Below are 57,671 nucleotides of genomic sequence, written 5' to 3'. Positions count from 1 at the left end.
AATGTTCCCGGTATTGGACGGGGACATTCCGGTGTTTGTGCATGCCAATGAAATCCGGCAGATTCAGGCAGCCGTCGACTGGGCTGACGAGCAGGGAGTGGATATGGTCCTGGTGGGTGGTCAGGATGCGTGGCGCGTCACGGATCTATTGCGAGCCAGAGAGATCCCGGTAATCCTGGAAAGCACGAGCATGAGGCTTCCGGCCAGGAACTGGGAAGGATATGATACACCTATGACAGCGCCAAAGAAGCTACATGATGCCGGCGTACCATTCTGTATTTCGCTCTCCGAACATCCTTTTGCTTCCCAATTTCAGCGAAATCTTCCGTATGAAGCGGCGGCCGCAGCGGCCTATGGGCTGCCCCGGGAGGTGGCGTTAAAGGCCGTTACCCTTTATCCTGCTCAGATTCTGGGGATTGCTGACAGGGTGGGATCGCTTGAACCAGGGAAGGATGCGACGTTCATTATTACCGATGGCGATCCCCTGGAAATTACAACGCAAGTGCGGATGGAGTTTATCCAGGGACGGAAGATCGATCTCTCCAACCGACAAACCGCGCTGTACAGAAAATACCGGACCAAATATCAGCAGTTGGATCTGATAGAGGAATAGTACCCGGTTATACCGCACGCTGAACTATAATACACATTCGGTTAACTGCGGCTCTGGAATCCCTGACTATTCGATCCGGCTACCCCAGATGGACAGATTGCTCCGGGACAACGCACTAAACGTCATCACATACTTGTTTAGCCCGTTATCCCACTGCTCCAGGAACACGCCATGATAGGGAATGCCTTCTATGGTAATATCGGCAGTATAATCCCCGGTCATTGTCCAGCTGCCGGCCACTGCACCGGAAATGGTACCGTCAGAGGTTAACTCAATGTTTTGTGATTGTCGGATATCGGCCGAAATTTGTCGCCCGTGATTGAGGTATTGATACGTCCCGGGAATCTCGCCGGCAGAGACGGGTTTCAGGGTCTCTCCACCATAACGATGTGGCGCCATAACCGGCCAGCCTTCTGAATTCATCAACAGCTGGTGTACCCGCACCTGATGAAATTCCCCCTGGTCCGGGAAGCGCGTATGATGGAAAATGAACATTTTGTCATTGGACTCATTGTAATACGCCGAATTATGGCCTGGAGAAACGTATCCGATACCGGATTCCTGAAACTGGAAATTCCCCACGAGTTTGGCGCCGTAAGGTTCGACATTATCCCAGCTGGGGCCCTTGGCCTGGAGCATATTGTATCCATTGGGATCCAGATAGGGACCATCGGGATTTTCGGATCGCGCCACGCGGATGTTGTAGCCGCCATCAGCCGCCAATGTGCCAAATGATAGAAAAAGGTAGTAATATCCGGCCCCCGGATGATACTGAATGTACGGCCCTTCCATGGGACCATGATTTCCTCCGGCGATCCGTTTACCGTATCCTTGATCCGGTTTGGTGTATCCCGTTTCCGGATCCATCTCCAGAATGTGGATACCTCCGGAATAGGACCCGTAGACCATCCAGAGTTTCCCGTCCGCATCGAAGAAAACATGGGGATCAATTACACCGGGATGGATCGAGTTGTCGAACAGCGTATCCGCTCGAGGGCTGTATTCGCCATTCTCGTATTTTTTAATCAGCAGTGTATCCTGATACGCGTATGGTCCTTCGATATTATCAGCTATCGCCAGCCCGATAGCCGACCGATCGGAATCCCAGTTGGCGGAGCTGAAGTACATGTAATATTGGCCATTCAGTTTGATAACGCTGACCGCCCAGGTACTCTCTGCATCCGGTTCCGGCCACGCCAGTGCTTCGGCCAGTTCTTCCTCCGGATTCGGGATCAGCGGATTATCTGCCTGCCAATCGCTTGACATCTGCTCCCACTGTATAAGGTCTTCAGATTTGGCTGATGCCAGGTGGGAACCGAAGACATACCAGGTGCCATCGTCGGCCCTGGCCACCATAGGATCATGGACCGAGACGTTCCGAAATTGCGGACCCTGAACCCCACCGCCCCCGGCGCCGGGAACGATTGCCGAGAGTTCGGCTATCTGGCCTGCGGTCAAGGCGGTATCATAGATCCGGAGTTCATCCATTTTGCCATCGAATGGCGGATCCCAATAGTTCACGGCCAGGCCGAAAACCGAGGTTATCCCGGAGAAAACATTCGGGAAATCCGAACCGGAAAAGCGTTCGACACCATTGATATATACCCGTACATCTCCATTATCCACGGCAAAGGCCAGATGGACCCATTCGTCAGTCCTGATTGTGGTGCCGGTTGTGGCGTCGTACCAGGGATCGTTGCCCGACCAAAGCATGGTTTCGCCACCCGGGCCGGCCGGAACGAGGCTGATCCAGGACTGTTGAGACCCCGAGGATATTCCGCCGAAAAAAGTGGTGGTAAAATTGGTAATCTCTTCAGGATACACTGCAAACGTTACGGTATAAGTAAAATCAGTGATGAGCCCGTCCGGCAGCCGCACCCCGGATTCACTATCGAATACCCCGGCTTGACCCCGCAGGCCTGCTCCGTATGAAATGGACCCGCCGGTATTATTGATCCTGTTTCCGGTAATGGTCCCAGCCTCAAATTGCCCGGTGATGTCGCTCAGACTACTCTCAAAATTGAAATGTGCGACCAAGTTCGGATCAAGGTTCTCTGTAGAGTACGTAAATGTGATTTCACTGTCTTCTTCCAGTGAAATGGATTGCGTCTGAGTTCCTTCTTCATTGGTAGCCGTAATTTCATAGGTTCCGGCTTCCAGGGTGACGGTAACTTCGGAACCGGAGAGGCTATCCACAGCTTCGCCTTCATGCGATACCACGATATCGGCAGCTATGGCAAAACCAAGATCGTTTTCAACTATAATGGTTAATTCAAAGGTACCCCCTGTACCTGTGATATTTTTATCCTCACATGCACCGAGAAATACGAACATCATGGCTGATATTAATAGCAAGATATACGGTTTATTCAGGTACTTCATGATACGCTCCACTCAGGATTCAGTCTAATCCGGGAAATGAATATTGACTTCCAATATACAAATGAGATAAGTGATAAATGAAAAATGCCATCCCGCGACTACGGAATGGCATTTTTCATTCTTAGTGAATCAGGATACCAGATGTTACCCTTTGTTCGGAATGACCGGAACTATTCGTTCATAAGGTTGGCAACAGTCCTCTCACCGATTGCTCTGCTGTAAACACGGAGTTCGTCCATCATTCCTTCGAACGGGACATCCCAATGGTTCACGGCAAGCGCAAAGATCGCATTATAGGCTGAAAAGACATCAGGGTGATCTGAGCCTGAGAATTTTTCAACGCCGTCGACGTAAACCTTGAGTTTTCCGGCATCTGCTGAGAAAACAATATGACTCCATTGGTTCACAGGAATTTGCATTCCGGTTGTTCCATCATACCAGATGTCATCACCAGTATTAGCATCGAATAATCTATTCCAGAGCATGGTATATGCATCATCCCCAGGTCCGGCTGGCGTCAAACTAATCCATGCCTCAACATCATCATTCACCGTACCACCGAAGAAGGCAGTAGTAAACTGGTTAATACTTGCAGGATTAAGCCAGAGTGATACCGCATAAGTATGATCGGTGATTAAAGTGTCAGGTAATCTTATGCCGGATGCTCCGTCAAAAACTGCAGCCTGACCAACCTTACCACTGGCAAAAGAGATGGAACCACCAGTGTTGGTGATTCGGTCACCTGTTTCAGAGCCTGCTGACCACTGACTAGTTGCCTCGTCCAAGTTTCCTTCGAAACTGTAATGGGCAAGTAAATTGGCATCAATATCACCAGTTATAAAAGTGAAAGTATGTTCCCAATCCTCTGCCAGTGCAACAGTATATGTCAGCGTATCCGTTTCTCCGGTTGCAAAGCTTTTTATCGCCCGGATAACGTATGGTTCGGCGCTCGGGAGTGTGTACTGCGCCGAGCTAGCTGTTTCGCTCTCGATTACTTCGCCATTTTTTAAAACGGCGAGGTCGGCCTCAGTTGGACTGTCAGTTTCGTTGATCACGTTTACAGTGAGCTGGTATGACTCCGATAGATCCGCCCACGGTTCGGTGGTGCTTTCCTCACAACTCCCAATCATGCCCATAATTATGAAGGCAAGAATAAAGAGCATATAACGTTTGCTCAAGATTCCCATTTGCTCCTCTCCCTCCGGATTAATAATCCAGGTTAACATTTAAACCGTTTAAATTCGCGTGGAACCGCTTAAGTGGGTTAAGTTGAGATTAATGCATTTTATTCTTTAAATCAAGTATATTGTTTGGTACAGCTGGTGTCCGAACCCTGAGTGCCTGAAAATATCAACGAAAATCAGCTCCTGGTAAAATTAACTCGAAATCCCATCCGGTGGAAAGATTTTTGATTTGCCGGGTTGTGTTCATATTCTATACCCGGCTTAAGAAGCTTAACTCCAACGGAGTGAATATGCCAAAACCAAAAGGGCGAAGGAAATTGCCACGTCCGTTTCTGAAGTGGGCTGGCGGTAAAACGCAATTGCTTGATGCTATACAAGAACGGCTACCGGCAACGATACGGGATACAGGACGCATACACCGTTACGTCGAACCGTTCCTGGGCGGCGGCGCAGTTTTCTTTTACCTGCACGGAATGTACGAGTTGAACGAGACCTATCTTTGCGACATTAACCGGGAATTAATTGTTGGCTATAAGACCATTCAAAAAGAACATACTGCGCTAATTGACCGATTAAAAGAGATTGAAACGGCTTATCTGGATATGTCGCAATCCGATCAAAAAACCTATTATTATCAAATCAGAAATAGGTATAACGACCAGGTGCAAACCTTTGATTATGCCAGATTCAATCCGGAGTGGATTCATCGTGCGGCTATGCTCATCTTTCTGAACAAGACCTGTTACAACGGACTTTTCCGGCAGAACCAGCAGGGGGAATTCAATGTACCACATGGTCAGTATGTCAATCCGACGATCTGTGACGAGAAAAATCTAAGAGCGGTCCATGAGGCACTCCAGCAGACTACCGTAGTGTGTGGCGATTACAAAGTGGCCGAACAATTTATCGATGATGAGACCTTTGTCTATTTCGATCCGCCATATCGACCACTCAATAAGACATCCAGTTTCACCAGTTACTTTAAAAGTAATTTTACTGACGAAGATCAACGACAATTAGCAGATTTTTTCCATGAGATGAACAAACGGGGGGCGAAACAAATACTCAATAATTCCGACCCGAAAAACGAGAATGCGTCGGACGAATTTTTTGATGAACTTTATGCCGGCGAATCTATTACGATTGAGCGCGTTCCGGCCAAACGATTCATTAACAGCGATGCCTCCGGACGGGGTGAAATCAACGAGTTAATTATCTATAATTATTGATAACCCGGTGGGAGCGTACAAAAATAAAGAATGGTCGGGGCACCCAGATTCTACCGGGAGGGATACCTCTGGGAGACCTGGGGACCTTCCCGCCAGAGCGGGACGCGCTACCCGGACTCAATTAATCGTTCAATGATAATGACGGTTCTTCTGACGTTTAACCTCTTGTTCACACCGCATGACGGCACTTCGATTGAGAATGGACTCAGCATATTTGAGTTACCACGAGATCCCTGCCCTGGTAGCTTTCGACCGGCCTTGATTGTGGTGTTTTAATCGATCTGCCAATTTTCGTGTGTGTCCGGTATAGGATCGATCCAGCGATTTACTGTAGAGAATGTAGACTGTATAAACCATGGCAATATAATTAGGAAAAGAGCCGGGGCAGCTCATTAACAGCGTTTTATTGGGGCTTTTATAAATATGGGAATCAAGTATTCCCTTAAACTGCACTTGTACGGCAAAATTTGAGGACCTCGGGTTTTCAGACTTCCTCTCTGACTACAAGACAGAGCCTCTGGAAAATTCTTTGATTAAACGAAAGTGAATCGTTTCGATTAAAGTAACTTCAATAAACTACTGTATTTACTATACATTCGAAGAAGTTTACGTTCTTTCTGGTAAACGGCTTATTTTACTTGATAACAAAACGAAATCATATTATAATTAAGTAGAAAGAAATCAAAAGAAAAAACAGGTATAATGGTTACAAAATGAAAACTACTGTTGACAGACGTGATGAGATTGTTCGGCTCTTAAATAAGAACGGCAAGGTTAAAGTCGAAGAGCTGAGTAAGCAATTCGATGTTTCTTCTGTAACCATCAGAAACGATTTGGATTATCTGGAAAAGAAAGGCATTGTGCACCGTACCTATGGTGGGGCATTGATCCGAGATATTGTAGCATATGATTCCTCACTTACCGAAAAGCAAAAGCTTCATGCCGAAGAAAAACGGAAAATAGGAATTAAAGCCGCCGAACTTATTCATGACGGCGAATCGATCATCCTCGATTCCGGGACAACTACCAGGCAAATTGCCGTGAATATTAAAGAAAAACAAGGCCTTACGGTTTTGACTAATGCCATAAATATTGCGGTTGAGCTGGCGGGATTAGAAAATATTACCGTAATGCTGACCGGGGGAACATTACGAAAAAAATCATATTCGTTGGTTGGCCCGGAGGCAGAGCATGCCCTCACAAACTATTTTTTTGACAAGTTATTCCTTGGCGTAGACGGCTTCGGTTTAGATTCGGGACTTACAACACCGAATCCGCTGGAAGCCCAATTGAACCGGCTGATGGTGCAAATGGCTAATGAGGTAATTGCCGTAACAGATTCGAGTAAATTTGGTCGAAGAAGTTTTTCATTTATCTGTGAGCTCGATGGAATCGATCAGATTATTACGGATAAAAATATTCCAAATAAATATACCGAAGATTTGAAAAAACGTAATATCAGCATCATTACCATTTAGTATGACCCGTGTACTGCTTTATTTGAAAGGAGCATTGGATGAATCATTATACCCTGCAGGAAATTAACAGTCAGGTACAGGTATGGGAAGTTGTCCTGGATTTATTGGATCAAAATAAGGATAAATTCACAGATCAATTACAAGAAGAAAAGAATGCTGAAAATTTATTTATCGGGTGTGGGACTTCATATTATTTGGCTTTAAGTGCAGCTTCGGTTTACGCAAAAATAACGGGTGAGTTTTCCCGTGCTTATCCTGCATCGGATGTTTATCTCTTTTCTGATCCTGTCTTTCCGAACCGGGAGAAGTCGTTTGTCCCATTTTTAATATCACGATCGGGAACGACCAGTGAGGTGCTTTGGGTTGCCAAATATCTTAAAGAAGAATACAATTTGGAATTCCATGGTGTAAGCTGCAGAGAGGAAAGTGAATTATTAGAACTCTCGGATAATGGGTATCTCATCGCGAAAGCCGATGAAAAAAGTGTAGTCATGACCCGTTCCTTTACCAGTATGCTTCTAATGCTGCAATCCTTAGCCGGCCTAAAAGTTAATGACATTGAGTTTTTAGAAAGCCTGCGGCGCCTGCCCGAAATTGGAAAGCGGATTTTCAGAGATTATAATGAACTTCCGGAGACCATCATTAATGAAGGAAATTTTACAAAATTTGTATATCTCGGGCAGGGACCATTTTACGGTTTGGCTTCAGAGTCGATGCTAAAAATCAAAGAAATGTCACTGACCTGTTCTGAAGCTTATCATAGTTTGGAGTTTCGCCATGGCCCCAAATCAATTGCAGATGAAAATATGCTGGTGACCTTTTTTATCTCTGAGAACGCCAAAGAAAGTGAAGTAAAACTCATCCAGGAAGTGCGGGAGCTCGGCGCGAAAGTACTGGCAATCTGTGAATCGAGTAATACTGATATCGATACGCACGCGAATTATGTCGTTGAGTTGAAGTCCGGCGTAGATGATTACGCGCGGCTGCCGCTGTATATGCCGATTACCCAGTTACTGGGATATTACCAGGCGGTCTCCAAAGATTTGGATCCGGATAAACCGACGAATCTCAGCCAGGTCGTTGAGATATAAATTTTAGCAAGGTAGGGGAGAATACATGCAGCAATTTGATGTCGTTGTTGTAGGAGAATTAAACGCGGATTTAATCCTACAGGAGATTCCATCACTTCCGCAGATGGGCAAAGAAATCCTCGCGCGTAATATGACCCTGACCATGGGAAGTGCGTCGGCGATTCTGGCGACGAATGTTGCCCGGCTCGGCCTAAAAGTTGGCTTCTCAGGGAAACTCGGTGATGATCAGTTTGGAAATGTAGTCCTGAATACCTTGAAAGAGCGGGGAGTGAATATTGACGGTATTCTGGTAAGTACGGATTCGCAAACCGGTGTGACTGTGGTGCTCTCCTACCCCGAGGACTATGCCATGGTTACACATATGGGTGCCATGGCTACCTTTGGGATCGATGATGTCGATTTCGAATATGTAAAGCATTCGAAGCATTTACACCTGTCGTCCTATTTTCTCCAGCCGGAGATGCGTAAGGGAGCAGCCGAACTATTTCGGCAGGCCAAAGATGCCGGACTGACCACCTCGTTTGATCCCGGCTGGGACCCGGATGAGGAATGGAGCGACGAAATTTACGATCTGCTGCAATACGTGGATGTCTTCATGCCAAACGAGCAGGAGGCAAAATATATTGCCGGCGAATCCGACATCGATGCTGCCCTCGATACATTGAGTGAGTACTGTGAGGTTGTGATGGTGACGCAGGGAAGCCGTGGCTCGGTATGTCGTACTGAAGGCCAAACAGTCCGTGCCGGGGTGTTTGCGGTTGAGCCGCAGGATACCACCGGTGCTGGCGACAGCTTTAACGCAGGCTTTTTGTCCCAGTGGCTTGCCGGGGAAGATATTAAAAAATGTATCACCTACGGGAGCGCATGCGGCGCAGTTGCCACCACCAAACTCGGCGGTTCAACGGCCTCTCCCACTGCTGATGAAGCCGCAACATTTTTAAAAAATCATAATGAAAATATTTTCGAATAACAGGAATCCGAAAAGTCGATCTTAAGTTTATGTTAAACCCTCTACTTCAGGTAGTTCAGGAACAGAAAAAAGAGAATCCGGTCGGCGTTTATTCCGTCTGTTCGGCGAATAAATATGTGCTGAAAGCATCTATGCTTCAGGCGAAAAAGGATAATAGCGGCCTGCTTGTAGAGCCGACGGTTAACCAGGTCAATCAATTCGGCGGGTACACCGGCATGCAGCCCGGGGATTTTGTGAAGTACCTCCGCGAACTGGCAGCGGAAGTCGACTATCCTGCGGAGAAACTCATCCTGGGCGGAGATCATCTGGGACCGAATCCATGGAAGAATGAGTCGGCTGAGAGCGCCATGGAGAAATCCCGGACCTTAGTAGAGCAGTATGTCGCAGCAGGGTATACCAAGATTCACCTCGATACCAGTATCCCATGTGCTGACGATGATGTCCCGCCACACACGCCGATGGATGATGAGGTCGTTGCGAAGCGGGCAACAGAATTATGTCATATTGCCGAAGAGACCTATACGTTCGCGGAAGATTATCCGGGCAAACCGGTGTATATCATCGGTACGGAAGTGCCAATTCCCGGCGGGGCCGAAGGCTCGCTACACGATTTGGAAGTAACCGGCGTCGAGGCGGCGCAAAAAACGCTGGAAGTTACCAAAGAGGCTTTCTACTCGCACGGACTTGAAGATGCCTGGAACCGGGTGATCGCTCAGGTTGTGCAACCGGGTGTAGAGTTCGGCAATGACAGTGTCGTTGAGTATGACCCGGAAAAGGCGGACACTCTCTCCACATTTATTGAACAGTATGATGACAAAATTTTCGAAGCCCATTCCACCGATTATCAATCAGTGGAAGGATTATCAAATCTGGTCCGGGATCATTTTGCCATTCTGAAGGTCGGTCCATGGCTGACCTTCGCGTTTCGGGAAGCCATATTTGGGCTCTCATATATTGAAAAAGAACTGTTGGGCAATGATAAGTCTGTAAGCCTGTCGAACTTTCGGCAGGTGCTGGAAGCAACCATGCTGGAGCATCCGGCATCCTGGGAGAATCATTATCACGGGAATGAGGCCGAACTCAAGCTGTTACGGAAGTACAGCTACAGCGACCGCTCCCGCTATTACTGGCAGCAGCCGGCGGTGCAAAACGCGCTTGAAAAACTCTTTTCCAATCTCAGAAATAATGAAATTCCGCTCACTTTACTGAGTCAGTTTTTACCGAACCAATATCAGGCAATTCGTGACGGGGAGCTGACAAATGAGCCGGAAGCGATAGCCTTACATAAAATTCAGGAAATCACCGAATTGTACTCAAAGGCCACGCAGTTTAGCACGATTTTTTAAAAACGCACTGCGACAAAATTTTTTTGCTCCAGGTGGTCTGGGAGCCCTGAAAAGGGGAAGTTTCATGAGCGATGACAAAGGAGGACAATAGTGAAGGGTTCTAAACTCTGGTTAATTTTTGCAATAATCACCACAAGTTTCTGGGGCGTCTGGGGCGCTCTCATCGAGATCCCGGAGAAGGCTGGATTCCCGGCAACGCTGGGATATTCCGTATGGGCGCTGACTATGATTCCGCCGGCACTCGTGGCGCTTAAAATTATCGACTGGAAACTAGAATTTGATAAGCGGTCGATCATACTAGGTTCGATAATTGGTTTCACCGGGGCAGGTGGGCAGCTCATCCTGTTTCAGGCATTGCGCTCTGGACCGGCATATCTGGTATTCCCGTTCATTTCTCTTTCGCCGGTTGTCACAATCATTCTCGCTACAATGTTCCTGAAGGAAGGCACCAGCGCCCGCGGATGGATCGGTATCGTTCTCGCCTTAATTGCTATTCCGTTGCTCTCGTATCAGGATCCGAATAGCGTCGCCGAAGGAACCCTGTGGATTATTTTATCTCTGCTGGTTTTTCTCGCCTGGGGTTTTCAGGCATTCGTGATGCGGTTTGCCAATGAGACGATGAAGGCGGAAAGTATTTTCTTCTATATGATGGTGACCGGGATCTTGCTCATCCCGTTTGCGCTCTTGATGACAGACTGGTCTCAACCTATTAACTGGGGATTCAAGGGCCCGTATCTGACAGCGATGATCCAAATACTGAATGCCATTGGTGCATTAACGTTGGTATATGCCTTCCGCTACGGCAAGGCCATTATCGTGTCACCAATGACTAATGCCCTGGCGCCGGTGCTGACGGTAATCATTTCGCTCATCATCTACGCAGTCATTCCGCATCCGGTAATTATCGCAGGGATGGTACTGGCGGTTGTCGCTGCATTGTTGCTTGGCCTGGAAGAGGATATCGAGCCGGGTGAAGAGCTGGAACAGCTCCAACAGGAAGAGGCATAAGGGGAATTCTATTACAACAAAATGGATGTGATGCAATGAAATACTTCCCTCGATTATTTGGCATGTTGCTGCTCGTGAGCCTTTTGAGCACGGGAGTCGTGGCGCAGGACACCTCCTCGCCGGAAGAACTCCTGCTCAAGAATTACCGGCCGGAATCGATCTACGAAGTACCGGAGTCAAACATACCGGAGGCCCGGTATCCGATTATCGATATGCATTCACATCCGTACCCACAGTCGGAGGAAGAAATTGCCCGATGGGTGCAAACGATGGACGAAGTCGGCGTGGAAAAGACCATCGTGCTGACCAAGGCTGTGGGAGCGACATTCGATTCGATATACACGCTGTATTCGAAATATCCGGATCGTTTCGAAGTTTGGTGTGGCTTCGATTATTCCGGCTACGATGAACCGGGATTCGGCCCCGGAGCCGTTGCAGAACTGGAGCGTTGCGTTGAGGTTGGCGCCACCGGAGTCGGGGAACTCGGTGACAAAGGCAAAGGGCTCTTTTATGGGGAAACGCAGGCCTGGGGCATGCATCCCGACGATCCCAGAATGGATCCGCTGTTTGAAAAATGCGCGGAACTGAACCTCCCTATCAATATTCATGTGGCGGATCCCATCTGGATGTATCAACCCATGGATTCAACAAATGATGGATTGATGAACGCATATGAATGGCGCTTGGATAACCAGGAAGACATCGTTGGCCATTCCGGTATGATCGATATCCTGGAAAACACGGTAAAACGCCATCCGAAAACGACATTTATCGCCTGCCACTTTGCGAACCTTTCGTATGATCTGTTCCGGTTGGGCGCACTGCTGGAGAAATATCCGAATCTTTACGCCGATATCAGTGCCCGGTATGCCGAGACCGCACCAATTCCGAGAGCGGCGAAGGACTTTTACACACAGTACCAGGACAAGCTGCTTTACGGCACGGATATGGGCTATGATAAATCAATGTATCATGTCACATTCCGGATTCTCGAAAGCGCCGATGAACATTTTTACGAAACGAACCAGTTCGGATATCACTGGCCGCTATATGGAATCAATTTACCGGATGCGGTGCTCAAAAAGGTCTACAGCAAAAACGCGCGCAATATCCTAAACTAAACCAAAGTTCGTACCATATAACTTCGCGAACAAACGGGGGAGTCATGAGAAAACAATATTGGACATTCGGAGTTATTGCTCTGAGCCTTACAATCCTTTTCGGATGCGCATCAACCCAGCAGCAATCCAAACAAAGTGCCGGCCCGGCAGCCGTGGTGGAGGGCCAGAATCTCCGTGTCGAATTTAACAAGCAATTGTATTCCCGCATTGTCGCAACCTATGACGGGCAGGACGAAATCCTAGGCGAATATTCACCGTCGGAAACGGTGACTCTTAAAGGAAAAGAGATATCGGAGTTCACCTTTCAGGATGTCACAGCGATGACAGTGGAAGCCGACATGGGAGCCGGAAACCAGTATAAAATTACTGGAGTCCACGCCCCACTGCAAAAGACGGTGACCGTGACGGTCTACGATGGTTTTCCCGATATGGCGGTGTTTGATGTTCAATACACGAACACGAGTGGTTCGCCCGTAGAAATGACGCGCTGGGCAAATAACCATTATACCATAGATGCCAAATGGCGTGAAGATACGCCGTTCTGGAGTTTTCAGGATGCGTCGTATGCGTCGCGTCCCGATTGGGTACTTTCGCTGACACCGGGGTTCGAGCAGGAAAATTATATGGGGATGAACGCTTCCGATTATGGCAACGGTACGCCTGTCGTGGATGTCTGGCGTAAGGATGTTGGTTTGGCGGTGGGCCATCTTGAGATCGTGCCGAAACTGGTTTCCCTGCCCGTGGCCATGCCGGATTCCTCGCACGCTATGCTGGGCGTGACCTATTCGCATAATGCTACTACTTTGCCGTCTGGCGAGACAATGAATACTTTTACCACGTTTGCCTCGGTGCATCCCGGCGACTATTTCAGCAGCCTGCGTTCGTATCGCGATATGATGCTCAAGCGCGGGATCAAGTTCCCCGAAACCCCGGAAACCGCCTATGAGCCCATTTGGTGTGCCTGGGGCTATGGTCGCGATTTTACTATTGACCAGGTGACTGCTTCGCTCGACAAGGTACAGGAAATGGGCTACGACTGGGCAGTGCTGGATGATGGCTGGCAGATCGCGGAAGGCGACTGGCGTCCGAATAAAAAGCATTTCCCCGAAGGCGAAAAATCCATGAAAGCCTTTGTAGATAAAATCAAAGATCATGACTTGAAGGCCAAACTCTGGTGGGCACCACTCGCCGCGGATTCCGGCAGTTGGGTGATGGAAGAACACCCGGAATACCTGTTGGAAAATAAAGACGGCTCGCTCCAGCACATCTCATGGTGGGATTCGTATTATCTATGTCCCGCTGATGAGGACGTTCAGCAGTACACCAAAGAACTTGTGCAGAAAATTATTGGCGAGTGGGGCTACGCTGGATTAAAGATCGACGGCCAGCATCTGAACGGCGCGCCGCCGTGTTACAATCCGAAGCATAACCACGCCCGACCAGAAGAATCCGTAGAAGCCATTCCGGAATTTTTCAAAATAATTTACGAGGCGGCTCTCGAAATCGATCCAAACGCCGTGGTGGAAATTTGTCCGTGCGGCACAGGATATAACTTTTTCACGATGCCGTATATGAATCAGTCAGTAGCATCCGACCCAACCAGTTCCTGGCAGATTCGCCTGAAGGGAAAAACCTTCAAAGCACTGATGGGGCCGTCAGCTCCGTACTATGGAGATCACGTGGAACTGAGCACCACCGGCGAGGATTTCGCTTCAACGGCTGGTGTGGGCGGCGTCATCGGAACTAAGTTTACCGTTCTGCCGAATTCCAAGAGGGATTCCACCTTCTACCTGAATGAACGCCGGGAGCAAAAGTGGGCCCAGTGGATGGATATCTACAAATCCCGGATGCTGCCCACCGGAGAATATCGCGGCGAACTCTACGATATCGGATTCGGCGCGCCGGAAGGCCATGCTGTGGAAAAAAATGGCAAGATGTATTACGCCTTCTATGCTGAACACTGGGACGGAAGTCTGGAATTGCGCGGGTTGAAATCCGGCGTCACCTATCAGGTAACGGACTATGTGAACGGTACGGATTTTGGCGTGGTGACCGGCCCAACTGAGAAACTGAACACGCAATTCACCGATTATCTCCTGCTGGAGGCCACTCCGCAGTAACCAGCAGAATAGTAAACACTTTGGGAGGGACAGTGTCAAATACCATTCGACTCGTTTTGATCTGCGCTATCGCTGCGAACCTACCACGGTGTGTCAGGGATTGCCGACCGGAATTGCCGGCGGTTCCTCCGGTAGCTTCATCCCGGATTGTCGGTTTTACAGCAATTATCCAAACCCATTCAATCCGTCGACCGCGTTTCGGTTGCGGCTGAACCGAACCAGTGCCGTTCGGATGGAGATTACGGATATTCGCGGCCGGGTAGTTGACGTGATCGTCAGCGAAAGACTTAAGCCGGGCCGGTATGTATATCACTGGAATGCTGCTAACAGGGGAAGTAAACCGGTGCCATCCGGGATGTATTTCGCCGTGTTGAAGGTCGGAGAGCAGCGGGAAACGCAAAAATTAACTCTGATTCGCTGACGCACCTAATACTTCAAAGGACTATTATGCCGCAGAAACATATTTTCACGATTCTTTCGATAATTATCTTTCTTTTCGGATGCCAGTCACAACAGGGGCAGACGCAAACTCAGGACTGGACTCATTACATCCATACCACCGGGAATGGCCTGTCGATTGACAATGTCGATGAAATTATCGCAGAAGCGGAAACAACACACGTGTACGGCATCGAGGTGGACAATGACGTCCCCGGACGCTATCCCAGTTTTCTCGATCCAACTCAAAAGCTGACCGCCCTTGAAAAAATGGCCGAACAGGCGCACGCCCATGATAATTATGCCTTCGTGTATGTTGCAGGCCTGGAGTGTATCACACCAAATGTAGAGGATTTTGGTCGGTCGTTTTTCCGGGATCATCCTGACTGGGTGCAACGGGATATCAACGGCAATCCGGCGATCTTTGATGAAACCGATGCTTTCTGGATCGACGAAGGCGAGGAGGACGTCTGGATCAGTCCGTATGCCCCGGAGTGGCGTAAAATCTATATGAAGCGGATTCGCCAGATCGCCCAAACGGGCATCGATGGTATCTATGTGGATATCCCGTACTGGATGACACACTTCGATGGCTGGACCGATACCTGGGCGAGTTTCGACCAGTATACCGTCGAAGAGTTCAGGAAGCGCACCGGCCTGGACGCAAAAACCGACCTGAATCTCGGCGATTTCAGCGATGCGAACTTCCGGGAATGGGTAAAATTCCGCATCGAAACTCTGACCGAATTCATGGCGGAGATCGACAGCAATGTCAAGGCGGTGAATCCCGAGGCGAAGACGATTGCGGAAATTTATCCGGGCATCGGCGAGGAAGCTGTGCGGGTTGGCGCAGATGTCTACCAGATGTACGAAGTGGTGGATGCTATCGCCCACGAATACAGCGCCGGCGGGTACACGGCAGCGGAACGCGAACCGTTCGACTGGTTCACGTACATGACCGGCATGTACACCTTCCGGGCATTCGCGGAGGAGAAACCGTCCTGGATGCTCAGTTACAGCTGGGATGAAAACGAGCCGGTGAGCATCTCCGAATCCATGCACAATATGTTTGCGTCCCACGTGATGGCGGGACTGAATACCTGGGATGCCCGTGGCCATGTGATGTCCGGCTCTAACGATTTCGAAACGCGGACAGCGGCGTATCAATGGATCGCGGAGAACAGACGACAGTTGTATGCGCCGAGAAAGCCGCTCAACCCGGTTGGTGTGTATTTTTCTCCGCAGACACGGAATTTTTTCCCGGAAAGCTACACGCAGGAATTCAACGGCATCATGCATCTGATACTCCAGGGGCACCTGCCGTTTCAGATACTCACACCACGGACCCTGGATCAATTTGAGGGAGAAGTACTTCTCCTGCCGGATGCGAAGATGTTATCCTCCGGGGAACTTTCCTGGCTTGGGGAGTACATCCAATCCGGAAAGACATTAGTGATCACCGGGGAGACCGGGGAATACGACGCGAACCGAAACCGGGTTGCACAGAATCCGCTCTCCGACCTGCTGGGAGAACAAATCGGCGAAACCGGTAGACCGGTGAGGGGTGAGCAGTATGTGTGGTACAAGCAGCGGATCGGTGCGAGCTATTTCAATTCAGCGAGAGCAGAATTTAACAGAGCCGCACAGACCGGAGCATACAGCGAAACGGACTTTTACCGCAAACAGCAGACCTTCTTGCGGGAAATTACCTCACAACTTGGCTACACGCCGGATGTCCGGGTGAAGGCGAGTCCGTTTGTCGCGACGCAAATTACGGAAGTGCAGGGGAATCCCACTGCGTTTCTCACGAATTTTTCAGGGCTTGTTGCGAAAAAGAATGCTAAACAAATTCCGGCTGAAGAAGTGGAAATTTCGTTCGCCGCCGGGAGCGAGTCCGGAAAAGTGATGATGCAGGAATACCTCGGCGACCCGACAGAACTGGAGACGGAATACCGGGCGGATCGGCTGGTATGCAAGCTGCCCGCGTTCCGGAAGGCGGCTATTGTCTGGCTGGAATAAAACATTTGATAGCATCGGGGCGCATCGCCCCCGGAGAACGAGGAAACAATGATGGATAAGAAGCATCGCAACGTGTGGCGTATCGAAACGGGAATCCTGTTTATTGCACTGCTGGTCAGTTTGGCGTTCGGAAGTACGATATATGCGCAAATCCAGTATCCCAGCGGATTTGCCATGGCAATTGATGACATGGGTTGGAACGAAGGCGGCTCTATGGGCGATACCGGTGGCCCGTGGCGAGTCGGTGTCCGGCGCAATTTCGATGTGCGGGATTACCGCCCGATGGTCGAAGTGGGTCGGGAGGTCGGCGTGCGGTTTCAGGGCCTCTTTATTCTGGCGGAAATGGACCGCCTCAACCTGTTACAAGATTACCCGACCACGACGCAGCACGGAGAAGACTTCGACAATACCGCCAACATCGATCCCTCCCAGCTTGCCATGATGGAATATGTCAAAGAGAATGCGGCGTTCCTGGAATTCGGTCTGCACGGTGTCGGGCACGAGCATTGGATTGACGGCAACCGAACCCGCGCAGAGTGGTACAACCTCGAAGACAATAAACCTTGGCCGGAAAAGGATATGCGGGACCACATCGAGGCGTTTAAGAGGATTATGGCCCAGTATAACCTCTCGCCGGAATACGGGCATTCCTTCCCGGAAAGCTTTGTGCCGTGCGCCTACGGCTACTACTGGAACCCCGACGGTGAATACAGCACCGGAGCGCTCATGCGGGAGGACGGCGTGAAATATGCCAACACCCTCTTCCAGCAGATTGAAGAGCTGAGTCCGCCTGAGCCGGGCAGCGGCGGCATCGACCACGGCGTACTGGTGGTAGACCGCCAAAACTTCGGCAATCCCTGGTACGCGATGGCGTCCCTGCCCACGGCGCCTGTCGATAGCTTCCGCACCGATGTCATCGAATCCCACTGGGCGAACTGGCTTGCTTCCGATGATTTTCTGCAGCCCGATCTGAATCAACGCTGGATCGACTTCTTTACAAAGGTGCAGGAGAGCGACCGGTATTACCTGGCGAAGAATACAGAACAGTTTTCCTCGCAGTGGCTGTATAAGCGATATGCCACGGTGGAGGAGCCCAGCGAAGGCACCGTGCGGATCGACAACCGGGAGATGCCGAAAGAGGTCTACGCCAACAATCTGCTGGGGAACATGGTTTTAGCCGTCGCTTTGGAGCCAGGACAGCATGTGAGCGCCGTAACGCTGGACGGCCAACCTATCGCCGCCTACTACGAGGCCGGTGGATTCGGGTTTCTCTATCTGCCCGAACTGGACCGGGATCGCTACGAACTGCGCTACTCCCTGGGCAAAGAGCGAATCCGGCCGTCGATAAACCTGACCGGAACGTATAACGTGTACACCTGGAAGCCGGGAAAAAAACAGTCCGTCATAGATTTACAGATGTACGGAACGCAGGAGTTGGAAATATACACCGACAGATCGCCTGCAGAGATCATGTCGCAGAATCCGCGTCTGGTCGTCCGGGGTTATCGATATTCTGAAGAAGAACAGGTCCTGTCGGTGACGATTGCCGGCAGAAATATCCAGGGGGAACGGGGAACAATTATTATAAAGCACTGACAACATAACTTTGCAACATCACTGGGGATTGGGGAACGAGGGAAAAGCACTGTCCCCCGAGAGATCTACTGCTTGACGGCTGATACAACGGGGAGAACCAACACTTCTATTTTCGCTGTCTGAGTTCGGCGTATCTCTGTAGCAAATCCCGCAAGAACAAAGGTAAAATCATCTATGAAAAAATTCGGGTTTTTTCTGATTCTTACGCTCATTTTCGCCGGCGACGGATCGGCACAGACCGTCTCGTTCGAGAAGCCACGGGTCGGCATCGTCATCAGCAAAACCAATGTCGAGCACCGGTGGGGCCGTGACTCAAATGGCGGGACATGGCTGGGCCGGGGACAACTGTTGTCCCTGTCGCCTGACGGAGGGTTGCTGATGAATACGGCGAAGCAGCATTGGAGGGAATCCGGGGAAATCGTTGGGCAATTCATGCCGATGCACTTGTAAAACTTTGGCAGCCGGAAATGCATAACTTTACGATCGACTACACGAATTGGATGGTCCGGGAGGGTTCCGAGACGGAAGATGAAATAACGCTGCACATCCAGCCGGGTGGAATCGGAGAGCCTGAGTTTAGATTCCGGAGTGATAAGCAGCCGGAATCAATATATCTGGACAGGACAAAATTACAATGGAATAAAGAAAGCCAAAGAAATGTGTTTAAGTTAGTTTTTTCGGGAAAGCGGGATTCCGGCAGAATAACAATCCGCTTTAAAGATTGAGTAAAAACAACATCGACAGAAAGAAAGATAATGAAAGTTCAGAATTTAAAATTTTCATGTCGTTTGAGGGGTAGAAGGATATCCCGCTTGAGTTTACAAGACAATCAAGCGGGGGATATATTATAGCTTGCTTTCGATATGAAAGCCATATATATTGGGATCGAAAGAAAATATAACCTTTCCGCGTTTCATTCAATTTGACATATGCCAAAAAGCTGGGTGTAGGGATTTCTTTAAATTTCAAACGAAGAATGCAATTTAATTAAGGGAGGTAATAGTATGCAAAAAACAACCAAAGTTTTTGTTTTATTTGCCCTTGTCTTTTTACTCCTGTTAACATTGGTGCAAACAACCTGGGCCGCTTCTACCGGGAAAATTGCGGGACAAATTGTTGATCAGGAGACAAATGAGCCGCTTCCTGGGGTGAATGTAGTTATTCAAGGAACTAGCTTGGGCGCTGCGACAGATACCGATGGCTCCTATTTTATTATCAATATTCCTCCCGGAAATTACCAGGTGAGAGCCAGCATTATTGGATATGCCACCGTGTTGAAAGAAAATGTCCAGGTGAGCATAAATCAAACTACTAACGTGGACTTCAATATGGTGCAGGAGAGCATTCAAGGCGAAACCGTTGTCGTGGAAGGAGAACGGCCGGTAATCCGTCATGATGTGTCTTCCAGCCAAAATATTGTTACCAGCGAATCAATCGAGAGTCGCCCGGTGGACAATTTGGAAGAAGTGCTATCCGCCGAAGCGGGAATACAACTGAGCGCCGGCACAGAGGGTACAGGTCTGGTAGTTCGTGGCGGCGGCCTGAATGAGACGGATATTGTTATTGACGGACTTTCCACTCGGAATAAAAGAACCCAACAGCCGATGACCACCATTAACCTTTCGGCAGTGCAGGAAATCGAAATTCTGACAGGTGGATTTAACGCCGAATACGGCGACATTCGCTCAGGTATGGTTAACGTTGTGACCAAGGAAGGCAGCATGGACCGGTATTCTCTCAGTTTGAACGCACGGACCAGCCCGCCTGCTCGTAAGCATTTTGGTCCCAGCCCGTTCGGCATCAATGGTCCATTTTGGCAGGTCTATGCCGGGCAGGATGCTTTCGGAGGGGTCTCCCAGGAGATGGTGGACAATGGTGAATACCCGTTTACTTTTGTGGGTTGGAACCAAGTTAGCCGGCAGTATTTGGCTGATGCCGATCCAAACAACGATATGACGCCGCAGGCCCTGCTTGAATTGTGGAAATGGCAGCATCGTAACCGGGAGTACGCGAATGAACCGGATTACATTGTTGACGGTGCACTCAGCGGACCCATTCCAGGGACTCCGGTTGCTTTTATGCTTTCCGAACGTTACGAAAATTTGCAATTGGTTTATCCTTTTAGCAGAAATAATTCAATGTCCAGTACAACTTTGTTGAAGCTGACCACCCACCTGAGCCCCCAGATGAAATTATCTTTTATGAACAATTTTATGCTGCAACGGGGAGTCAGTGGTTCAATTTATGACGATACCAACGGTCTAATTACCGGTACCCGGCAGGGAACCGAATATGGCAGGGATGCTTTTTACTGGCGCTATATCTGGCACGATGCCAGTTACAACCCGGCCGAAATTCGTCAGTACAGTGGAGGGCTGTCGCTCAACCATGTTTTAAGCACTCGCACGTTTTACGATGTGAACCTGGAATATACAAATTATCAGATTACACAGGAGCCCATAGGGTTGCGCGATACGACCGGGATTAAAAATATTGCCGGTCGATGGTATGATGAGCAGCCGTTCGGATATGTTGGAAGCCAGATCGGTTCCATAACCGAAAAATATGGAGTGCTAGGTGATTTCCTGATGTCTGGCGGGGGAAGAGGACAAGATCACTCCCGTTACTGGGGGATCCAATTAACCGGCGACCTGGTTTCTCAAATTAATAAACATAACCAGGTCAAAACAGGTATTACGGTTGACTATACGGAATTCCGCGAACGAAGGGAGATTAACCACGGTGCGACGACCCAACCTTTTGATGAAAATCCGACCAATTGGTGGTACTATAATTCCTCTCCCGTTAAATTGGGTGCCTACATTCAGGATAAATTAGAATATGAGGGAATGATTGCCAATATCGGAATCCGGGCCGATTATCTCCAGCCTGGTATAAATCCCTATAATTTAAACCCTAGTTATATTTATTCCCATCTTCCATATGATCTTGAAAGTTTTAGGGCGGATTCGAACAGTTTTTCGCAATATAAAATCAACGACGAATCATATAAGCTCTATCTGAGTCCGCGCCTGGGAATAGCACATCCGATTACCACTACCAGTAAGATCTTCTTTAACTACGGGCATTTTTACCAGCCGCCGGTCACAGATCAACTTTATACTGTGAGGCCGTCCGGAAGCGGTGCCGAACTACCCAACATAAATGCAGACTGGCCCAGAACAGTATCTTATGAAATAGGATTTGAGCAAAGCGTGGCTAACGATTTTCTGATTCATTTTATGGGATATTATAAAGACGTTTCAGATCAACTCACCAGACAGACAATTGTCCCATTTGATAATGAGAGCGTAGTTACGACTTGGGCAAACAACAGTTATGCTGATATTCGTGGTCTGGAATTTAAAATAGAGCGCCGGGTTGGGCGTTTTTGGTATGGCTGGGTCCAACTGGATTATTCGATCAGAAGCACGGGACGGACGGGTTATCGCTATCTTTATGAAGACCGCCAGCTCTCTGAGCAGCAAAGCGAACAACCCCTTCAAACCAGAAACTGGCCGGTTCCATCCGTGTTTTCTAATATGACCTTCCGGACTCCCCAAGATTTCGGTCCCTCATTGGTTGGAATCAAATTTTTAGGTAATTGGCAATTGAATATTTTACAGGAATGGTCTGATGGTGGGAAACAAAATCTGACTCCCCAATCAGCGCCTAGCGAACAGCATTGGGCGGATGTCATTGATTACTGGAATACCGATATACGGGTAGAAAAACGTTTCCAGTTTAACAGGACCCGCTTCAGTGTATATATGCAGGTTAAAAACCTGTTTAACTACAAAGGGTTTCCAAACCCGTTGTACTGGAACAGGTATGTTGATTCCTTGCATTTCCCATGGGAAACCGGTGATCAAAAAGGTAATGATAAACTGGGTGATTATAAGCAAGACTACATCGACCTTGGTTGGAACACCTGGTCGCAATTTGTTAATCCACGGGATATCTTTTTCGGCATAAGGATACAGATGTAAAGCCGGATTATTGGATGCATAAAAACTTGCGAAAACAAAGGAGATAAACACTTATGAAGCGATATGGAATTAAGAAATGGCTTCCCATTGTATCCGGTTTTGTCTTTCTCTTGCTGAGCATGATGGGATCTCGCACACTTTTTGCCCAAGCCCGCACTCATGATATGGGAGATTTTAAACTGCGCATGGAAGCCAGGGATGCAATCAATACTAATAGTGTAGATCCGACCGGTGAGTGGCCCCAGGATTATTTCCGCTACGGCAATATTGTTTTCTATTACAGTGGCGTGACGGTTGGAACCTGGGTTGACTCATTGGGTGAAGTTCATTCCAAGGAGCAATTCCTTGAAGGGCCGGTCTCATATAATCGAGCCGACCCATATGGCATCAAGGAATATCGTCGTCATCTGCCCCCGGAAGTGTGGGTGTACTCAAAAGGACAAATGCAGCTCTCTTCCAGGAAATTCAACGGTACGGTAGATGAGGATCTTCCTTCGGATGAGATGATTGAGGTGCACTATAAAATGATGCCGGGCTTCGATGTCGTGAAAAGATCCTATTCATATACCAACCCCAATCATGATGATTACGTTATTGTTAATATGAAATACAAATGCACTTTTGATTGGGATGATGATCCGGATCCGGATACCGACACTGATCAAACAATTTCAGATGTATATTTTCTTGTCGGTTACAGCTTTCAGACGGCCGAGGGGACATACATCACCTATTCCCGCTGGTATGAAGAAGGCAAGGATGACTGGGCAACTTACGAAAGCATGCCTTCCACGCTAGTTCCCGATGGAAGAGAACTGATGGTGTCTTATGGTTGGGATGGAGATCACCCCGATATTAATGAGTTTGAAGCGGGTGGCCTCGAATTTGACGATACCGGTGATCCGCGATATGCAATCGGATCCGGAGGCGGTTCGCCAATGCCGTCAGGTGAATTTGTTTCTTCAGCATATAGCGGATTTTCCGCCTTGCACGTGGATAACTCGGTCACTGATAAAACCGATAATCCGGCGCAACCCATTTCAATCATTGGAAATATTAGTGTATATAACGTGTGGGATACTGATTTCACGGGCTTTGCCTCAATTTGGGACTGGGCTTCTTCCGGCACACGCCAGACAGTTGAAGAGCAGTCCGGCTGGCCAGATGATGCTTCCGCCCAAGAGGCTGAGTTTCCATTTCAGGCATTTGGTCCCTACGATTTCAATTTAGGTGATTCGGTTGAAATCGCTTATGTGGTCGGTGCCAATGGTATTTCTAGAGAACTGGCGGTTGAGAAAGGGTTGGAATGGCGTGACTGGTATCGGGGAGAATCGGGAGCTACATTTGACAACAATGCCAAGAACGAACTCCTTGCTACTGGCAAAGACTCACTGTTCCAGACCATGGATCGGGCTTATTGGGCATTTCAACGCGGCTATGATATTCCTGATCCGTTGCCTACTCCTGATTTAACAGTCGAGTCCGGGCCGAATGTAATCTATCTGGAGTGGCAGGACATGTCCGGGGAAGGAGATCCCGATACCGGTGTGCCAGACCTTGATCATTATAATATCTATCGCAAGCGAGGCGCCTTTACCGTAGATACCTACGATGAGCTAAAATCAGATGGAACTCACTTGGTCTGGAGAAAAGTCGCTGAGGTGTCGAAAGATGTAAACACTTACGAAGACAGTGACGTGGTAAGAGGTGAGCCCTACCACTATGCGGTGACAACGGTGGATGATGGGACGCAAAATACTGACGGCTTGTTTGCTGGTCAGAAGCTGGAAAGCTCGAAGTACACCAACCGTTCCGAGATTGCTGCGTATGCTTTTGAACCGGGCGAACCTACCGCAGACGGGGTGCGTATTGTTCCGAATCCCTATATTACAAAAGCGGGTGATTACAACTTTACAGAAGCAGGCGATATGGTGCTTTTCGTTAACCTACCGCCTTACTGCACACTGCGGATTTTTACGGTAGCCGGCGATTTGATTAAGACCATTAATCATGTGAGCGGAAGCGCTGATGAAAGTTGGGATTTGGTAACTGAGTCAAATCAACTAGTTGCCAGCGGCGTCTATATTCTGCAAGTGGACGACGCAAAAAATATTGACGAGAAGCCGATTCCTGGCAGCATTGAAAAATTTGTAGTTGTGAGGTAATTCAAATGTTTTCAAAAATAGCAAAAAGACAAAATCAGAACTGCCGGGAGGAATAAAATGAAAAAAATGAAAAACATCAAAAATTTAATTTTGATTGTGATGTTGGCAGCCTCAATACCTCTGCAGGCTGCCGGCTTGAAGAAAGTTGCCCAGTCAGGCATGCAGTGGTTATCCATACCTGTTGGCGCGCGCGCGGCCGCTCTTGGTGGTGCATATACTGCTGTTGCCAATGACGCCAGTTCCATTTTCTGGAATCCGGCGGGAGTGGCCTTGAGCAATGGCGGCAATTTATTCATCGCACAAACGAATTGGATCGCTGATATCAATGTGAACGCCGCGTCAGTTTCTTATGATGCTGGTGGATTAGGCTATTTTAGCGCCAGCTTTGCGGGGGTTGATTGGGGCGTTTTCCATGGAACCCGACGCAGCGAAACATCGGCAGGTTTTGTGGAGACAGGCGAATTTTCTCCCACAAATTGGGCAGCCGGTATGGGATATGCCCGGCGCGTAACAGACCGCTTTGCAATAGGCGGACATTTACGTTATCTGCATGAAAATCTGGGGTCCACCCTGGAAGGAACAATGGACGCTGGCACAGAATACACGGCCAAAACGAGTCTCATGGCTTTTGATTTCGGAACGATTTACTACACCGGTTTCAAGGATTTACGCCTAGCAATGAGTCTTCAGAACTTCTCTGAGGAAAAGAAATACCGCGAAGCCCATTTCCCCCTTCCGTTGACATTTAAATTTGGAATCGCAATGGATATGACCAGCTTTTGGACTTCTGAATCTCCCCACAGCGTTTTGCTGTCTGTCGATGCGATTCATCCCAGGGATTATACGGAACGGATGAATTTCGGTCTGGAATATGGCTTCAAAAACATGTTCTTTTTGCGCGGCGGTTACAAGACCAACTACGATGAGGAAGATTTTACGGTGGGTGGTGGCTTGAACTACGAAATAGGCGGTTTTGCGCTGGGGATCGATTATAGTTATCTTCAATTCCAGCATTTCGATGCAGTGCAAATGTTCACCGTAAATTTTCATTTTTAAGGCAGGTAAATGAATATGCCAACTAAACGGTATTTTTGAAATGATTTTATTTAAAATTATTCGGAGGATTTTGGTATGAAATATAAAAGATCATGGGGAATGCTCAGTTTTACCTTGATTATCGGTATGGTTCTATTTTCCTGTTCGGCGCCAGACGAGCCGACATATGGGGAAGACCATCCGGATCCCAATCCGACCGGTAAGGCCGCACCCCAGGTTGATTCTTTGAGTTCTGGCGAGGGCTACCTGAAAGACGTCATAAAAATATACGGCAGTGGTTTTAGTGCCACGCCGGAATACAATTTGGTCGCATTTGGAAAAAGTGTAGGCAAAATTATTTCAGCAACTGCCAGTGAACTGACCGTTCAGACACCAAACCTGTCAAATGACACAGTGGATGTTCTTGCTAGCGTTAAAGGTTCGGAATATTGGAGCCAGCCATTGTCATTTATTTTCAAGAATACGCTTAAGACAATTGATGAAGAAATCGTCTGGCCCAATGGCGTAGCGGTTGATGGGGACGGCAATGTTTATATCGGATCGGCAGACGCCGGTGCTATTTACAAAGTTACACCGGATGGGGTGAAATCCGAATTCGCATCGGTGCCCGTTAGTGGTTCAATCGGGTTTGGTCCCGATAATTATCTTTATGTTTGTGAGCAGGGTGAAGATAAAATCGAGAGAATTTCCCCAGACGGTTCAACAATAGAAGAAGTAGTTTCGGTGCCCGGTCCCGTTGATTTCGATTGGGATGAAAATGGGAACATGTATATTGTAGAAAACGGAACCGGGATCCATAGGCTGGACACATCCGGTTCCCTTACCTATATGGCTGATCTTTCCACGGCGAAGTGCAGCCGCGTATTCGGTAACTATTTGTATGTAACCGCCATCTGGGCTGGGAAAATATCCCGGTTCGAGATTACGAGCGACGGTTTGGGAGACGAAGAAGTTGTTATGGAAGAAATGGATTCCCCTCTTGGAATCGAATTTGACGCTGAGGGAACCATGTACTACACCTTAGCCTGGGAAACCAGTCTCTACACTCTGCAAGAGGACGGAACCGAGGAAGTGTTATATGAGGGCGAATTGATGACCCCGATGCATTATATCAACTTCCATGGTAAGATAATGTACATCGTTTACCCGGGTTGGGGCGGTGTTGGGGAGACGATGAGCGCTTATATTGGTGTGGAACAGGCGCCAAATTATGGCTTGCAGTTCTAACACTTTCTGAACAGGCCGTGCATTTACCATGAGTATGAGTGCACGGCCATTCGGTTTGGAGATATAAAAAAGATTCGGTAGTTCATAAATGAGATTTTTGTTGATTCTTTTTACGGGTGTTATCCTCTGTCCCGGTTTAATTAACCTCTCTTTTTCTCAAAGCAAAGGCGGGCACTGGCAGTTTGAGAATAACGGACTCGATTCGGCAGTTTGGGATGGTTTTGATAATAATGGATCCTTACAGGGTAATGCCATCTATAGCAACGTGCCACCCTTGCAGCAGGGGATGGACTATCTCTCCCTGGATACAGTATTTACCCATGATTACTTTAAAGTGGAAGACAGTAACGACCTAAATTTTACCGATGAAAATATCGGAATTTCTGCCTGGATTTATCCATTAGTTTTAAATGATGTTCATTTTCTGGTGAATAAGGGAAGGCAGGACTCAAATCCAAAAACGACTAATTATGCATTGCGGATTTCAAAATCAAATAATTTGGAGTTTCTTATCCGGGATGCCGGTAACCAGGCCCAAACCGTGGCATCAAGTTTTACCATTCCGGTTAATCAGTGGACATTTGTAGCCGCCTATTACGATTATAGCCTGGGGAAGGTATTTATGTGGAACACACCGTCCGCATCCGCCACGGATACTATGGATTTTATCCAGCCGCTGATTCCCAATAGCGATCCGCTTTCGGTTGGTTCCTGGTACCGGGCGGATCCAAACAGCCCGTCAATAAAAGATTTTGAAGGGCGAATGGATGATGTAAGGATAAGCGGTCGGCTGGAGGATGTGGTACCGGCGGTCACAGGCATCTCAGTTAATCAGGAACAGGCGTCTAGTAAAGAAAAAATCAGCCTGGATGTATTCCCAAATCCGGTGCAGCTTTCAAACTCCCGAAGCAACGTGACCATTCAGTTCAAGATTTTTCAGCCGGAGGAGGTCACTGTTTCAGTTTATAATATCCTCGGTCAAAAGATATTTTATGCGGCACCCGGTATCGCAGCTCCGGAAAACCGAATCATCTGGGATATGAAAGGTTTCAACGGCAATTTGGTAAGTTCCGGTTTCTACTTTATTCATATAAAGACAAGAAGCGTAAGCAGTATTCGCAAAATCCTGATATTGGAATAGTAAAAAAGCATGAAGGAAGTACGGTAACGCTGACGTATGGCATCAGAATAAATGAGCAAACAGCAAAATATTTTAATCGAGTTGACAAGCAAGCCATTCCTGTTACAACGGGGATCAACGCCTTTTATTATTCCCGCGTTTGGGGCAACTGTTAATGCGTAAAATATTGGTTTTAGTTTTATTCTTTGTATCCGGTTTTACCGGCTTGGTTTATGAAATAGTTTGGACAAGGATTTTCGGGTTGATTTTTGGCAATACCACTCTTGCCATTAGCACCGTACTGGCGGCGTTCATGCTGGGATTGGCTCTGGGAAGCCGCAAATTCGGAAAAACCGGAGACCACCTGAAAAACCACCTGCGCACCTATGCCCTCCTTGAACTGGGAATTGGCATTTCCGCTCTCCTGGTTCCGGGGCTGAAAGGAAGCCTGGAAGCGCTTTTTGCCCTCATTTATCCCTCGCTGCAAACTGTTCCCTTCCTATTTTACCTAATAAAATTCGCAGTGGCTTTTACGGTGATGTTACCAGCTACATTTCTGATGGGTGGAACATTGCCGGTCATCAGCCATGTGGTGGTTACCCACCGGGAGAAAATCGGCCTGGGTTTTGGGGTGCTCTATAGCCTAAACACCCTGGGAGCGGTCTGCGGGACATTTTTAACCGCTTTTTTTCTCATCCGTACTTTGGGAGTAGTTGAATCCATTTTCCTGGCAGTCGCTTTGAATATCCTGATCGGACTGGCAGCGTTAGGTATTTTCCGGTTTTCAAGAAAAATGAAGACTGGCGAGATTCATGAGAAGATCTCCGAACCAGCCATTGATTCCACACATTTGCGCTTCATACTGTGGATTATGGCGCTCTCCGGTTTCACGGCGCTTTCCTATGAAGTGCTGTGGAGCCGTATTCTGGTATTTTTAATGACCAATTCGGTTTATGCCTTTGCGGTGATGCTCACCACGTTTCTGTTCGGCATCGCAGTTGGATCATATTTTGGCGGAAAAGCAGCCGATCGCTCAAAGAACCGCATTGCCCTTTTAGGTTGGACAGAAGTCGCAATGGGAGCCACAGCGTTTTTGGCTGCTTACTTGTTAATTCAATTGCCGGCTATCCATGAAAAGATTTTGACTTTTGGGCCCGGAACAAGCTGGTTGCAGTTCAATGGTGTTCGCTTTCTGGAAGCCTTTATTATCATGTTTCCATCTACTTTTTTGATGGGTGCTGCCTTTCCGGTAGCAGGCCGTATCCTGGTGCGGGATCTTTCGGGGATGAGCGCCGGTTTGGGCCGGCTCTACTTTTCCAATACCATTGGTGGCGTTTTTGGCTCCTTTCTTACCGGCTTCATTTTTATCTCAATTATCGGAACATCGGCGACTATGATTGCGATGGTTGTAATCAACCTTTGCCTCGGAATTGTTCTGCTTGTTCCCCGCAAGAAGCAATTTTCCCGAAAAAATACGGCTTTCGTTTCTGCTGGCGGAATTGCGGCCTTTGTTTTGGTGATGAACCTGGTTCCGACAACCATATTCACACCAGTCTATGCTTCAATTGAAAAAGGGTATCCCATTATCGATGTCCGGGAAGGTGTGGAAGGGACAGTCACTGTTCATCAGGCCGATTTGCCCATGCAGCATACGAAACGAATTGACGTGGATGGTTTGAATGTAGCGGGAACCAGCTTCATGCTGCGAACACTGCAAATCTTACAGGGAAATCTGCCCCAGTTTGTAAATCCGGATGCGCGCATGGTATTGCAAATTGGTTTTGGCACCGGGCAAACTTCCCATTCGGCGTTGCTTCATCCGATCGAAAAATTGACCCTGGTGGAGATTTCCAGGGAAGTGATGGACTTAGCAAAGCTCCATTTTTCTGAAATCAACGGAGGAGTGCTCCGGGATCCCCGGTTTAATTCCACAATTTTGGATGGAAAGAATTTTGTAAAATACACGCCCGAAAAATATGACGTCATTATGAACGACGCCAACTACGCAGTTGCCACCCCCAGCGCCAGCCTGTTTACCCGCGACCATTTTGAATATTGCCGGCGAAAACTTGAACCGGGCGGTATTCTCTCCACCTGGATGACCACCGACCTGGATCCCAAAGATTTTGATATCGTGTTGAAAACTTTTCAATCTGTTTTCCCATATTCACTGATGTGGATGGCGCCTAATTCTATTAACAAGCAGGTGGTGTTAATGGGATCGACCGAGCCCATTAATATCGATTTTCAGGAAATTGAGAAGAAACTTTCCGATCCTCAGATCAGGAACGACCTTGCCGCGATCAATATCAAATCAGCCTACGATCTTCTGGACTGTTTGGTGCTGGATTCTCGGGGAATTAACCAGATCAGCCAGGATGCACCGGTGAACAGCGATGATCACCCCATTCTGGAATATTCTACCCGGTCAATTCGGTCCAGGGACATGTCCGCTGCTCAGAATCTGGCAAAAATTCTAACTCGCCGTCCGGACGTAGAAGGACTTCTGGTCAATCTTCCGGAAGATTCGGTGGCTAAAGAAAATGTTGAAGAAAATCTACGGCGTCATGAATTGGCCTCAGTTGAATTTTTGCGGGGAATGCTGGCATTTTATCAGGGACAGCCGAAGGAAGGCATGGAAATTTTGCTGAACGGTTCACGCCTGGTGCCAAAAAGTAAAATCGCTTCTCAATTCTTTAAGGATATGGATATTGTAACCACGCAATTGGCGGTCACTGCGCAGCAGAACCCCGACAATCCCGGTGCGCAGCTCCAACTTATCCGGCAAAGGATTTCTCAATCAAATTATGAGGAGGCGCTACAGCATCTGCGGGCGCTTAAGAGGCGCTTTCCTGAAAATCCACTGATTTATTACGAGAGCGCCCGCTGCTATCTTTCACAATCAAAATTAGATTCGGCAAAAATGGTTCTCGAAAAATCATTAGAATTGAATCCCGACATGTCCGGCTCATGGTATTTCCTGGGCGAGATATTTCGTCGCCAAAACCGTTTTGAAAAGGCTTTGGATGCCTTCCGAAAAGCCGTGCAAATCGATCCCCGAATTTATGAAGCGCTCAACGGAAGCGCGGTTGTCTATAAATCGCAGGGAGACTTCGCCCGCGCAGCAAAGCTTTTCCAACAATCCCTTGAGCAAATGGAATATCAACCGGAGGTGGCAGCAGAGCTGGGGGATTGCTACCTGAATCTGAAAGACTATTTGCGGGCGATAGATAATTACAATAAGGCACTATCCATGGGCAATTCTTCGCCAAAATTGCTTTTTAATCTTGGAACTGCATTTTCGCTTTCCGGGCGGTACAACGAAGCAGAAAAATACTTTAAAAATGCCCTGTCCCGGGATGATTCCAATCCTGAGATTTATTACAACCTTGGAAATCTCTACGCAATACAGAACCAGTTCCACAAGGCGATTCCCCTTTACAAAAAGGCCATCGCTCTCAATAAGAATGAACCGGATTATTTTAACAACCTTGCCATGTGTTATCGCCGCATGGGAAAATTACAGCAGGCGCTGGATGTTTTTGATAAGGGGTTGCAGTTATATCCGGATTCACCGTTGCTGGTGAAAAATGCCGAAGAAACCAAAAAATCATTGATATCAAAATAGCTTTGCAGGAAGGGAAGAATGAAGCTGAAAAATCTGAGAAATCTGGCCGTCATTATGGGGGGGATATTACTATTGAGTTGTGCGCCGTCCCAAAAATTTTCCGCCGAAGCGCCGCAGCCAGGTAAATCGCTGCTGGTTGGAGCAATCCTGGTGGAAAACGTTGGATTGGAGGATGTTTATGAAGCAAAGACCGCTAATATTAAAGTCGTGATAATAGGAAAATCCGCAGAAAACGGGAGAGAAGTTACGCAGGCTTACCATGTGAAAACCAATGCTGACGGCTATTATATGATTCAGAATGTGCCCCCGGGTGCTTACGTGCTAAAGGGTATTGAGGTGGACCTGGGTTATGAAACACGGATGATAATTTCGTCCCGGTGGGAAGGGAACACGCAGCAATACTATCCTGTGAGCCTGATGATTGACAACATCGTGCGGGAATGGCCGCCGGCTTCGGATCAGAGGGTGATTGATATGCGAATCCGTTATTTCAGAATTGATGCAGCCAAACGCATTATGTACGATGATATAGAATCGCTGAGTAATGCTAAACTGGCCATCACGGATAAGCGCTATACCATGCCCGACCCGGAAGCTTATTTTCGTGAGAAATTCCCGGATTGGGGCTGGTTTAGTGCCAATTGATTCGAATCATCTAATGCGCAACCCGGCATTCGGTTGCTTAACTATACCTGGGCTGGAGAGATTTACAGCAGGAGCCGGGTAACTGAGCCTGAATGACCACTGGAAACTGCCATTCGAACTAACCGAAAAATATGGTAAACGGGTTGGATTCCGGGACACGCCATGCCGGATTTTGTCACGGAAAAAACGCCGATGGTGAAACTGGGTAAAACGGATTGAACGGGCTATCCCGGAGAAGTCCATTATGCGACCCGTTATGATCATCCGGATGTAATGTCTGCTTTTAAGGAATTTGATGATATGCTTGCGGACCGATATGATTTTCATTGAAAATATGCAGATTGAGGCCCTGAGTAACCGCCCTGGATCAGCGCTACTATCGAAAAAAGCATGTCGGACGGATCCAATAATTCATTGGAAATTGTGGAAGGAGTAACGGCCACCGATAATATCATGGCCCACATGAAAAATGTGGGTGCAAACTACGGCTCGCTGTGGAACTGGCACCGGATCCGGCCGGCTGCGTGATGAATTATTACAATCAATACCCCAATGCTATCGAAAATCTGGCCCGTAGCATCGGCTACCGGATGCGGCCTTCCTGGATCTGGAGTTTTCAGGTTGGCGACCGTGTTTGACTGGTCTTCGGCATGGTAAACGATGGTATTGTCGGTGTTCCGGGTGTGCTCTGGCTGACGTTTCTAGACGACAGAAATAATATGCTGAGATCGGGGGATTGGATCCCGGTTATCCGGCAGGCGCGATTGGAGCTTCCTCCGAATGTTCAGTTACCTGGAAAAGTCCGGAGGAGGGATTAAGACTGAAAGCGGAAATCCAGGTAAAAGGTCGCCGTTTTCCGGTGTAATGGTCCTGCTATCAGGAAATCAGCGAAGCCGGCACGCGGATCCTTCGCCGAAATCTGCGATAGAAACGCTGATTGTATCTGGGGTTCTTTTTTTTTGAATACCGACCTCAGAAATTTTAGCCTGGCATACAATTCAATCTGTCTGGGGCAGATCGTTAGTTAAAAACTATCAAATTTCAGAACTGGACATGAAGATGAAAAAAACAATATCCGGGTATTTTTTAAAACACGGTATCATGGTATGCTTTCTTTTAGGTTTTATGGTTAACCTGAATGCGCAAACGGATAAAGATGTCTATCATGTCAAAGAAACGACTGATTTTGATATCTCCGGGAAGGGCAATGCCGACCATTGGCAGCAGGCAGACTGGTTAAAATTATCCCCGCGGGAAGAAAGCAGCTATTTGCAGACCCGGGCAAAGGCGCTTTACTCTGACAGCGGTATTTATTTTCTGTTCCATAACCAGGACCGGAAAATAACCGCGACCATTCAGCAGGATTTTGAAGATTTATGGCATGAGGATGTGGTTGAAGTTTTTCTCTGGACCGACGAGGACTTTCCCATTTATTTCGAGTACGAGCTGTCTCCCCTGAACCGCGAACTGGTGCTCCTGATTCCCAATCTCAAGGGTAATCTGCTGGGCTGGAGACCATGGCATTACGAAAGAAAACGGCTTACCCGACATAAAGTCTGGATTGACAGTTCAGATGCGATGGAAAAACAAATTCATTGGCTGGCTGAATTTTTTATTCCCTATGAATTGCTCGAACCACTCGGCAACGTGCCACCGGAATCCGGAACCCGCTGGCGGGTGAATCTTTATCGTGTTGATCACGACCTGGGTCATTCTGAGAGCTGGGCATGGCAGCCGGTAGAAGAACGATTTCACGAATATAAAAAATTCGGCACTTTCATCTTTGAATAACCGAAAAAACGGGTAGGAGGAATTACCTATGAAAATGAGTTTAAAGTACTCATTTCGATTTATAATTATGGTTTTAATAGGATTACTGCTTGGCGGATGCGACAGTCAGCCAGAGAATATTCCGAATATTCCCCCAGGACAAAACTGGACCAACTATGTCCGGATTGCCGGACATGGATTGAGTATCGAAAGAGTTGATGATATTATCGACCGGGCAACCGAAACGTATGTCTTCGGTGTTGAAACCGACAACAGTCTCACTGGTTATTATGAGAGTTTTTTAAACCCTGAGGAAAAGTTGAAGGCCATGGAGGTCATGGCTGAGGCAGCCCATAAAGTGGGAAATAAAGTATTTATCTACACCGAGGGACTGGAAACTATTACCGCCAATGCTGATCAGAAAGAGCATACCTTTTTTAAGGATCACCCGGATTGGGTGCAGCGCAATATCGAAGGAGAACCGGCGGTATTCGGCGGTGGTAGCGCTTTCTGGATTGACGAGGGTGATGAGGATGTCTGGATTACGCCCTATGCCGCCGAATGGCGGGAAATGTTTATGGAGCGGATCCGGCAGATTGCCGCTACCGGAATGGACGGTGTGTTTGTGGATATCCCTTACTGGATGACCCATTTCCGGGGATGGGGAGATACCTGGGCCAGTTTTGATGAATACACCGTAGCGGCATTCAAAAAAGAGACCGGTCTGGATGCAAAAAAAGATCTGAAATTGGGCGACTTTAACGATCCGAATTTTATTAAATGGGTGGATTTTCGTATTCGTACCCTCACAGAATTCATGAATGAAGTAGCAGAAAACGGCCGTTCGGTGAACCCTGATTTTATCACCATTGCGGAAATTTATCCCGGTATCGAGGAAGCTGCTGTGCTGGTCGGAGCCGATGTTTATGAGATGTACCAGGTAGTGGATGTGGTGGCACATGAATACAGCGCCGGCGGATATAAATCTGCCGATCGTAATCCCGCTGACTGGTTTGCGTTCATGACCGGGATGTATACCTTCCGGGCTTTCGCGGAAGAAAAAGCATCCTGGATGCTGACCTATTCCTGGGAAGATCATAAAAAAATCACGCCCGAACAGGCTATGGAAAACCTGATGATGTCGCAGTTAATGGCCGGCACCAATTGCTGGGATGCTGCCAATCACGTGATGTCGGGTTCCAATGATTATGAGGTTCGAAAACGAATTTTCAAGTGGATTAATGAGCATGACGGCCCTTTCTACCTGCCACGTAAACCGATAAAACCGGTTGGGGTGTATTTTTCTCAGAAGACCCGCAATTATTTTGTGGATGAGTTTATTCCGTCGTATCGCGGTATGATGTATATGCTGATGCAATCGCACCAGGAATTCCAGATCGTTACCCCCAGAACGCTGGAAAATTTTGGTGGGGAAGTGCTCATTTTACCGGATGTGAAATGTCTGAATGAAACAGAACTGAACCAGTTGAAAAAATTTGTGAATGCCGGAAAAAGCTTGATTGTCACCGGGGAAAGCGGCGCTTATGATTACCGGCGGCAGCTGCGGCCGGAAAATCCCCTGCACAAAATGCTGGGAATTGAGGATACCCGGAAGTTCACAAAATCCGTTTCCGGCAAGAAATTTGTCTATTTTCCCGGACATCCTGGAAAAGCCTATTTTGATTCGATAGAAGAAGAGTTTAATGAAAAGGCATTTGCCGGCGAATCCGCGGATACAGAATTTAATATGCTCCGAAATGATTTTGTTAGGGTAATCACTGAAGACCTTCAATTTCAGCCACGGGTAGAGGTGTCGGCATCCCCGTTTGTTTCCACACAGATCGCGGCAGTGGACGGTAATCCCACTGTTTTTATTGCGAATTTTAAGGGTTTAAAAGCCAAGGAAAATGCAGTTCAGATATCGGAAGAAAATGTGGAGATTCGCTTCCCGGTCGATGCCGGCAGCACCGTTTATCTGCTGCCGTACCTTGGTGAGAAAAAACAGATCGATGCACAGAAAGAGAATGGGGCCCTCACCGTTACCATTCCACGGATTGACAAAGGCGCGGTGGTGTGGGTTGAATAACCGACAGTGCATTTTTATGAATGAATAAATGAAAAGATGATGTGAATTCCGGCAATACATATCGACCGCTAATCATCGGCATGAGCATACTTTTGATCTCCGCTGCTGGTTGAAACAGATATGTCCGGGATTCGTGCGGTGAACGAAGAAACCGATGAGTCTGTTTGCTGCCGGTTGGAATGGAATACCGCAAATGAAGAGACCGGTACAGACAATGCATATGTTATTTTTCCGGTTACTTTGAATGCCAACGAAAAGCAGAGGTATGAGCTAGTTGACATGACAGATCTGACTCCGCCGAAAACGGAGATTTCAGTCGGCGGTAGCGGGTCATATGGGAATTCATGCCATGTGTAACGGTACCATTGAGCACTGGAATCCGGCGTACCGGAGCTGATTCATTCAATTCATAGCGCAGTTTGTTTTTCTGAAATTTAAGATGGAGGAAATATGCAGCAATTTAATAAAAATACACTCCTGACATTTATACTGTTTCTGTTAGCCGCTCATATCTCATTTGCCGCAGAAATCAGTTGGAAAGCCAGCGGCGATAAGGGTCTTGTGGTGGCCGGAAAGCCGCAAGCGGTGGCTGCCGGTATTGAGATATTGCAAGACGGCGGGAATGCCGCCGATGCCGCTGCCTCTGCTCTGCTGGTATTGGGGGTCAAACATATCGGTGCATTTACCATCGGGGGAGAAGTGCCGGTAATCATTCGCGATGTTCGAACAAATGACGTGAAAGTGCTTTCCGGACAGGGAGCGGCCCCACTTGACCCCGAAGCGATTGAGTGGTATCTGGAAAACGGAATCCCGGGCAGCAGCATCAAAGCCGCCGCGGTACCGGCTGTGATTGATCTGTGCGTCACCATGCTGCAGAAGTACGGCACGATTTCTTTTGAAACAGCGGTGGAGCCTACCCTGCGGATTCTGGATGCCGGCGGACCGAGCTGGTATATCGACACCTCCGATGGCGATACAGTGGATACCGGGCGCAACTGGTACGCAGATCTGGCCGGAACATTGCGCAAACTGGTGGAAGCCGAACAAATGGCAATCGGTGACCGGGTGGATAAACTGCAGGCGGTCTCCAATCGATTTTACCGGGGAGATATTGCCGATGCACTGGATGCCTGGTACCGGCAAAAGGGCGGTTTTCTCCGGAAAAAAGATTTAATAGCGCACGTGACGGAGATCGAAGAACCATTGAAGGTCGAGTATAAGGGATATACGGTTTACAAATGCGGTCCCTGGACGCAGGGGCCTTATCTGCTCCAGACGCTCCAATTGCTGAAAGGATTTGACCTGCAAAAAATGGGTCATCTTTCAGCGGACTATATCCATACCGTTACCGAATCCATGAAGCTGGCCCTGGCGGACCGCGATGCTTGGTATGGCGATCCGCTATTTTCAAGTATTCCTATGACGGCCCTGTTGTCCGAGCGGTATAGTGATATCCGTCGTGACTTGATTGACATGAAGAAAGCCTCCGATCAAATTCTTCCCGGAGATCCCTATGGAATGAGAGCACGCAGCCAAATGCCAGTCCCGCAAACCGAACAAGGGGGTACAACCACCCTCTGCGTCTCGGATCGGTGGGGAAATGTGGTGGCCACAACCCCCAGCGGGTTGGGAAGCACTGCCGGATCGGGCGGCGAAACCGGGGTGATTCACGGTGCCCGGCTGGTGAGCCTGAATACCTGGAAGAAACATCCCAACTGCATCGAACCGGGAAAGCGTCCGCGCATCACCCTTACGCCCACTCTTATTATGAAAGATGATAAACCGGTGATGGCGATTAGTATTGCCGGCGGTGATCTGCAGGATCAGGTGGCGTTGCAGTTGTTACTGGATAATATAGAGTTCGGAATGCTTCCGGAAGAAGCGGTAAAGGCACCCCGCTTCGCGACCGGCCATCATACCGGTTCGTTCGGGCAGGATGACCCGGATATTGCCAGCTTACGGTTACAGGCAAAAATTTCTCGGGATGTTACGGATGATCTAAAAAACAGGGGTCATCAAGTGAATGTGAGGAAGGGTGGTATTGGCGGCGCAGCCATGCTTTATATCGATCCTGAATCCGGAAAATCCTACGGTGCGGCTGCTGCCGCCGGAAGCGTGGACTAGAATTTTAATTTTAGGTGTAAAGGAAGTGGAGACGCAAATGAAATTCAGATCAAAGATCCTGGTTTCGATATTGGTGTCATTATTTCTGATTTGCGGTCTCCGGGCGGAAATTTTTATTCAGAATCCGCGGGTTGGAATTGTGATCAGTAATACCAGTTTTCAGCACCGCTGGGGTGTTACCCAGATGTCCGCCCACGGATGGGCGGCGGTGTTGAATCTGGCGGGAATTCCCTACGATTGTCTTTTTCTATCCGATTTGCCGAAAAAAAATCTGAGCCGTTATAGTGCGCTGGTGATTGGTCAGTGCGGTTATGTAGAGGATGAGCTTTATGATAATTTAATACCAGCCTTGCAACCCTATCTGGATAATGGGGGAAGTTTGGTGGTGGATGGTCCTTTTGCAGTGAACAATGCGGACGCAAAAGAACGTGACCATACAGCTATGGACAATCTGCTGGGAATTGAAAATGCTGGATTTCACGGCGATTCTGAGTTCAGAATAAAAGTCTCGGGAATTGATCATTTTGCCACGCGCATGCTGGAGCAAAATCAGTATGTCACCCAGCATCTGGCGAACGGACTGAACATCCTGAAATTTGCCGAAGGCGGGCAGGAGTTGCTGGAAACCACGGATGAGGTGGATTCCTATCCCTTCCTGTCAGTAAAAGAGACCAGAAAAAACCGGATTGCGCTGGTCAGTGATTTCAGCACCTGGGCGGGGGCGCCTTCCTTTTTCCGAAATGCCCAGCCGCAGGTTTTTTATGCTAACCGTTTGTTTGATATCCTTCCGCGGGTGATTCAGTGGGCTGTATATGGCGATTTGAGAAGTGCGTTTCCCGTGCCGCAAGTCTCAAATGCCAACTTAACCGCCATCATCCGGCTGGATGCCGATGCCAGCGGAAATCTGGATGCTCAGATAAAAACCATCAATTACCTGGTGGACCTGGCAAAAGCCACCGGCGTGGTGCCTGTCTATGCCTGGGTATCAAGCGGTGCTGCAAAAGCCGGATGGCAGGACCTGGCACCGTTGGGAAAAATGATTGAAGACGTGGGCGGAGAAATCGGGACCCACAGCAAATTTCACCGCATCAACCGGGAAATGACCCCGGAACGCTGGGAAGTGGAACTGGACGAAGCCATCGAAGAAATTGAATTCAATATGAGCGATTACGGCTATGATATCGGAGACGTCAGGTTTTTCATCAATCCCGGCAACACCATTCACATGGATGATTATGATGAAGTCGCCCGGCGGTTCACTTTATACATGACCCACGGGTTTGAACAGGACATGCCGCTGGGGTTTGGCAATTTAACCTGGTATGCGGACGAAAATCCCAATTTTGTGGTGCTTGAGAATAATCCATCGCCGGACTATCAATGGTTTTATGATCCGAGCTGGAGTTACACCACCCAGCAAATCACTGCTTATGAAGAAGCGATCTTCGACCACATGTTCCAAAACATCAGCCGTGGTGTGATATTCAATGAAATGTGGCACGACTATTCGATTACCTCCCAGCCGCAATCCGGAAAAGAACGAATCATGAACGAAAACAATATCGCCATGTACGACGCCATACGGGCAAAATTTGCCACAAATGATATCTATGCTCCGCAGCCGGAAGACCTCGGCAACAAACTGCGCGCTATGGCGCAATGGAATTATGAGTGGAAATCTGGCAGCAGCAAAATTGAGTTCACCCTGGATCTCTCGGATGTCTTGCTGGATACCGTTTCGCACTTTACCGGCGGTATGGGAATCCGCATAAACAACACCCATGATTTTATCCGGCGGGTTACCATTAATGGAGCAGAACACCGGGCATTTACTGAACGGGTTGTTATTCTTCCCAATCTGAAAAAAGATAAAAACCGTATTGAGATTGAATTAGCGCCAACGCCATCCCAGGCTCCCAGGCTGACTTATATTTCCAAGCGAATGCCGTTCATCAAAGAGTCAAATAATGAGATAGAACTTAAAATCCTCACAAAAAGTAAAGGCCGTTTCAAATTCTATGCAGGGGAAGGCTATGCTTTACTGAATGCCGACTGGTTTGAATGGAACCGCAATGGGGATAATATTCTGGAAGGGTATGTGACCTCCGACCGAAATATGAAGCTGGTTAAAACCGGTGCCGGGAAGGTGAATATCAGGCGGGCGACATTGCCGATTACGCAGGTAGAAGCTTCTAAGGGCTCAGTTCATCTCAATCTGAAAAATAACGCAAATGCGGAACGGACTGTATGGTTCGGGATGCCTGAAGAACCGGAGAGTATTCTTGTGAACGGGAAGAAACTGACCTTTTCCAGAAATGGTGACGTCTATATGGTGACGATTCCGGAATTTGAAAGTCAAGCAGAGCTTATAATTGAACTATTAAAAGGGGATAAAAAATGAATCAATCGAAACCTTCGTTAAGTAAATTTATTGTCCTGGTTACAGCAGCGATCATGCTCTTCAGCGGACTGGTCTTCGCGCAGGAATGGGAGCCGCTGGCGGACTGGGGGCACTGGCGATTGGGGCAAAAATCCGATCTGGATTTCCTGCAAAAAAATAATATGACCATCACCTTTGGCAGCGGTGCGCCGAATTTCGAATATGTGACCCGCGCTGAATTCGACAAGGAAATGGAAGAAGCAAAAGCATTCAATCGCAGTTATCATGATAAAGGCTATATTGTGCTACGGTATCTCTCCAGTTCGTTAAACGGAAAGACCAAAACGAATACTGATATTCCTCAAAAAGATCAGATTGATTTTTTGGATTTTTATAACAGTCGCTGGAGTGAATTTACAGATTATATTGGTCCCAAGCCGCCGGAAGACCCCACCACCTGGATTACGGTGCGGGCGGACGGCACCTTCCCATACTACCGGTATGCCCCCTACGGCAAGGAAAAAACGGAGCGTTTCGAAACCTGGGGATGCCCCAATAATCCGTATTACGTGCGGATGATGGAAGGTCGAATCCGGGCGCAGGCGGAAACCGGCATTGATGGGTCTTATGTGGACTGGACTCACATAGCCGGGGAAACCTGTTACTGCGATTACACACGCAAGGCCTTTATCGATTATCTGACAGAAAGCCTGCCTGCTGAGGTGGCAAAGGAAAAATATGGCACGTCAGATTACGAAAATATCACGCTTCCCAAAGAGCGGGGAGATTATTTCTGGATGGAATGGATTACGTTTCGGGGACGCAGTGTGGCTGAATTCCATCGCCGGCTGCGGACGGTGGCGCGGAAATACAATCCCCATTTCATGATTTCCGGGAATGTGTTCGGCGGCTTCGGTTACGGGCCCGTCGCGTACGATGCGGCAGGCAATATGGAAATGCTGGGAGCGGAAGGCTACGATGATTTCATTTATTCGGAAATGCAGGAATTTCTGGATTCAGCGCCGCGCAGGGATTCGACGGGCACAAAGATCACCAACAGCCCGGCGCTTAAATTCCTGACCGCCGCCGCTCACAACAAGCCCATCATTGTGTACGCCACGGAAATTACTCCACCGATTTTTCCGAATTCCAGTGAGAAGGTGCTGAGCGCCATGGCTCAGATCAACATCGCAGAAGCGGAAGCCAATCACACCATATTCCGTGAAAAACGCCAGACACCACCCGGCGCCACCCGCTTCTACCAATTTCTTTCCGCAAATGAAAAGGATCTGGTGGACGCAAAATTGACGAGCAATATAGGGATCCTGGCCTCTTTGAACCAGTATCTGGCAGATGAACTCAGCTTCGCCTTTAGCGCCTCGCGGGTACTGGCGGATGAAGGGATTGCACACGTCATGCTGGTGGAAAACGACCTGCTTTCCGGCAAAATTAATGATATAGATCTGGTAATGATTCCCTATCTCCCACTGCTCAGTGTGGAGAAACAGCAGGCGTTGAAAAATTATGTGGAAAATGGCGGAGTTCTGTTAGTGCTGGGAGAAAGCGGAAGGAAAAATCAGTACAATGTTCCGAATGACCGTCTGGTATTAGCGGAGGTGCTCGGTGAAAAGGATTATCCTGAAAGTTATGTGGAGAAAACGGTTGGCAAAGGAAAGATCGCTTATATTCCGGTAACTATTCCGTCCGATCGATTCCTGGTGCAAGCGAAGGAAAAAGGGGAATTTACCACCTTTGGTCCCACAATGGCTGATGTTTTTTCTGATATCCCGGAAGCGTACACCAGAAACAACATGGATCCTGATCTCCGCAAAATCCTGAAAAAGGCCGGCGCCCGTATCCGGAAATTGATCCCGGAACAGATTTCCATGCTGACAAAAAAGACGCCGTATATCGAGATGACTACCATGACCAACGATGAAGAAAATCTGATGCTGGTTCACCTGGTCAATTATGACGTGACGCTGGACGGAACCATTACCCCGGCTCGGGACCTGCAGATTCAGTTAAGCCTACCGACAGGAAAAAAGGTTAAGAGCGTGAAGTTCAGTGGAACGCTTTCCGACCTGCAACCGCTGGATTTTGATGCCAAACAAAAAGCAGGAAAACAGGTGATCACTTCTGAACCGGACAAGGTGGAGGTTTATGGGCTGGCAGTCGTCCGGTTTGAATAAACTACCCGCTGCTGGTTGAGTGTAAAATTATGATAAAACATCGTTTGAATATTAAAAGAATTTTGAGACTCCTGCTTCTTTCCGGGCTGCTTATAATTTTTGCCTGTTCGAAGGAGGAGCCCACCGAACCGGAGGACAATGACAATAAAGTTGTTTTGGAGGAAATAGACGATGTGCTGCCCAATCCGTTTAAGGGATTTGCGCCATGGATTGGTGTGAATAATCCGGTCTATGACACCAAGCTGCAGCAGGCGACTTTTACCTGGAAAGAGCTGGAACCCCAGCAGGGACAATACAACTGGGCCCGGCTGGAGCAGAACTGGGGTAATGTGGCTGCAAATGGCAAGCGGGTAGGATTCCGCATAACGGCTGCGCTGCCGGGTGATCCAGGTCATTTTGATATTCCGCAGTGGCTGGCGGATCAGGGCATAGAAATGCGGGCTTATGAAATCGACGGGGCGCAGGGCTTGGCGCCGGACTGGGATGATCCCAAATTCCTGCAGGCCCATCACGATTTCATCATGGCGCTGGGGGCCCAATATGACAGTGATCCGCGGGTGGCCTGGATCGATATCGGTTCCTATGGATTCTGGGGCGAATGGCATGTCTGGCTGAACGATTCGCTGGCTGCCACCCAGGCGACTAAACAGGCTATTCTGGAGGATTATTTTGCGGCATTTCCCACCAAACAGAAGGTCATCGCTTTCGATGACGATTTTGCGACCAAATATGTCACGGATCACGGCGGCGGTATTCGCAATGATTGCCTGGGGACAGAGGACTCCAACAATTGGTACCTGGAAAGCCTGAATGCAATCGATCCCAATTTGAATGATCGGGTGTGGAAGACAGCCATCATCACCGGCGAATTCTGCGGTTCCGGTTACGGCGCCCAGCAGGGGACCACCACACGTTTCGAGCTGAATTACCAGTTTATTCAGCAGACCCACTGGTCTTTTATCGGCAGTGCCGGCGGCGCTGTTGTACCGCAAGACGAGGAACATCAAAAAAATCTGGACAAATTACATAAAAAATTGGGCTATCGCTTTGTGCTGAAAGAGGTGACGCATGCGGCATCTGTTTCCCAGGGAAAGGTTCTGGATCTGGCAATTACAGTGGAAAACAAAGGAGTAGCCCCGTTTTATTATAACTGGCCGCTGATGCTTTATTTGATTGACAAAGACGGCACTGCCACCCTGGAAAAGGAGCTGCCGGTGGATCTCATCACCTGGTTGCCGGGAGAGAAAATTGAAAATGTCACTGTTCAAATCCCGGCGAAATTGACCACCGGAGACTACGATGTCAAACTGGCGATTGAGGATCCGGACACCGGCAAGCCGGGGGTTATGCTTGCCAATACTCACCGGGATACGGAAGGACGTTATCTGATAAGCCGTGTTAAAATTAATTAGAGGAATTGTGAGATATGAAGAACTTTAAGATACAGAATGCCATAGTAATTATCTGTTTCCTTGTGGGGGTAAATGCGTTCGGGCAAACCTATCAGGAAGTCCCGGGCCGATTTCCCACCCGGAATATCGCGGAAGAGATTCGCGACCATCACAGCGGTCTGGCGGTATGGTGGACGGGGCACAACGGCTGGCTCATCAAATCCGGCGATACCCTGGTGAGCACTGACCTGGTACTGGAGACTGAAGAAGACCGGCTGTACGACCCGCCGGTTTCGGCGGCGGAAATTGCGGCGGATCTGGATATCGCTTTCATTACCCACGAACACGGCGATCATTTCTCGCGGGCCACTTCCCGAATTCTGCTGGAAAAATCCGACTGCATTTTCGTAATGCCGGAAACCTGCCTGGAAGCCGCCCGCGAACTGGGAATTCCGGAAATTCGTATTCGGATTGCCACGCCCAGGGATTCATTTAAAGTCAAAGGAGTCAAGGTAAAAGCGCTACGGGCGATTCACGGCAATCCCAAATTTGCCGTATTTTACAATGCCAATCTGCAGGACTGCGGTTATCTGATCACGCTGGGCGGAAAAGATTTTCTGCAGCCCGGCGATACGGTACTGCTGGAAGATCATCTTTTCCTCAAACATGTGGATGTGCTGTTTTTCTCCCCGACTGAACACAACATGCATATTCAGCAATCCGTTCTTTTGATTAACGAGCTGGCGCCGGATTACATTCTGCCCCAGCACCGCAACACCTTCCGGGTGACCGATCAGAACCGCTACTGGACTACCGCCTATGCCCACGAGGTTAAAATGTACCTCTCCAAACCGCTGCGGAAGAACCGCTATCATATTTTAAATCATGGGGAAAAACTGGAGATCCGTTAAAATGAATGTTCGAAAAATCATCTTTGCTTTAGGTATTCTGAGCATTTTTTCCGTGCTGATGGCCCAGGTGGATCCTTTCGTGAATATCATAAAAGGAGACGGGACTCCCAATGTGGTACTAGTTTCACCGCGGGAGACGGATGAGGTACTGGTAAATCCCGGAATGGGATTTACCACACACAACAGATTCAACGGAGAAGTGGCGGGTTATCCGGAGAGCTCCATTGCCTATTTCCGCTGGTACTGGGAGGAACTGGAGCCGCAGGAGGGACAGTTCAACTGGGACATGGTGGATTCGGTACTGGCCGGTGCCAGAGCCCACGGTCAGCGGCTGGCGACCCGAATCATGCCGGCCAACGGACGGGATGGTGTTCCGGAGTGGTACAAGGAACTGGGCGCGAAAGGCTATGAATACATTGCGGAAAGCACCCAGCACGCCGGAAAAACCACCACGAGCTGGATGCCGGACCATTCCGAACCGCTGTATGCGAAATATATGGGACGACTGGTACGGGAGTTTGCCAAACGCTATGACGGTCACCCGGATATCGACCATATCGATATCGGATCGTACGGCCACTGGGGGGAATGGCACCTCAGCTTTGTGGAAGAAAAACAATCCTATCCGTTTGAGATTAAAAAGATGATCATCGACTGGTACCTGGAAAATTTCAAGAAAACACCGCTGGTCATCGCTGAAGATGCCGAGGATGGACTGGAATATGCCGCTCAGAACGGTGTCGGCTGGCGGGCAGATTGCATGGGTGATTACGGGCCGCCAAATAACTGGAATCTGATGACCCGTTACTTAAAATTACCCGATATGTATCCCTCGGTGGGAGAGGCCTGGAAGACTACGCCGGTGGCATTCGAAACCTGCGGCACCATGGAATCCTGGCTGCGGGTCGGGCGCGACATTGAATACATTTACAGCGTGTGCCTGGAGCTGCACGCCTCGGTGCTGAACAACAAATCTACCCCAATTCCGCCCGAATGGTGGCCGGCGACTGAAAAGTTTCTGAAGCGCATGGGATACCGTCTGGTTCCGCGCCTGATCCGGCATGAGAAGTGGCTGTCTACCGGCGACACCCTGCATTTTGAGATGGAGCTGGACAACATCGGTGTGGCGCCGCCCTACCGGGCATATGTTCCGGTCGTCGAGCTGCGGAAAGCGGAGAGAGGGGCAAAAACGGTTCTGGCCTCCACTCAGGCGGAGTGGAATGTGAAAAAATGGCTGCCGGGGCGGCACCGGGAAAAGTTGAGTGTAATACTCCCTGGCGATGCAAAGCCGGGCCGCTACCTGGTGTACTTCTCCCTGCTCGATCCCATTGAGCACACGCCGGCTATTCAGCTGGCGGTTGAAGGAGGCGATGCGCAGAAATGGTATTCCTGGAGCGCGCTTACGGTTGCGGAATAATGGAAAACCCTAATTCCAATATTGTACAAAGAAAACACCTTTCAAGTGAAAAAATTACAGGGAGATAACTCATATCCGCACACTCACCCAGGAGGCGAAATGGATAGAAGAAATTTCTTAAAAACCGGCACGGCGTTAACGCTGATGTTAGGCCTTGGCGTTCGCGGGGGTCAGGCGTTTGTCCCGGCGCATAACTGGGAGAAATATGACTTCGGAGGCGGCCCGGCGGTAAAGGACCGGTTGTATCAGGGACCGTTCCCGCAGTATCCGCCGGAACAGGTCGTTCCGGGAAGTTATGTGGTGATGGCGACCACCCGCTCCAAAGAAATTGTACCGAATTACGGAATGGGTTTAATCGTTTACGTTTCCGGTGACATTGGCCCGCCGCAGATTCCCGGTGAGTCACTGGAAAAATCGCTGGAAGATCTGGTCAAACTGCCTTTTGTTCAAAAAATTTACATGCGGCCGGACTGGCGGGAAGTACAGAAGCATCCGGGCCGCCTGGATTTTCCCGATTACTGGAAGATCACCTTCGAACTGGCGGAAAAATATAATAAGCCGGTCGCTTTCCGGATCATGTTGGAGAATCCGGATGTCCCGTATCTGGGAGCACCGGAATATCTGATGGATAAAATTCCTTATGTGAAACTGAAGGGAGAATGGAAAACCCGGCCGGATTCGATAAGGGCCCGGAAAGAACACAAGATGCCTCGATATGACGATCCTGCCTATCAGGCGGCATTTGAAGAATTGAATATGCTGCTGGCTGAGAAGCTGAATGGCAATCCGCTGGTGGAATATATGGATACCTTTATGTACGGTTTCTGGGGCGAAGGACACACCTGGCCATTCGAGGGGAATCCTTTCCCGGACAATATCATTGCCGAGCAAACCTGGATAAAAATGTTTGAGATCCAGCAGAAATACTGGACGAAAACCCCGCTGGTAACCAATACCCAGCCGGACTTCAGCCATGTGGGAAATTCTGAATTATTGGACATGACCGTCCGTTCACATAACTGGATTCGTACCGATACCATTTATATCGAAAATACCCAGATTGAGGCTCTGAGCAACCGGCCGCCCTGGATTGCCGCCATCAGTGAGGTGGGGATTACGACTGGAGATCCGGGAGATTTGGATATTGATGAGGGCGTTACCCTGAACGAAAATATCATTTCACATGTGATGGATATGGGAGCCAATTACTGGTCGGTGTGGAACTGGCACAATATTTCCGCAAAAAATATTCTCGGTTACTATAAAAAATATCCGGATGCGATCGATGAACTTGCCAGGACAATCGGTTACCGGGTTCGTCCCTCCTGGATCTGGTATTTTGAAAAGGATGATCATCCGGGCCTGATTATCGGATTCACCAACGATGGTATTGCCGCGGTTCCGGGAATTTTGCATGTGACGGTATTCAGTGACGATGGAAAAGTGAAAGTGAGCGGCAGTCTGGATGCCGGATATCCCCATCCCCGAGGGGTAAGGCAGGCGATGTTTATTCTACCGAAAGGAACCGAGTGGAAAGGCCTGAAAGTGAAAGGTGAATTGATTGTAAAGGATGCACAGCATCCCATCAGATGGGCCTGCCGACAGAAATTAAATCAGGACGGCTCCCTGACGCTGCGGCCGACCAAAGGCGTCTGAGAGCTTTCGGCATAATTTAAAACCGGTAACATGTACCGTTGAAAACAGGAATTTTTGTTATGAAATCCAATTTTTTCTTTTATCCAAAATTGGTGCTGTTTCTGCTTTTTTGTTTTCTCCTGCTTCCACTGAAAAATGGATGCAGTCAGGACTGGCAGAGCCTGGGTGAGTGGAAAAATAAATAACCTGCGATGTTCTAATATGTTTGGTTTGAATATAAAAACAGAGTTTAGTCTCGACAGGAAAAACTCATGACATATAAAATCAGGAGGTTAAGATTGTGAGCAATAACATTAACCGAAGACATTTTATAAAAGCCGGTGCGGTGACCGGATTAGCGGTAACTTTCGCGCCCAATATTTTGCTGGGTAAAAAGGACGATAGAAAGGTGCGGATCGGTTTTATCGGGGTGGGGAGCCAGGGAACAAATCTGCTGAAGGTCTGCCTGGGAATGGAAGATGTGGAAGTGCCGGCGATTTGTGATATCGATCCGGAACATTTAGCCCGGGCTCAGCGTCTGGTGGAAAAATCGGGAAGGAAAAAACCCGAAGGCTATTCCAAAAGCGAAACGGATTACAAAAATATGGTGGTTCGGGATGACCTGGACGGCGTTATCATTGCGACGCCATGGGTGTGGCATACCCCGATGTCAGTGGATACCATGCGCGCTGGCAAATACTGTGCACCAGAGGTCTGGGGCGCCTCTTCGGTGGATGAAGTCTGGCAGCTCGTCCGGGCTTCGGAAGAATCGGGCATGCCCTGCATGATGCTGGAGAACCATTGCTACGACCGGGACAGCATGGCGATTCTCAACATGGTCCGGAAGGGACTGTTTGGGGAACTGATCCACTGTCAGTGCGGATACCAGCATGATGTCCGGTATGTTAAATTCGGGCCGACCGGAGAACTGCGGTGGAGAGGGCATCATTCCGTTAAGCGAAACGGGGATCTCTATCCGACCCATGGCGTGGGTCCCATCGCGAATTGTCTGGATATTGACAGGGGCAACCGCTTCTTAACCATGACCTCCACCGCCACAAAATCGCGCGGAATTAAAGATTATATCGCCCGAAAATTCAGTCCCGACCATCCGAATGCAAATCGGGAATATGCGCTGGGAGATATTGTAACCTCCGTGATTAAATGTGCGAACGGCGAGACCATTGTCATTAATCATGATACCAATCTGCCGCGGCCGTATTCAAATATGTACCGGGTGCAGGGAACTCGCGGACTCTGGATGGAAGATAATATGTCCATTTACCTGGAGGGGATAAGCCCGGAAGAAACCTGGGAACCCTTTGAACCCTACATGAAAAAGTATGAACACCCCTTATGGAAAAAGTTTTTATCCGAGGATATTAAAGCGGGGCACGGCGGTGCGGATTATCTGAAGACCCGCGCTTTTGTGGAATGTGTAAAACGGCAGATTCCCACACCGATTGATGTGTATGATACCGCTTCCTGGATTGTAATTTCTCCCCTGTCGGAACACTCCATAGCCCGGGGCAGTGAACCAGTCGAATTTCCGGACTTTACCAAGGGAAAATGGATGCGCAAAGAACCCATTTTCGGGCTGACTGATGAATATTAGAAAATTTTCGAAGGCTGTTTTAGCCGGATGTTTAGCGCTCATCGTGATATCCGGCATGCTCTATGGTGAAGATGGACCGGAAAAAGTTGAGCTAAATTTCAGTATTCATCAGGAAAGAGATGTTTATGACAGGAGCGATTACGGGGAGCCGCCTCAATTTGCCATCTGGCTGGAAAATCCGCAGACTGGAGAGGTAGAAACCGTTATTGTCACACATCGGACCGGGACGGGAGAGTTTGCCGGAAAAGTAGAATGTCCGGTTTCGCTGCCGGTCTGGATAGGCGTTTTTCGTAACGAAACAGGCAGGGATGATTTCCCGCGCCCCTGGAAACCGTTTTATGAAAGTGTCACCGGAGCAACGCCGAAGGTTGAAAATTTTAATATAACGGTTGAACTGGAATCCGGTCAAACCTGGATCTACTACATTGAAATGAATGTTGCCGGAGATTACAACCTGCACTTCCCCGCGTTTTCTTCCGATAATCGCCCGGATAAACACGGCAATGGGCAGCCCTCTCTTATTTACAAGGGAACGATTCTCACCGAAAGAGGGGAACGCTCAGTCCCGAAAGTCATCGGCAGAACTGATCAGTACTATTTCACGACCGAGATTAATTCGGATTTGAAGAATATGAAGAGTGCAAAACAGGTCTTTTCCGACATTGTTGTGCAGTGTGAATAAGGGGGAAGAGATGCGCTGTTGGAAATATAATATGGGGGAAGGCTACATCCTTCCAAATGATTGCAAAACTTTTTCACAGGGGGAAATAATGAAAAAGAAACTAAGACAGTGCTTGATATTTTTACTATCAGTATTCTTCTTTCTCTCATTGAATATAAATTCCGCTTTGTCCCAAGCAGATGTGTCCAGTGAAACGCAGAAACTGGGACCATGGGACTGGGGTCACATACGAATTGTGAGATCCCATGACAACTTCGAACTGCTGAACCGGCTGCATGCAACGGTAAATCAGACTGGCGGTCCGATTATATTTCCAAAGGACAGTGAGAGCGGTGAGTATATCACCGATATGTCTGAATTCAAACGCATGCTGCAACAATCCAGGAAACGGGTGGAAAAATTCCACCGGGAGGGAATGTATGTTATTGCCTATACCACCATGGCGCTGGGCGGCAGCAGTGAAACGTTTGAAGATATTCCAAAACCGGAAGAGTTAAACCTGAATGACGCCTATCAGGCGCCGGGTTTATGGAATGCTTACCAGGAATATTTCGGTCCCAGGCCGCCCGAGGGGCCGGATAAATGGCCGCGCTACACCCATGACGGAAAATATTCATACTATCGTTTCCGGCATCCCAATGCCCCGCGCACCGGCGGCAGATTTGAAATGTTCGGCTGCCAGGATAATCCCTCCTATGTCCAGTATATGGAAGGGGTTCTGAAACTCATTGCAGCGGGGGGATTTGACGGCGCCTATATCGACTGGACGAAAGTTCACGGCGGCACCTGCTACTGCCCCCATTCAAAAGAGGCATTCCGAACCTATCTGCGCGAAAACGTATCTTCTCAATATTTGAAAAAACGATACGGAATAACCGATATCACTACCATCGAACCGCCGGTCGACAATACCATGGTGCTTTGGCGGGAATGGCTGCAGTTCAGGAGCTGGTCATTAACCGAATTTCAGCGGCAGGTGCGTGCGGCCGCCCGAACAGTTAATCCGGATTTTCGAATTTCGGGAAATATCAACGGGGGCGCATACGGAAATATGGCCTACACCAATGGCGATGATATGGAAATGATGGGCACCGTCATGGATTTTTTCTATTCGGAGATTCAGCACGGTTTGCAGTCAGTGCCCCGCACAGAAATGGGAACCAAGATCAGTAATTCCGGGCCGTTGAAATTCCTGGCCGCCTCTGCCATGCAGAAACCGGTGTGGATGTACTGCATTCAGCCATCGACGCCTAAACCCATACCCAATGAAGATGCCCTGTTCAATCTGATAAAGCTTAATATCGGAGAAGCCTTTGCCAATCACAATACGTTCAGCGTGGTGAGAGAAACATTCGGTGAGCCGATCTCGCCCAGGGTTCACAGCGGGGCGGAGCAGATATATGCTTTCTTTGAGAAAAACGAAGAAAATCTGATCGGCGCAAAACTGGCTGCCAATGTGGCTGTATTCTGTTCGATCGACCAGTTTTACAGCGATGAATTCAGCTACTTCAATCCCGCTTCCCGGATGCTTGCCGATAACGGCATTGCCCATGTCATGACTGTGGAACGGGATTTCAGCCGGGAGGAGCTGGCAAAGTATGATGTACTGGTGCTTCCCTACGTGCCGCTCATGAGCGATCGCGAAGTTAAAATCATTGAAAATTATGTCCGGAATGGCGGCGGATTGGTGGTTCTTGGTCTTTCTTCCTTCAAAGATGAATACGGTCTGCGCCGGGAAAATCTTGGTCTGGCCGGACTGCTGGGATTCGATTTACAGAACACACCGGTTGAAATTACCAGGAGTGACGTGGGGGAAGGCCGGGTGGTATTCGTCCCGTTTAATCCTTTGCCCGTGGGAAAAGGCGGAACCGGAGACACCCCATTACCCGATGATCACATGATGTACGGTCAGGGAAAATTTCCGGATCGCATAAAACCCGCTTTTGAGGCCATTCCCGCTGCGGTGGAATGGACGGCGCAGGGGAATTTATCCGGAAAGATGTCCGCACCTTCCACTGTTGAATTTACAACTATGGATCAGCCCGGGAAAAATCTGCAGTTGGTTCATCTGGTGAATTACAACGTAAATCTGGACGGAGAAGTCACCCCGGCGGAAGATGTGAAAGTGTCGCTTCGGGTGCCGGAAGGGAAGAAAGTTAAACGGGTGACGGCGGGATCGCCTCTGTCGGATACCGCAGAAATTTCATTCAGGTTCGGGGATCCTTTTATCGAAATTGATATTCCGTCATTCGAGGTGTATAGCCTGGTAACCGTCTATTATGAATAAGCGGATGCTGAAATTTTAAAATATGAGTGTTAAAACCGGCCGGATGGTTATCCGTGTAATAGAGATTCCGGTGCAGTTGATGAATCAGATGATAAAGAAAGGCACGAACATGAAAAGGTTTTTAGAAACAGCTATGGTACTGACTGCCTGTATTACCCTTTTAGCGCAGGCGAATGGGCAATCCTACGATCTGAAGCTTCTCGACTGGCAGCCTAAAAGCCAGATGATCGTAAAAGAAACAAAAATACTCAAGCCCAAATTTCCGGTGATAGATATCCACAATCACCTGGGACGGCTTGAGAATACGGAGAAGTATCTGGAAGAAATGGATAAGGCAGGGGTGTGGAAGTGTGTGAGTCTGGATGCCAATTCCAAGGATGATTTTTACAAAGAGCATATAAAGCGCTCACACGCTGTCTCCGAAGAACGGTTCCTGCTCTTTTTCCGCCCGGACTTCAGCAATATCGATGATCCCGATTTCGGCCGGAAAGAAGCGGAACGGTTGGAAGAAGCGGTAAAAATGGGCTGCCGCGGTCTGAAAATTGCCAAATCGCTGGGACTCGGTTACCGCGATAAAAGCGGGAAACTGGTACGGGTGGATGATCCACGCATCGATCCCATCTGGGAAAAGTGTGCGGAGCTGGGCATTCCGGTGATGATTCATGTCTCCGATCCCAAGGCGTTTTTTACGCCCATGGATAAATACAATGAACGCTACGATGAGCTGGCGGGACATGAGGACTGGCTGTTTACCGGCAATGATTATCCCACCAAAGAGGAAATACTTGCCCAACGGAACCGGGTATTTGCCAGGCATCCCAATACGATTTTTATCGGGGCGCACATGGGAACCCTGCCCGAAGAGCTGCACCGGGTTTCCATGTGGCTGGATGTCTATCCCAATTTTTATGTAGATATCAATGCGCGCATCAGCGAGCTGGGCCGCCAGCCTTATACCGCCCGGCGGTTTTTTATTAAATATCAGGACCGGGTGTTATTCGGCACGGACACGCCCTGTAACGCGGAGTCCTACCGGGTGTATTACCGCTTTCTGGAAACCGATGATGAATATTTTGATCCTACCCCGGCGCATAAACAGCAGGGGCGCTGGATGATTTACGGGGTGCATCTGCCGGACGAAGTGCTGGAGAAAATATATAATAAAAATGCCCTCAAAATTTTGAGTTTGTTCAAAGGCGCTGAATAATCACATGATATCTGTTGAATACAGTAAGGAGTGAAATATGAAAATGATAAACAAGCATGCTGCGGCAGTGACAGTCATACTGAGTGTGCTGACTTTTACAATGTTCGGCTATGCGCAGGAGAAATCAAATTATTCTGATATTCCCAGAATCGATGTACATACCCATATCGGGGGTAATGCGGATGGGGTAGCCAACTTTCTGGAAATGCGTAAAATCCTGCAGCGGGATTACCATGCGGATCTGGCCATGTGGATCGATCTCGGCAGCAGCGAGAATCCGATTCCCGATCTGGAAAAATCTTTGGAAGTGAGCAAGGGCCGGGTGCTTACCTGCATATCGGATTATTCGGCGCACGACGGGCTTGATAATCCGCCGAAAGACCTACATAAATGGCTGGAAAAAGGCTATGCGGGATATAAGATCTGGGCCGGTCCGTATTATCGGAAACTCAAGGAAGGACAGGAGGGATTCCGCTATATTGATAACCTGGTACATGAACCGACGTTTGCGGAGATGGAAAGGATCGGCATGGTTGCCGCTTCGATCCATATTGCCGATCCCAACGGTCCCTATGGGAACCGCTCAAAATGGCTGGCCGATCCGGTTGAATACTGGCGGGAAATTACCGCCTGGCGGCGGGTGCTGGAGCGCCATCCCGATCTGGTGGCGGTTACGGCCCATGGCGATTGGCTGGTTTGCCAGGATGCGCAGCTCGACTATCTGCGGAATATGCTGGCGACTTTCCCCAACCTGAATATTGATCTTGCTGCGACATTTCAGTATTACCACTTGGTTGACCGTGAAAATCTGCGGGCTTTTATGATTGAATGGGCCGACAGAATTCTTTATGCGACCGATATCGGGTCTTTTGAGAATCCGGAAGAAGCCAAAGCGAGATCTGAACAGTATAACCGGACTTTCAGGATTCTGGAAACCGATGAAATGGTGGAGGGCGGTTTCTTCGGTATGAATGAAACGCGGGGTCTGGCCTTACCGCTGGAGGTTCTGGAAAAAATTTATTATAAAAATGCAGCCAGAATTTATCCCCATTTAAGTGAACAGCTTAAAGAACTGGGATATAATATTCAATAAAGCCTGAACAGGCGCCACTGGCAAACTGTTTTCCGGCGGGGAATGCGGCTTCCTGCCCTGACCGGAGGACGGATTGCGCAGGTCCGCAAGCGATGATTCGGGCAGCATTTGCCGGTTGTGATCGTTGACAACCAGCGATAATCAAATTTATTATTTTGGGGAAAAACAATTTTATATAATTTATGTTTAGATATTTTTCCTTAATAATAATACCTAAATAAAACGAAAACTTTAATTAAGTTGGAGATCGGATTATGAAAAAAGCATTGAGAGTGAATACAGTCATGTCAATCGGTTGCCTGCTGTTGATAGGCTTGCTGTTTGCCGCATTTGCGGGAAAGGCTTCCGGAAACGAAAATGTATTGAATGGTGCGGATGAGAAAGGAGCAGCCCCGCTGGTGCTACAGGATCTTAACTATGCTGAGAACCCTGTTGATATTCCGAATCCGGACAGGGGCTTTTACAGAGCCCAGGAATATGTAGTTCCGGTCGACGGTGATAAAACTCCGGATTTTCCTGACCTGGGAGCCGTTGTCAGCGGCACCACGGTCTTTGTTAATGCCCGCATCGTTTATATGTCGTTTGACCTGAGGAACTTCTCCTCGAATGCCCCACTCAACGGACTGCCCATAGGGCCCTGGAGTGATGAAGGCGACAGTCCGCCGGATTATGGCACAACTCAACCTTTAACACCCGCTGCAATTGAATATATAAGGGCAGCACTTCAACGAGTTAGAGAAAGCAAAGCTGTTGCCATTGTGAAATTCAGTTATGACGGCCGGGGTTTTACTTATAATAATCGCGGAGGATATAACCAATTCATTCATGATTGCGAACCGGGGGCGCCGAAAGGCCGGGTTTGGTATGAATCGGGAGTTGTTAATGAATCTGGTCTGTGCGGCATACCCGGCCATGAGGAAAAAAACTGGGTGCAATATCATCTCTGGCAGCTTGGAAATATTTTCAGCGAATTCGAAGACTGCATAATGGCTGTCAAGGGGGGTATCTTCGGCCCATGGGGCGAAATGCACTCGTCATCATATGCCGGAACCGCGAAAGGGTATCACTGGCTGTTGGAAGCGCTGCTGGACTATGTTCCCGAGTCGCGGTCAATTTTAGTGCATGCGGGCGGAGTCATGGCATGGCATAACGTCGAGTACGGCACTGATTACAGCTTTACCAATTTAATGCCGGCCCCGGATCGTGGAACAGAGGCGCAACGGTTTGGTATGTTCAACGATAGTTATTCGGCGGGTGGGAACGACTATACTGACAATGGCTCGCTTTCTGAAGGGTTCAGATTAATCGGAGGCGATTATGATCGTAACGCGGCTTTAACCTGGATGAGAAATCAAAATAACTTCTATGGCGGCGAATCAGTTGGGCCCGGGTCTGACGATAATATTTATCCCAGATTTCGCAACGTTCTGTATGAAGCCGCGTATGCTCAAACAACGCATCTGAATACAAGCTGGAACTGGCGCACGTATAAACTCTGGGGTGATTTTGTCTACACTGAAGAAAATGTCACCGCACCGTTTACCCCTCCGCACGATGGAGTGACTCGAACGGCCATCTTTGACCCGGTATATGACGGCAGAAACGGGATGGAATATATGCGTGACAGACTGGGCTACCGGCTGGTGCTACGGGAGGCCAGGGCAAGTGAACGGGTAAAGCAGGATGGGACCCTGTGGTTTGAAGGGAAGATCCAGAACGTCGGTTTTGGTCATATAGTCAACAGGAAAAATGTGTCGCTGATTCTGAAATCCAAAGACGGGTGTAACACATACACGGTACTTACGGACCTTGACGCACGGGATTGGCGGCCTGATCTGGACAGCAGGGCGGAGAATACCGATGCATGGCGGGATTTGAACTTCTCAACTGATATGGGGGCACTGGGTGAGGTTCCTCCCGGTGAATATGATATGTACCTGAAGATCAATGATCCGAAAGAGACCAGCACTGACAGACGCTGTATACGGTTTGCGAATTACGATATATGGAGTACCTCCCTTGCTGCAAACCTGATCGGTTCGACGACAGTTGTCCCATAGATGTACATCGGCCAAAGAGCGAACAGTAACTATACTAAGTTGGAGATCAGGTTATGAAGAAAGCATTGAGAGTGAATATAGGCATGTCAATCGGTTGCCTGTTGTTGACAGGCTTGCTGTGTGCCGCATTTGCGGGGGAGGCTTCCGGAAACGAAAATGTATTGGATGGTGCGGATAAGAAAGAAACAGCCCAGCTGGTGTTACAGGATCTTAACTATACGGAGAACCCTGTTGATATTCCGAATCCCGACAGAGGCTTTGAACGAGGCAATGACGACGCAGCCGGCCTGGGAGCCTTTATCCCTGATAAACCGGGAGGTTCAAACTATTGGGGGTATATGACAGTTCCGGCAAGCCCCAATACAATTTTAGGCCAGCCCTTTGAGATGGCGTACG

The 57,671-nt window shown here is 48.6% G+C and carries 41 protein-coding genes (1 of these 41 running past the window's edge); 38 read left to right on the top strand and 3 right to left on the bottom strand.

From position 1 onward, the window contains the following. Positions 1–613, top strand: partial view of an amidohydrolase family protein gene (locus K9N57_14965; protein MCF7805483.1) — the final stretch only. 764 nt of this gene lie to the left of the window's left edge; 613 of the gene's 1,377 nt are visible here — the last part of the coding sequence; the start codon falls outside the window, past its left edge; its stop codon occupies positions 611–613. A gap of 66 nt (positions 614–679) precedes the next feature. Here the strand turns inward: K9N57_14965 and K9N57_14960 are convergent, their stop codons facing one another. Beyond that, positions 680–2,947 (bottom strand): family 43 glycosylhydrolase, encoded by a 2,268-nt coding sequence (locus tag K9N57_14960; protein ID MCF7805482.1) that lies wholly within the window; start codon positions 2,945–2,947, stop codon positions 680–682. A 218-nt stretch (positions 2,948–3,165) separates the two neighbouring features. Continuing rightward, a complete protein-coding gene (locus tag K9N57_14955; protein ID MCF7805481.1) occupies positions 3,166–4,173 on the bottom strand; it encodes a LamG domain-containing protein in 1,008 nt (335 codons plus the stop codon). 296 nt (positions 4,174–4,469) lie between these two features. Between K9N57_14955 and K9N57_14950 the strand changes: the two genes are divergently transcribed. Further along, positions 4,470–5,408, top strand: a complete 939-nt coding sequence (locus K9N57_14950) for a DNA adenine methylase (GenBank protein ID MCF7805480.1) — start codon at positions 4,470–4,472, stop codon at positions 5,406–5,408. A gap of 219 nt (positions 5,409–5,627) precedes the next feature. Here K9N57_14950 and K9N57_14945 read toward each other — a convergent pair whose 3' ends face one another. After that, on the bottom strand, positions 5,628–5,765 hold the full coding sequence (locus K9N57_14945) for a GIY-YIG nuclease family protein (GenBank protein MCF7805479.1): 138 nt from the start codon (positions 5,763–5,765) through the stop codon (positions 5,628–5,630). Between the two features lie 356 nt (positions 5,766–6,121). Between K9N57_14945 and K9N57_14940 the strand changes: the two genes are divergently transcribed. The 36 genes from K9N57_14940 to K9N57_14765 all read left to right on the top strand — a co-directional run. Next, positions 6,122–6,886 carry a DeoR/GlpR family DNA-binding transcription regulator gene (locus tag K9N57_14940; protein ID MCF7805478.1) on the top strand — a complete coding sequence of 255 codons (765 nt, stop codon included), beginning with the start codon at positions 6,122–6,124 and terminating at the stop codon, positions 6,884–6,886. Positions 6,887–6,924: 38 nt separating this feature from the next. Further along, the gene (locus K9N57_14935) at positions 6,925–7,977 is read left to right on the top strand and encodes an SIS domain-containing protein (GenBank protein MCF7805477.1); all 1,053 of its coding nucleotides are present in this window, start codon (positions 6,925–6,927) and stop codon (positions 7,975–7,977) included. A gap of 25 nt (positions 7,978–8,002) precedes the next feature. Continuing rightward, the gene (locus K9N57_14930) at positions 8,003–8,947 is read left to right on the top strand and encodes a carbohydrate kinase family protein (GenBank protein ID MCF7805476.1); all 945 of its coding nucleotides are present in this window, start codon (positions 8,003–8,005) and stop codon (positions 8,945–8,947) included. A gap of 29 nt (positions 8,948–8,976) precedes the next feature. Next, positions 8,977–10,293: a D-tagatose-bisphosphate aldolase, class II, non-catalytic subunit gene (locus K9N57_14925; GenBank protein ID MCF7805475.1), complete on the top strand. Its 1,317-nt coding sequence runs from the start codon at positions 8,977–8,979 to the stop codon at positions 10,291–10,293. 90 nt (positions 10,294–10,383) lie between these two features. Further along, on the top strand, positions 10,384–11,301 hold the full coding sequence (locus K9N57_14920) for a DMT family transporter (GenBank protein MCF7805474.1): 918 nt from the start codon (positions 10,384–10,386) through the stop codon (positions 11,299–11,301). Positions 11,302–11,336: 35 nt separating this feature from the next. Then, positions 11,337–12,422: an amidohydrolase gene (locus tag K9N57_14915; protein MCF7805473.1), complete on the top strand. Its 1,086-nt coding sequence runs from the start codon at positions 11,337–11,339 to the stop codon at positions 12,420–12,422. Between the two features lie 44 nt (positions 12,423–12,466). After that, the gene (locus tag K9N57_14910; protein ID MCF7805472.1) at positions 12,467–14,542 is read left to right on the top strand and encodes an alpha-galactosidase; all 2,076 of its coding nucleotides are present in this window, start codon (positions 12,467–12,469) and stop codon (positions 14,540–14,542) included. A 100-nt stretch (positions 14,543–14,642) separates the two neighbouring features. Beyond that, positions 14,643–14,963 carry a T9SS type A sorting domain-containing protein gene (locus K9N57_14905; protein ID MCF7805471.1) on the top strand — a complete coding sequence of 107 codons (321 nt, stop codon included), beginning with the start codon at positions 14,643–14,645 and terminating at the stop codon, positions 14,961–14,963. Positions 14,964–14,989: 26 nt separating this feature from the next. Further along, positions 14,990–16,999 (top strand): hypothetical protein, encoded by a 2,010-nt coding sequence (locus K9N57_14900; GenBank protein MCF7805470.1) that lies wholly within the window; start codon positions 14,990–14,992, stop codon positions 16,997–16,999. Between the two features lie 48 nt (positions 17,000–17,047). Next, positions 17,048–18,595: a hypothetical protein gene (locus K9N57_14895; protein MCF7805469.1), complete on the top strand. Its 1,548-nt coding sequence runs from the start codon at positions 17,048–17,050 to the stop codon at positions 18,593–18,595. Positions 18,596–18,769: 174 nt separating this feature from the next. Further along, positions 18,770–19,045 (top strand): hypothetical protein, encoded by a 276-nt coding sequence (locus tag K9N57_14890; protein MCF7805468.1) that lies wholly within the window; start codon positions 18,770–18,772, stop codon positions 19,043–19,045. Positions 19,046–19,599: 554 nt separating this feature from the next. Further along, the gene (locus tag K9N57_14885) at positions 19,600–22,584 is read left to right on the top strand and encodes a TonB-dependent receptor (protein ID MCF7805467.1); all 2,985 of its coding nucleotides are present in this window, start codon (positions 19,600–19,602) and stop codon (positions 22,582–22,584) included. A gap of 53 nt (positions 22,585–22,637) precedes the next feature. Continuing rightward, the gene (locus tag K9N57_14880) at positions 22,638–24,749 is read left to right on the top strand and encodes a hypothetical protein (protein MCF7805466.1); all 2,112 of its coding nucleotides are present in this window, start codon (positions 22,638–22,640) and stop codon (positions 24,747–24,749) included. A gap of 57 nt (positions 24,750–24,806) precedes the next feature. Then, complete coding sequence (locus K9N57_14875) at positions 24,807–25,805, top strand: PorV/PorQ family protein (protein ID MCF7805465.1); 999 nt, start codon at positions 24,807–24,809, stop codon at positions 25,803–25,805. A gap of 75 nt (positions 25,806–25,880) precedes the next feature. Beyond that, complete coding sequence (locus tag K9N57_14870) at positions 25,881–27,032, top strand: IPT/TIG domain-containing protein (GenBank protein MCF7805464.1); 1,152 nt, start codon at positions 25,881–25,883, stop codon at positions 27,030–27,032. An 88-nt stretch (positions 27,033–27,120) separates the two neighbouring features. After that, positions 27,121–28,173, top strand: coding sequence for a T9SS type A sorting domain-containing protein (locus K9N57_14865; protein ID MCF7805463.1), 1,053 nt, complete (start codon positions 27,121–27,123; stop codon positions 28,171–28,173). 241 nt (positions 28,174–28,414) lie between these two features. After that, entirely contained in the window at positions 28,415–31,780 is a 3,366-nt protein-coding gene (locus K9N57_14860; GenBank protein MCF7805462.1) for a fused MFS/spermidine synthase, read from the top strand. A gap of 18 nt (positions 31,781–31,798) precedes the next feature. Beyond that, positions 31,799–32,425, top strand: a complete 627-nt coding sequence (locus tag K9N57_14855) for a carboxypeptidase-like regulatory domain-containing protein (GenBank protein MCF7805461.1) — start codon at positions 31,799–31,801, stop codon at positions 32,423–32,425. A 390-nt stretch (positions 32,426–32,815) separates the two neighbouring features. Continuing rightward, positions 32,816–32,953 carry a hypothetical protein gene (locus K9N57_14850; protein MCF7805460.1) on the top strand — a complete coding sequence of 46 codons (138 nt, stop codon included), beginning with the start codon at positions 32,816–32,818 and terminating at the stop codon, positions 32,951–32,953. A 597-nt stretch (positions 32,954–33,550) separates the two neighbouring features. Then, positions 33,551–34,216, top strand: a complete 666-nt coding sequence (locus K9N57_14845) for a carbohydrate-binding family 9-like protein (GenBank protein ID MCF7805459.1) — start codon at positions 33,551–33,553, stop codon at positions 34,214–34,216. A 28-nt stretch (positions 34,217–34,244) separates the two neighbouring features. Continuing rightward, entirely contained in the window at positions 34,245–36,281 is a 2,037-nt protein-coding gene (locus K9N57_14840; GenBank protein ID MCF7805458.1) for a hypothetical protein, read from the top strand. Positions 36,282–36,401: 120 nt separating this feature from the next. Beyond that, positions 36,402–36,638, top strand: a complete 237-nt coding sequence (locus tag K9N57_14835; GenBank protein MCF7805457.1) for a hypothetical protein — start codon at positions 36,402–36,404, stop codon at positions 36,636–36,638. 93 nt (positions 36,639–36,731) lie between these two features. Further along, a complete protein-coding gene (locus K9N57_14830) occupies positions 36,732–38,405 on the top strand; it encodes a gamma-glutamyltransferase (protein MCF7805456.1) in 1,674 nt (557 codons plus the stop codon). A 37-nt stretch (positions 38,406–38,442) separates the two neighbouring features. After that, positions 38,443–40,806, top strand: a complete 2,364-nt coding sequence (locus tag K9N57_14825) for a hypothetical protein (GenBank protein ID MCF7805455.1) — start codon at positions 38,443–38,445, stop codon at positions 40,804–40,806. Then, positions 40,803–42,977 carry a beta-galactosidase gene (locus K9N57_14820; GenBank protein ID MCF7805454.1) on the top strand — a complete coding sequence of 725 codons (2,175 nt, stop codon included), beginning with the start codon at positions 40,803–40,805 and terminating at the stop codon, positions 42,975–42,977. The genes K9N57_14825 and K9N57_14820 overlap by 4 nt, the downstream gene beginning before the upstream one ends. A 29-nt stretch (positions 42,978–43,006) precedes the next feature. Continuing rightward, positions 43,007–44,389: a DUF4832 domain-containing protein gene (locus K9N57_14815; protein ID MCF7805453.1), complete on the top strand. Its 1,383-nt coding sequence runs from the start codon at positions 43,007–43,009 to the stop codon at positions 44,387–44,389. A gap of 14 nt (positions 44,390–44,403) precedes the next feature. Continuing rightward, on the top strand, positions 44,404–45,279 hold the full coding sequence (locus K9N57_14810; GenBank protein MCF7805452.1) for an MBL fold metallo-hydrolase: 876 nt from the start codon (positions 44,404–44,406) through the stop codon (positions 45,277–45,279). Position 45,280: 1 nt separating this feature from the next. Next, complete coding sequence (locus tag K9N57_14805) at positions 45,281–46,696, top strand: DUF4832 domain-containing protein (protein MCF7805451.1); 1,416 nt, start codon at positions 45,281–45,283, stop codon at positions 46,694–46,696. Positions 46,697–46,795: 99 nt separating this feature from the next. Then, entirely contained in the window at positions 46,796–48,352 is a 1,557-nt protein-coding gene (locus K9N57_14800; GenBank protein ID MCF7805450.1) for a twin-arginine translocation signal domain-containing protein, read from the top strand. A 280-nt stretch (positions 48,353–48,632) separates the two neighbouring features. Beyond that, positions 48,633–49,946 carry a twin-arginine translocation signal domain-containing protein gene (locus K9N57_14795; GenBank protein ID MCF7805449.1) on the top strand — a complete coding sequence of 438 codons (1,314 nt, stop codon included), beginning with the start codon at positions 48,633–48,635 and terminating at the stop codon, positions 49,944–49,946. After that, positions 49,936–50,628: a hypothetical protein gene (locus K9N57_14790; GenBank protein ID MCF7805448.1), complete on the top strand. Its 693-nt coding sequence runs from the start codon at positions 49,936–49,938 to the stop codon at positions 50,626–50,628. The genes K9N57_14795 and K9N57_14790 overlap by 11 nt, the downstream gene beginning before the upstream one ends. 235 nt (positions 50,629–50,863) lie before the next feature. Then, positions 50,864–52,915 carry a beta-galactosidase gene (locus K9N57_14785; protein MCF7805447.1) on the top strand — a complete coding sequence of 684 codons (2,052 nt, stop codon included), beginning with the start codon at positions 50,864–50,866 and terminating at the stop codon, positions 52,913–52,915. Positions 52,916–52,937: 22 nt separating this feature from the next. Then, positions 52,938–54,122 (top strand): amidohydrolase, encoded by a 1,185-nt coding sequence (locus K9N57_14780; GenBank protein MCF7805446.1) that lies wholly within the window; start codon positions 52,938–52,940, stop codon positions 54,120–54,122. A 37-nt stretch (positions 54,123–54,159) separates the two neighbouring features. Next, entirely contained in the window at positions 54,160–55,215 is a 1,056-nt protein-coding gene (locus K9N57_14775) for an amidohydrolase (protein ID MCF7805445.1), read from the top strand. A gap of 254 nt (positions 55,216–55,469) precedes the next feature. After that, positions 55,470–57,275 carry a DUF4832 domain-containing protein gene (locus tag K9N57_14770; protein MCF7805444.1) on the top strand — a complete coding sequence of 602 codons (1,806 nt, stop codon included), beginning with the start codon at positions 55,470–55,472 and terminating at the stop codon, positions 57,273–57,275. A gap of 53 nt (positions 57,276–57,328) precedes the next feature. Next, a partial coding sequence (locus tag K9N57_14765; GenBank protein ID MCF7805443.1) for a hypothetical protein occupies positions 57,329–57,671 on the top strand: 343 nt, incomplete at its 3' end.

The organism is Candidatus Neomarinimicrobiota bacterium (genome assembly GCA_021734025.1).
Lineage (GTDB): Bacteria > Fidelibacterota > JAANXI01 > JAANXI01 > JAANXI01 > JAANXI01.
Note: the sequence above shows the minus strand (reverse complement) of the source record. Positions and strands in the feature narration are given on the sequence as shown.

Coding starts and splice junctions, on each gene's coding strand:
- K9N57_14960 (MCF7805482.1), bottom strand. CDS start 2,947: ATGTTCGTATTTCTCGGTGCATGTGAGGATAAAAATATCACAGGTACA.
- K9N57_14950 (MCF7805480.1), top strand. CDS start 4,470: ATGCCAAAACCAAAAGGGCGAAGGAAATTGCCACGTCCGTTTCTGAAG.
- K9N57_14945 (MCF7805479.1), bottom strand. CDS start 5,765: ATGGTTTATACAGTCTACATTCTCTACAGTAAATCGCTGGATCGATCC.
- K9N57_14940 (MCF7805478.1), top strand. CDS start 6,122: ATGAAAACTACTGTTGACAGACGTGATGAGATTGTTCGGCTCTTAAAT.
- K9N57_14935 (MCF7805477.1), top strand. CDS start 6,925: ATGAATCATTATACCCTGCAGGAAATTAACAGTCAGGTACAGGTATGG.
- K9N57_14930 (MCF7805476.1), top strand. CDS start 8,003: ATGCAGCAATTTGATGTCGTTGTTGTAGGAGAATTAAACGCGGATTTA.
- K9N57_14925 (MCF7805475.1), top strand. CDS start 8,977: ATGTTAAACCCTCTACTTCAGGTAGTTCAGGAACAGAAAAAAGAGAAT.
- K9N57_14915 (MCF7805473.1), top strand. CDS start 11,337: ATGAAATACTTCCCTCGATTATTTGGCATGTTGCTGCTCGTGAGCCTT.
- K9N57_14910 (MCF7805472.1), top strand. CDS start 12,467: ATGAGAAAACAATATTGGACATTCGGAGTTATTGCTCTGAGCCTTACA.
- K9N57_14900 (MCF7805470.1), top strand. CDS start 14,990: ATGCCGCAGAAACATATTTTCACGATTCTTTCGATAATTATCTTTCTT.
- K9N57_14895 (MCF7805469.1), top strand. CDS start 17,048: ATGATGGATAAGAAGCATCGCAACGTGTGGCGTATCGAAACGGGAATC.
- K9N57_14890 (MCF7805468.1), top strand. CDS start 18,770: ATGAAAAAATTCGGGTTTTTTCTGATTCTTACGCTCATTTTCGCCGGC.
- K9N57_14885 (MCF7805467.1), top strand. CDS start 19,600: ATGCAAAAAACAACCAAAGTTTTTGTTTTATTTGCCCTTGTCTTTTTA.
- K9N57_14880 (MCF7805466.1), top strand. CDS start 22,638: ATGAAGCGATATGGAATTAAGAAATGGCTTCCCATTGTATCCGGTTTT.
- K9N57_14875 (MCF7805465.1), top strand. CDS start 24,807: ATGAAAAAAATGAAAAACATCAAAAATTTAATTTTGATTGTGATGTTG.
- K9N57_14870 (MCF7805464.1), top strand. CDS start 25,881: ATGAAATATAAAAGATCATGGGGAATGCTCAGTTTTACCTTGATTATC.
- K9N57_14865 (MCF7805463.1), top strand. CDS start 27,121: ATGAGATTTTTGTTGATTCTTTTTACGGGTGTTATCCTCTGTCCCGGT.
- K9N57_14855 (MCF7805461.1), top strand. CDS start 31,799: ATGAAGCTGAAAAATCTGAGAAATCTGGCCGTCATTATGGGGGGGATA.
- K9N57_14850 (MCF7805460.1), top strand. CDS start 32,816: ATGTCGGACGGATCCAATAATTCATTGGAAATTGTGGAAGGAGTAACG.
- K9N57_14845 (MCF7805459.1), top strand. CDS start 33,551: ATGGTTAACCTGAATGCGCAAACGGATAAAGATGTCTATCATGTCAAA.
- K9N57_14840 (MCF7805458.1), top strand. CDS start 34,245: ATGAAAATGAGTTTAAAGTACTCATTTCGATTTATAATTATGGTTTTA.
- K9N57_14835 (MCF7805457.1), top strand. CDS start 36,402: ATGTCCGGGATTCGTGCGGTGAACGAAGAAACCGATGAGTCTGTTTGC.
- K9N57_14830 (MCF7805456.1), top strand. CDS start 36,732: ATGCAGCAATTTAATAAAAATACACTCCTGACATTTATACTGTTTCTG.
- K9N57_14825 (MCF7805455.1), top strand. CDS start 38,443: ATGAAATTCAGATCAAAGATCCTGGTTTCGATATTGGTGTCATTATTT.
- K9N57_14820 (MCF7805454.1), top strand. CDS start 40,803: ATGAATCAATCGAAACCTTCGTTAAGTAAATTTATTGTCCTGGTTACA.
- K9N57_14815 (MCF7805453.1), top strand. CDS start 43,007: ATGATAAAACATCGTTTGAATATTAAAAGAATTTTGAGACTCCTGCTT.
- K9N57_14810 (MCF7805452.1), top strand. CDS start 44,404: ATGAAGAACTTTAAGATACAGAATGCCATAGTAATTATCTGTTTCCTT.
- K9N57_14805 (MCF7805451.1), top strand. CDS start 45,281: ATGAATGTTCGAAAAATCATCTTTGCTTTAGGTATTCTGAGCATTTTT.
- K9N57_14800 (MCF7805450.1), top strand. CDS start 46,796: ATGGATAGAAGAAATTTCTTAAAAACCGGCACGGCGTTAACGCTGATG.
- K9N57_14790 (MCF7805448.1), top strand. CDS start 49,936: ATGAATATTAGAAAATTTTCGAAGGCTGTTTTAGCCGGATGTTTAGCG.
- K9N57_14780 (MCF7805446.1), top strand. CDS start 52,938: ATGAGTGTTAAAACCGGCCGGATGGTTATCCGTGTAATAGAGATTCCG.
- K9N57_14775 (MCF7805445.1), top strand. CDS start 54,160: ATGAAAATGATAAACAAGCATGCTGCGGCAGTGACAGTCATACTGAGT.
- K9N57_14770 (MCF7805444.1), top strand. CDS start 55,470: ATGAAAAAAGCATTGAGAGTGAATACAGTCATGTCAATCGGTTGCCTG.